The organism is Psychrobacter sp. ANT_H3 (genome assembly GCF_027919975.1).
GTDB lineage: Bacteria > Pseudomonadota > Gammaproteobacteria > Pseudomonadales > Moraxellaceae > Psychrobacter > Psychrobacter maritimus.
Genome location: NZ_JAQISM010000004.1, coordinates 288,357 through 346,027, shown reverse-complemented (window position 1 = coordinate 346,027; position 57,671 = coordinate 288,357). Strand labels below are relative to the sequence as shown.

The 57,671-nt window shown below is 42.3% G+C and carries 48 protein-coding genes (1 of these 48 only partly in view); 16 read left to right on the top strand and 32 right to left on the bottom strand.

Annotation, left to right across the window (positions count from 1 at the left end; translation table 11 throughout):
* Positions 1 to 571 precede the first annotated feature (571 nt).
* The 6 genes from PG901_RS04275 to PG901_RS04250 all read left to right on the top strand — a co-directional run bounded on the left by PG901_RS04275 (position 572) and on the right by PG901_RS04250 (position 5,148).
* Entirely contained in the window at positions 572 to 934 is a 363-nt protein-coding gene (locus PG901_RS04275) for a roadblock/LC7 domain-containing protein (RefSeq protein ID WP_010201036.1), read from the top strand.
* A 436-nt stretch (positions 935 to 1,370) separates the two neighbouring features.
* Entirely contained in the window at positions 1,371 to 1,865 is a 495-nt protein-coding gene (locus PG901_RS04270; RefSeq protein ID WP_201619697.1) for a PAS domain-containing protein, read from the top strand.
* 3 nt (positions 1,866 to 1,868) lie between these two features.
* Entirely contained in the window at positions 1,869 to 2,618 is a 750-nt protein-coding gene (locus tag PG901_RS04265; protein ID WP_271133622.1) for a PhnD/SsuA/transferrin family substrate-binding protein, read from the top strand.
* A 143-nt stretch (positions 2,619 to 2,761) separates the two neighbouring features.
* Positions 2,762 to 3,388: a hypothetical protein gene (locus tag PG901_RS04260; protein WP_201563180.1), complete on the top strand. Its 627-nt coding sequence runs from the start codon at positions 2,762 to 2,764 to the stop codon at positions 3,386 to 3,388.
* A 54-nt stretch (positions 3,389 to 3,442) separates the two neighbouring features.
* Positions 3,443 to 4,057: a hypothetical protein gene (locus tag PG901_RS04255; RefSeq protein WP_201619700.1), complete on the top strand. Its 615-nt coding sequence runs from the start codon at positions 3,443 to 3,445 to the stop codon at positions 4,055 to 4,057.
* Positions 4,058 to 4,488: 431 nt separating this feature from the next.
* The gene (locus PG901_RS04250) at positions 4,489 to 5,148 is read left to right on the top strand and encodes a class I SAM-dependent methyltransferase (RefSeq protein WP_201619701.1); all 660 of its coding nucleotides are present in this window, start codon (positions 4,489 to 4,491) and stop codon (positions 5,146 to 5,148) included.
* A gap of 103 nt (positions 5,149 to 5,251) precedes the next feature.
* Here PG901_RS04250 and PG901_RS04245 read toward each other — a convergent pair whose 3' ends face one another.
* The 5 genes from PG901_RS04245 to PG901_RS04225 all read right to left on the bottom strand — a co-directional run bounded on the left by PG901_RS04245 (position 5,252) and on the right by PG901_RS04225 (position 11,857).
* The gene (locus PG901_RS04245; protein WP_271133621.1) at positions 5,252 to 5,773 is read right to left on the bottom strand and encodes an HdeD family acid-resistance protein; all 522 of its coding nucleotides are present in this window, start codon (positions 5,771 to 5,773) and stop codon (positions 5,252 to 5,254) included.
* Positions 5,774 to 5,962: 189 nt separating this feature from the next.
* The gene (locus tag PG901_RS04240; protein WP_271133643.1) at positions 5,963 to 7,030 is read right to left on the bottom strand and encodes a CaiB/BaiF CoA transferase family protein; all 1,068 of its coding nucleotides are present in this window, start codon (positions 7,028 to 7,030) and stop codon (positions 5,963 to 5,965) included.
* Positions 7,031 to 7,100: 70 nt separating this feature from the next.
* Entirely contained in the window at positions 7,101 to 9,287 is a 2,187-nt protein-coding gene (locus tag PG901_RS04235) for a 3-hydroxyacyl-CoA dehydrogenase NAD-binding domain-containing protein (RefSeq protein ID WP_271133620.1), read from the bottom strand.
* A gap of 56 nt (positions 9,288 to 9,343) precedes the next feature.
* The gene (locus tag PG901_RS04230) at positions 9,344 to 10,549 is read right to left on the bottom strand and encodes an acetyl-CoA C-acetyltransferase (protein WP_271133642.1); all 1,206 of its coding nucleotides are present in this window, start codon (positions 10,547 to 10,549) and stop codon (positions 9,344 to 9,346) included.
* A gap of 156 nt (positions 10,550 to 10,705) precedes the next feature.
* Entirely contained in the window at positions 10,706 to 11,857 is a 1,152-nt protein-coding gene (locus PG901_RS04225) for an acyl-CoA dehydrogenase family protein (RefSeq protein ID WP_201563192.1), read from the bottom strand.
* A 491-nt stretch (positions 11,858 to 12,348) separates the two neighbouring features.
* Between PG901_RS04225 and PG901_RS04220 the strand changes: the two genes are divergently transcribed.
* Together PG901_RS04220 and PG901_RS04215 are read left to right on the top strand one after the other, a co-directional pair.
* Positions 12,349 to 13,023, top strand: coding sequence for a DsbA family oxidoreductase (locus tag PG901_RS04220; protein WP_201619706.1), 675 nt, complete (start codon positions 12,349 to 12,351; stop codon positions 13,021 to 13,023).
* A gap of 118 nt (positions 13,024 to 13,141) precedes the next feature.
* Entirely contained in the window at positions 13,142 to 13,390 is a 249-nt protein-coding gene (locus PG901_RS04215) for a DUF2164 domain-containing protein (RefSeq protein ID WP_271133619.1), read from the top strand.
* Positions 13,391 to 13,496: 106 nt separating this feature from the next.
* On the opposite strand, the gene PG901_RS04210 is transcribed toward PG901_RS04215, so the two are convergent.
* Positions 13,497 to 14,606, bottom strand: a complete 1,110-nt coding sequence (locus tag PG901_RS04210) for an S-(hydroxymethyl)glutathione dehydrogenase/class III alcohol dehydrogenase (RefSeq protein WP_442966848.1) — start codon at positions 14,604 to 14,606, stop codon at positions 13,497 to 13,499.
* Between the two features lie 210 nt (positions 14,607 to 14,816).
* Between PG901_RS04210 and PG901_RS04205 the strand changes: the two genes are divergently transcribed.
* A complete protein-coding gene (locus tag PG901_RS04205; RefSeq protein WP_271133617.1) occupies positions 14,817 to 15,713 on the top strand; it encodes a LysR family transcriptional regulator in 897 nt (298 codons plus the stop codon).
* 228 nt (positions 15,714 to 15,941) lie between these two features.
* On the top strand, positions 15,942 to 16,460 hold the full coding sequence (locus PG901_RS04200; RefSeq protein ID WP_271133616.1) for a DUF302 domain-containing protein: 519 nt from the start codon (positions 15,942 to 15,944) through the stop codon (positions 16,458 to 16,460).
* An 81-nt stretch (positions 16,461 to 16,541) separates the two neighbouring features.
* Here the strand turns inward: PG901_RS04200 and PG901_RS04195 are convergent, their stop codons facing one another.
* From PG901_RS04195 to epmB, 8 genes are all read right to left on the bottom strand, one after another.
* Positions 16,542 to 16,829, bottom strand: coding sequence for a DUF4031 domain-containing protein (locus PG901_RS04195; RefSeq protein ID WP_271133615.1), 288 nt, complete (start codon positions 16,827 to 16,829; stop codon positions 16,542 to 16,544).
* Positions 16,830 to 16,897: 68 nt separating this feature from the next.
* Positions 16,898 to 19,240, bottom strand: coding sequence for a transglutaminase family protein (locus PG901_RS04190; RefSeq protein ID WP_271133614.1), 2,343 nt, complete (start codon positions 19,238 to 19,240; stop codon positions 16,898 to 16,900).
* A complete protein-coding gene (locus tag PG901_RS04185) occupies positions 19,237 to 20,310 on the bottom strand; it encodes a hypothetical protein (protein ID WP_271133613.1) in 1,074 nt (357 codons plus the stop codon). The genes PG901_RS04190 and PG901_RS04185 overlap by 4 nt, the downstream gene beginning before the upstream one ends.
* 84 nt (positions 20,311 to 20,394) lie before the next feature.
* Entirely contained in the window at positions 20,395 to 21,354 is a 960-nt protein-coding gene (locus PG901_RS04180) for an AAA family ATPase (protein ID WP_201563206.1), read from the bottom strand.
* Between the two features lie 102 nt (positions 21,355 to 21,456).
* Entirely contained in the window at positions 21,457 to 21,912 is a 456-nt protein-coding gene (locus tag PG901_RS04175) for a c-type cytochrome (protein ID WP_271133612.1), read from the bottom strand.
* 290 nt (positions 21,913 to 22,202) lie between these two features.
* Positions 22,203 to 24,311, bottom strand: a complete 2,109-nt coding sequence (locus PG901_RS04170; RefSeq protein ID WP_271133611.1) for an EAL domain-containing protein — start codon at positions 24,309 to 24,311, stop codon at positions 22,203 to 22,205.
* Positions 24,312 to 24,606: 295 nt separating this feature from the next.
* Complete coding sequence (locus tag PG901_RS04165; protein ID WP_271133610.1) at positions 24,607 to 26,442, bottom strand: hypothetical protein; 1,836 nt, start codon at positions 26,440 to 26,442, stop codon at positions 24,607 to 24,609.
* Positions 26,443 to 26,671: 229 nt separating this feature from the next.
* The gene (gene epmB / locus PG901_RS04160; RefSeq protein ID WP_271133609.1) at positions 26,672 to 27,679 is read right to left on the bottom strand and encodes an EF-P beta-lysylation protein EpmB; all 1,008 of its coding nucleotides are present in this window, start codon (positions 27,677 to 27,679) and stop codon (positions 26,672 to 26,674) included.
* Positions 27,680 to 27,853: 174 nt separating this feature from the next.
* Here epmB and efp point away from each other — a divergent pair, with 174 nt between their 5' ends.
* Complete coding sequence (gene efp, locus PG901_RS04155) at positions 27,854 to 28,426, top strand: elongation factor P (RefSeq protein ID WP_201563216.1); 573 nt, start codon at positions 27,854 to 27,856, stop codon at positions 28,424 to 28,426.
* A gap of 124 nt (positions 28,427 to 28,550) precedes the next feature.
* Here efp and PG901_RS04150 read toward each other — a convergent pair whose 3' ends face one another.
* The 17 genes from PG901_RS04150 to PG901_RS04070 form a co-directional block, all read right to left on the bottom strand.
* Positions 28,551 to 30,401: an ATP-binding protein gene (locus PG901_RS04150; protein WP_271133608.1), complete on the bottom strand. Its 1,851-nt coding sequence runs from the start codon at positions 30,399 to 30,401 to the stop codon at positions 28,551 to 28,553.
* Positions 30,402 to 30,422: 21 nt separating this feature from the next.
* Positions 30,423 to 31,229: a tRNA threonylcarbamoyladenosine dehydratase gene (locus PG901_RS04145; protein WP_271133641.1), complete on the bottom strand. Its 807-nt coding sequence runs from the start codon at positions 31,227 to 31,229 to the stop codon at positions 30,423 to 30,425.
* 219 nt (positions 31,230 to 31,448) lie between these two features.
* Positions 31,449 to 32,438 carry a TatD family hydrolase gene (locus tag PG901_RS04140; protein ID WP_271133607.1) on the bottom strand — a complete coding sequence of 330 codons (990 nt, stop codon included), beginning with the start codon at positions 32,436 to 32,438 and terminating at the stop codon, positions 31,449 to 31,451.
* 90 nt (positions 32,439 to 32,528) lie between these two features.
* Complete coding sequence (locus tag PG901_RS04135) at positions 32,529 to 32,741, bottom strand: hypothetical protein (RefSeq protein ID WP_271133606.1); 213 nt, start codon at positions 32,739 to 32,741, stop codon at positions 32,529 to 32,531.
* Between the two features lie 364 nt (positions 32,742 to 33,105).
* The gene (gene gspD, locus PG901_RS04130; protein WP_271133605.1) at positions 33,106 to 35,376 is read right to left on the bottom strand and encodes a type II secretion system secretin GspD; all 2,271 of its coding nucleotides are present in this window, start codon (positions 35,374 to 35,376) and stop codon (positions 33,106 to 33,108) included.
* A 208-nt stretch (positions 35,377 to 35,584) separates the two neighbouring features.
* Entirely contained in the window at positions 35,585 to 36,520 is a 936-nt protein-coding gene (locus PG901_RS04125; RefSeq protein ID WP_271133604.1) for a type II secretion system protein N, read from the bottom strand.
* Complete coding sequence (gene gspN / locus PG901_RS04120; protein WP_271133603.1) at positions 36,521 to 37,372, bottom strand: type II secretion system protein N; 852 nt, start codon at positions 37,370 to 37,372, stop codon at positions 36,521 to 36,523.
* A gap of 207 nt (positions 37,373 to 37,579) precedes the next feature.
* A complete protein-coding gene (locus tag PG901_RS04115) occupies positions 37,580 to 37,903 on the bottom strand; it encodes an H-NS histone family protein (RefSeq protein WP_201619743.1) in 324 nt (107 codons plus the stop codon).
* 483 nt (positions 37,904 to 38,386) lie between these two features.
* Positions 38,387 to 39,559, bottom strand: a complete 1,173-nt coding sequence (locus tag PG901_RS04110) for a phosphorylase family protein (RefSeq protein ID WP_271133602.1) — start codon at positions 39,557 to 39,559, stop codon at positions 38,387 to 38,389.
* The gene (locus PG901_RS04105; RefSeq protein ID WP_271133601.1) at positions 39,540 to 40,004 is read right to left on the bottom strand and encodes a response regulator; all 465 of its coding nucleotides are present in this window, start codon (positions 40,002 to 40,004) and stop codon (positions 39,540 to 39,542) included. Before PG901_RS04105 ends, PG901_RS04110 begins: the two co-directional genes overlap by 20 nt.
* Positions 40,005 to 40,015: 11 nt before the next feature.
* Positions 40,016 to 42,916, bottom strand: coding sequence for a hypothetical protein (locus PG901_RS04100; RefSeq protein ID WP_271133600.1), 2,901 nt, complete (start codon positions 42,914 to 42,916; stop codon positions 40,016 to 40,018).
* Positions 42,917 to 43,199: 283 nt separating this feature from the next.
* Positions 43,200 to 43,619, bottom strand: coding sequence for a hypothetical protein (locus PG901_RS04095; protein WP_271133599.1), 420 nt, complete (start codon positions 43,617 to 43,619; stop codon positions 43,200 to 43,202).
* On the bottom strand, positions 43,612 to 45,645 hold the full coding sequence (locus tag PG901_RS04090; RefSeq protein ID WP_271133598.1) for a hypothetical protein: 2,034 nt from the start codon (positions 45,643 to 45,645) through the stop codon (positions 43,612 to 43,614). The genes PG901_RS04095 and PG901_RS04090 overlap by 8 nt, the downstream gene beginning before the upstream one ends.
* Positions 45,638 to 47,221 carry a site-specific integrase gene (locus PG901_RS04085; RefSeq protein ID WP_271133597.1) on the bottom strand — a complete coding sequence of 528 codons (1,584 nt, stop codon included), beginning with the start codon at positions 47,219 to 47,221 and terminating at the stop codon, positions 45,638 to 45,640. Before PG901_RS04085 ends, PG901_RS04090 begins: the two co-directional genes overlap by 8 nt.
* A 1-nt stretch (position 47,222) precedes the next feature.
* Complete coding sequence (locus PG901_RS04080) at positions 47,223 to 48,440, bottom strand: tyrosine-type recombinase/integrase (protein WP_271133596.1); 1,218 nt, start codon at positions 48,438 to 48,440, stop codon at positions 47,223 to 47,225.
* Between the two features lie 156 nt (positions 48,441 to 48,596).
* Complete coding sequence (gene ssb, locus PG901_RS04075) at positions 48,597 to 49,295, bottom strand: single-stranded DNA-binding protein (protein ID WP_271133595.1); 699 nt, start codon at positions 49,293 to 49,295, stop codon at positions 48,597 to 48,599.
* A gap of 106 nt (positions 49,296 to 49,401) precedes the next feature.
* Positions 49,402 to 50,766 carry an MFS transporter gene (locus PG901_RS04070; RefSeq protein WP_271133594.1) on the bottom strand — a complete coding sequence of 455 codons (1,365 nt, stop codon included), beginning with the start codon at positions 50,764 to 50,766 and terminating at the stop codon, positions 49,402 to 49,404.
* 608 nt (positions 50,767 to 51,374) lie between these two features.
* Here PG901_RS04070 and uvrA point away from each other — a divergent pair.
* The 4 genes from uvrA (at position 51,375) to PG901_RS04050 (ending at position 56,603) form a co-directional block, all read left to right on the top strand.
* On the top strand, positions 51,375 to 54,281 hold the full coding sequence (uvrA, locus tag PG901_RS04065) for an excinuclease ABC subunit UvrA (protein ID WP_271133593.1): 2,907 nt from the start codon (positions 51,375 to 51,377) through the stop codon (positions 54,279 to 54,281).
* 246 nt (positions 54,282 to 54,527) lie between these two features.
* Complete coding sequence (locus PG901_RS04060; protein ID WP_271133592.1) at positions 54,528 to 55,544, top strand: hypothetical protein; 1,017 nt, start codon at positions 54,528 to 54,530, stop codon at positions 55,542 to 55,544.
* Positions 55,545 to 55,677: 133 nt separating this feature from the next.
* The gene (locus PG901_RS04055) at positions 55,678 to 56,064 is read left to right on the top strand and encodes a zinc ribbon domain-containing protein (protein WP_271133591.1); all 387 of its coding nucleotides are present in this window, start codon (positions 55,678 to 55,680) and stop codon (positions 56,062 to 56,064) included.
* 86 nt (positions 56,065 to 56,150) lie between these two features.
* A complete protein-coding gene (locus tag PG901_RS04050; protein WP_271133590.1) occupies positions 56,151 to 56,603 on the top strand; it encodes a TM2 domain-containing protein in 453 nt (150 codons plus the stop codon).
* Between the two features lie 264 nt (positions 56,604 to 56,867).
* On the opposite strand, the gene PG901_RS04045 is transcribed toward PG901_RS04050, so the two are convergent.
* Positions 56,868 to 57,149, bottom strand: coding sequence for a DUF503 domain-containing protein (locus PG901_RS04045; protein ID WP_201589318.1), 282 nt, complete (start codon positions 57,147 to 57,149; stop codon positions 56,868 to 56,870).
* A gap of 163 nt (positions 57,150 to 57,312) precedes the next feature.
* On the opposite strand from PG901_RS04045, the gene PG901_RS04040 reads away from it, so the two are divergent.
* Positions 57,313 to 57,671, top strand: partial view of a threonine/serine ThrE exporter family protein gene (locus PG901_RS04040; protein WP_271133589.1) — the 5' portion only. The gene runs 433 nt beyond the window's last position; only the first 359 of its 792 coding nucleotides appear in the window; it begins with the start codon at positions 57,313 to 57,315; its stop codon lies off the right edge, out of view.

The window sequence follows — 57,671 nt, the reverse complement described above, 5'->3', positions numbered from 1 at the left end:
GGGTGCTAGGTATAGCAACTGGTGGGATTAGAAGCCAACTGATTGTGTTTCTAAATCATAAACCCAGAAGCACAAACAAGTTTTATCTCATAACTATATATCATTTTTTTGGTGTATAAGTCTAGTAAATATCGCCATCATGAAAAGTTATAATGGACATTTTTCTCATTATAGGCTATCGACGACGTGGTCGTGAAAACTCATCGGTCAAAAAACCTTTACATTTATTTGGCTTTTTTCATGCCATTGCATAGACAAAACATAGGACGATGACATGGCATTGACTGTTTTATTTAACGATTGAGATTATTAAAAAAGATTGAAACTGGTAAAACACACCAATACTAATCAACTTATATTTACTAATAAAAGACTGTCTAAAATAGACGGTCATAAAAGCGCACTCAAAGGTCAAAAATAAGCAACTTTCAGCCTTTAACGAGAGTTTCTCTATATCAATGCTAATAGTAAGGGTTTATAATATTGCCCGCTCATCAAAGACTATTGAAGATTTTATTCCTTCTTATTGTGTCAATTTTTCCATTTAATCACTCGTTACAGAGAAATTGTTATGCGTACAGATTCATTCCAGCAAATCTTAGAAGACCTAAACAGCTCATCAGCCGATGTGGAAGCATCTGCCCTTATCTCTAACGACGGTCTTATGATTGCATCAGCCTTGCCGACAGGCGTTGATGAAGACCGTGTTGGCGCGATGTCTGCCGCTTTATTGTCATTGGGTGACCGCGCAGGTCGTGAATTGGCTCGTGGTAGCATCGACCGTATTATGATCCAAGGCGAAAAAGGCTACGTGATTATGACTTCATCAGGCGATGAAGCGGTATTAACCATTATGGCAAAACCAAATGCCAAACTGGGCTTGATTTTCTTAGACATTAAACGGGCCTCTGAAGCCCTTGCAAAACTGATTTAATTGCTAATTTTAAAGGTTTGTCGATACAGTGTTATGCCACATTCATACGATAAATCGCTTTAGAAACAATATTTTAATAAACAACACTTTAAATGAAAATTGACGCTCTGTCTTATAAAAATTATTTAAGGTAATGCACACTGTTTATATTGAATGCGCGATTGTTGAATACGTGGTTGTTGATATAGGTGATTAAGATGGATACCTGCTTAGTTTCTGGGTGCCTTTGCAAGAGTAATCACTATAAAGCCAGTATCAAGCATATATCGAGCCTTACTTAACAGTTTTAGCAGTTAAGTGTTTTATTTGAGTTTAACCATTTGGTTTCAGACAGCGGCTTATGCAATAAGTTTTAACGATACGTTTAAGACCATAAACTGAAACCAAATCCGCTTTTTAATAATTATCAAAATAATGATAAATAAAGGAGATTACAATGGGTTCTCCACTCCCCGACGCCATGAAGCCTGAGATGCCTGCCGAACAAGTCAGCATGACTTATCACGATGGCACTTCGCGCACTGTTTATGATACCGGTATCGAACGCCCCTACCCTGATGGTAAGCTGATTGTGTCACGTACCGATTTAAACGGCGTTTTGACGCATGTTAATGATGCCTTTGTCGAGATTAGCGGCTATGACGTCGATGAATTAATCGGCAAGCAGCATTATATTTTACGTCACCCTGACATGCCAAAAGCGGCCTATAAAGACTTATGGGCGACCGCTGCTGCTGGGCAAAAATGGCATGGCTATGTGAAAAACTTATGTAAAGATGGCAGCCATTATTGGGTGTATGCCACTGTGGTGCCAAACGTGCGCCGCGGCGAAACCGTTGGCTATACTTCGGTGCGCCGTAAGCCATCACGCAGCAAGATTGATGCGGCAATCGCTCAATACGCCCAAATGAAACAAGACGAGGAAGGCTAAATCATGACGACACATAATATGTTAATCGCCCCTGATTTTTCGCCTGAGCGTTTTGCAGGCTGGCACATGTTTAACACTTTGATTCAAAAGCGTGCCAATCTCAATATGCACCTAAACATACCCGCCTCGCAGGCTGAGCAACAAGGCATTATCAATCAAGGCGATATTCAGGTTATTTATGCCAATCCTTTTGATGCTGCGACCCTTACCCGTGAGCAAGGCTACCGTGCGGTTGCGCGCCCTATCGGCAAGTCTGATGAGATGGTCATCGCCGCTGCCGCCAATAGCGATATCAATAGCCTAGAGGACATCAAAGCTGGCGCTACCGTGGCGATGGCCGATAATCGTGATGTCAAGCTCATTGGTTTACGTCTGCTTGAAGCGGTCGATATAGCAGAAGCTGACCTTAATTGGACGGTGACTGAGACTTATCAAGCGGCAGCGCGCCAAGTGATTAAAGGTGATGCGCAAGTGGCATTCTTTATGGCGGAGATTTTCCATAGTTTTTCACGCCTAACCAAAGCGCAGCTATCAGTGCTAATCGAGAGTGATTTGGCAGATATCAGCCATGTCTTACTAATTAAAGACGGCTTTCCAGATAGCGATATCTTGATGGATGCGATTCTTAACCTGCATAACGATGATGATGGTAAAGAAGCATTAGCTGAACTTGGCATGCCGCAAGGTTTTGAAGCCATGGACGAAGAAGACGCTGAATTTATGATTGATTTAATGCAAACCTTACTTGATTAGCAGATTCATTGTTCATGATTCATGATTCATGATTCATGGTTAATTGGCATCTTACTTAAGTCATAGTGGTTGTTTAATAGCGCTAAACAATAACTGTTAAACCGCACTTATTGAATAACAGCTATGACTAACAGGACACGCTTATGTCTGATTTAGATCTCATCAAAGAAAGTGAAATGGCGGCGCGGCGCGTCTATCGTCTTTACTCACGTAAGATATTTATCGCCCCCAACAATCGCCATTTTCACGAACAACGTATCAATGCCGCGCTACTGCTAAACGAAAAAGAGCCGCTGCAAGGCGCGGTGGCCGATTTCTTTTATGGCTGCTGGTATGACATCCCCTATGATGTCACCAATATGTTTACCCGCTTGCAAGGTCGCATGCTGCCGCATATCGAACAAGGCTTTCGCGATTGTATTGATAAAAAAAGCTATATTCAAAAAAACAGCATGCTAGCAACGCGCTGGAGCGTACTGGTATCGCCATCGTTAAATGAACAAAGCCAGCGGCTGCGCATCAGTAGTGATGACGCCAAAGAAATAGCCAAAGATATCACCAGCGACTTAATGCTTGCGCGGGATAATCAAGACTGGGACACCATAGAGCAAATCGAAAACGAGTTTTTTGCCCATTGTATCGCGCGTCATGACCGTCTGGCGTTCTCCTTGGTGTGGTTTCGCTTGGGCAAAAGTGATTGGCAATTTGATGAGCGCTGGAATCATTGTCAGCAAAAACTTGACCAAACTAAAAATGTACAAGACGCTTAAAGCCTCAATCATTTTTAACCCCATCATAAAAAATCCATCTAACGGGTAGCCGCTATGTCTTCTTATTTAAACGCTGATAAAACCTATCTGACTTTGACCCCAGCCGGCATTTTTGAGGCATTTTCGCAAAGTGAACCAACGGCTGAGCAGTTATCACTACAAGACTTATTGTCTTATAACGAAACTTTGTTAGCCGCTGATTGGCTCGAGCGTTATTCTGACCAATGGCTAGACAGCTTTTTAGAGCATGGCTGGATTGAGAAGCTGTCGCTATTTTTGCCCGCGCCAAACTTACCTTTAGACCAGTTTTTACCCTATGTGGTTTCAAGCTTGTCTGGGAAACGCCGCGCAGCAATTGGCTCTGATGAAGGGTTTTGTCTGGCGCGGATTGGCTATAGCCAAGAAGAAGCCGATATGTTGAGTGTGGCGGCGGCTGACTTTTCAGGTTTTATGCTGCGCCAAAAACAACGCGGCTGGGCAGTAGAAAGCCAAGCTATTTCTTTCTTTCAGCAAGTCGATTTGCTGATTCCTGAAACCAGCTTTGTATTTTTATGGATTGATGGCTCAGGCTACGTGCTTATCATCGATGGCGAACCTTTGACCAACAATCGCGCCTTTGTTGAGCTGGTATGGGCACTAAAAACCTCTGGGCTTAGATTTACGAATTAAACCCGTTCTTTATTAAAGCCATCATTATTAACACCATCATTAATTAAATCCGTACTGAATCAAGCTAGCTATTTCATATAAATGCGCCCTTTAACCATAAGCGGTGCATTTTTATATCTATATCTTAAACATTATAATAATAACTATCTGTCTAAAATCGGCTTCTATTTTTATAAAATCACACAGTAATAATAATACCCTTAGAATTAACAACAACTTGTCAAATGTTAGGTCATACTAGCTGCAACCATTTGATTATTTTGCATACTGTATAGCTATACAGGTTTTTATAACATTTCTACATTCTTATATTTAAATATTGCTACATTTTCCCATCTCCAAGCGTTAACCCACCCTTTTACTAATTACCATCCCCGAAAGTGGCAGCCTTTGCCAAACCTTGCATTCTTGCTTATTTTTTAGGACAGTTTATGACTTCGCTGACCACCGTGCGCGTGCGTTATCAAACGATTGAAATTGGCAGCACCGACATCCACATTTGTACTTTACGTGACAATCAACAATTTAGTGACCCTGATAATGAGGCATCAGACCTCGGTATTTGCTCGGCGTCATGGCCGATGTTTGGCGTGATTTGGCCATCAAGCTTGGTGCTCGCCAATCATATGCTTGATTATGATATTGCGGGCAAGCGTATCTTGGAAGTTGGCTGCGGCATGGCTTTATCGAGCTTACTGCTTAACCATCGCCATGCCGATATTACCGCGACTGATTATCATCCGACGGTTGAGTACTTTTTGGATAGAAACACCACGCTAAATAATAATAAAGAGATTAACTTTGAGCGTTTAGACTGGGCTGAAGACAATAGCCATCTTGGCAAGTTCGATATTATTATCGGTAGCGATTTGCTTTATGAAGACCAGCATATTGATATCTTGGCGGAGTTTATTGAGCGCCATGCACTGCCAACTTGTGAAGTTATTGTCGTTGACCCTGGGCGCGGGCGCAAAAACAAGTTGACCAATAAGATGGTTGAATTTGGCTTTAGCAGTAAGCACGTTAAACCTGAGGACACCACTTATCTTGAACTACCATTCAAAGGGCATATTTTGACCTTTTCGCGTTAAAATCTGAAAAACCAATAGGTTATAGAATAAAAAAAGACGCCATTTTACGGCGTCTTTTTTATGGCTAAGCTGTTTTATTTTAGGGATACTTACAGGTGTTTTTTTATAGATTTCGAGTTAACGGTGGTTGCACACGTGAATACATGATTAATGAGATACCATTAGATATCAGCTCAACGGCTAATAGGACGCCAAGAATATAAGTCGCTGACTGCGGATAGCTGGTAAATATCATGATAGCCAACGCAATCGAGATAAGCCCTGAGATTAATATCGGCACAAAAGCCACTGTTCGGCGTAAACCAAAAGCAACTATCACTCTGACAATACCCGTTGCCATAAATAAGATAGCAATTACCATGGTTAGGGTTAAGATGCCTTGTAGCGGGTTTTGTAGCAGCTCAATACCGATAAATATGCCAAGCACACCGCCAATGGCCGCTAGCACTTTACCCGTCGTGGTATAAGCACGGAACAGGGCAATAAACTGTAAGATACCGACAAGAAGAAAGACGAATCCAGCCAGTTGTTCAGCAGCGAAACTGGCGCTAAGAGGATTAAAAAATGCAAAGATACCGCCAAGAATACTAATGATACCAACCACCAGCCATAATGTACGACTCATAAGACTCTCCTCCTATTTAATAAAAATTAAATTATATCGCAGAGCATTTACACTCTTGTATGACGGTCGTAATAGATTCAAGTAGTCCTGTTACTATCTAAGCGTGAACATTGCATTGTCATCATAAGCCTGCTAATCGCTATTTTACTCACACCCCTAAGTCTTATCTTTCAGCTACCTAATGATAAATCATGCCATCGCAAGCACTTGCCAGCCCGCCGTTGCTTGATACTTATCCTGATGGGCAAAGAGCGGATGGCCTTGCGCTTCTGCAAGCGTGAGAACGGGCGTCACGCAAGCATCAACGGCGCTAAATATTTCTTGCCAATGCGCTAGTGTTTGACTGGCAAACCTTTCTATCATGGCTTGCTCGGCTTTTTTACTTTCAGCGGTATTTGGCATAAAGCCGCGCTGCCAATGCGCATTACTATATTCAGTTAACTCTAATGTCGCACATAATAACTGCCAAAACTTTAGCTCTAACGAGCCGACTGCCATATGGCGACCGTCTTTGGTTTGATACAACCGATAGCAAGGTAACACGCCGCCTAAAAAATCATTCTGAGGCTCTGGGCGTTGTCCATTTATGTTTTCCATCATATCGGCAGTTGCTTTTGGCATTACTAAGTGATGATATAAGCTGTGCGTCATACTAACGGCGATATGGCGCCCGCGCCCCGTGTTTTTGGCAGCAAATACCGCGGCCAACAAGGCAATGACGGCAGTATCACTGCCACCAGCCAAGTCGGCAAACTGCATATTGGGCATGGCTTGCTCGCCTATAGCGGTCTTTAATTGTGCCAAAGTCCCACTCATCGCCATAAAATTGATATCGTGACCCGCTTTGGCCGTCCAAGATTCAGCCGCTTCATCAAGAGCATCAGTAATCCCGTAACCAGTGATAGATACCATGACGAGCTTTGGGTTAATGGCATGTAAAGTGGCAGCATCTAAACCCATACCTAGCAGCACTTCAGGACGAAAGCTATCAAGCATGACATCGGCATCCTTGATATGGGCTTTGATAGTTTCAATCCCTGCTGCACTGCGAAAATCGATTTTTTCGCAGTGCTTCCCATGGTTTAAAGCTTTAAACAATTCACCAAACGCCCGTCCTGGGTCACCGTTTTCTGGTTCGATTTTGACAATCTCTGCTCCCAAATCAGCAAGTAATCTGGTGGCAAATGGACCGGGTAGATTACGCGTCAAATCGACTACCTTTAAACCGTGTAAGCAATCAGCCATCATATCTGTCATTGAATGATTGTTAATCGAAGATCTGGGCGTTGAATTACTGGGTACTGAAGAGCTCGGTATTGAATCGCTATTAACCATCTGCAAACACCTCGCCTTTATTAGCCATCTCAACCAAAATCTGGGCAGGCTCAAAACGTGCGCCATATTTTGCGGCAAGTTTGCGACTACGCGCAACAAAACGATCTATACCTGTGGCATTGATAAACTGTAAGGTGCCGCCTTGATGCGGCGCAAAACCCCAACCAAAGATAGAGCCTACGTTGCCTTCAGCGACAGAACGCAAAATCCCTTTTTCATAGCAGCGCGCTGACTCATTGGCTTGGATATAAAGTAGACGATCAATCAGCTCTTGCATGTCAGGCTGCTCAGCAAGTGGCGGATATAGCTCAGTCAGCGCGGGCCATAGCTGTTTATCATTTTGACCCTCAGCATTTTGTGCATAATTATAAAAACCTTTACCGACTTTTTTACCTAAGCGCTCATGGTCTTTTACCAGCGTAGTAAGCACCGCTTCTGCAGGGTGACTGACCCAGTCTTTACCCTCAGCAAGGGTATCTTTTTTGGACTGCGCCATAATCAACATCGATAAATCAAGCGAGACTTCGTCCTCCAGCGCCAGTGGCGGCATCGGCATGCCAGCTTTAAGACCTGCGACCTCGATACGGCGCGGATGCACGCCCTCGCCTAACATCGCGATGCCCTCTGACACATAAGTACCAAACACACGCGAAGTATAAAAACCGCGGCTGTCATTGACAACGATAGGCGTCTTGCCAATTTGTAGCACAAAATCAAAGGCTTTGGCTAAAGTGGCATTATCGGTCTGCGCGCCCATGATAATTTCAACCAAGGGCATCTTATCGACGGGTGAGAAAAAGTGCAGCCCGATAAATTGCGTCGGACGTTTACTTGCTACTGCTAAGCTGGTGATAGGAATGGTTGAGGTATTAGACGCATAGACGGCTGATTCAGGAATAATGGCTTCGGCCTGCTCGGTGCACTTGGCTTTAATATCACGATTTTCAAACACCGCTTCGATGACCAAATCACAACCTGCAATATCGTTATAAGATGTCGTGGTTTGGATTTTACTTAATAACGCTGCTTTTTTGGTAGCGTTTGAGCGACCGCGACTAATGGCTTTATCCAATAGCTTTTCTGAATACTGTTTGCCTTGATTGGCGTTCTCAATACTGGTATCTAATAGCATCACATCGATGCCAGCTTTGGCAGCAACATACGCAATCCCCGCGCCCATCATGCCGGCACCAAGTACCGCAACCTTATTTACTGTTTGACGCTCAAAACCTTTAGGACGTGACTGACCTTTTTTAATTTGATTAAGCTGCGTCCACATCGAGGTAATCATATTATTCGATTCAGGCGACAGCACACAAGCGACGAAGTAATTGGATTCCACTTCAAGTCCAGCATCGATATCGAGCAAGCTGCCTTCAAAGACGCAAGACATAATATGAATAATCGCTGGATAATTGCCATGTGATTTTTGATAGGCTAGCGCTGGGGCAATAGAGAGCATTTGCGCGTTTTTTGGTTGATTGGCATTGCCACCTGGAATTTTAAAACTCTTGATATCCCATGGCTGCTGCGCGTTAGGATTGGCGTTAATCCATGCTTTTGCTTGGCTGAGCATCTCAGCTTTATCACTCGCGAGGGCATCGATAAAGCCCAGCTCCTTTGCCCGGCTTGCACTGACTATCTGACCTTGGGTCATCATTTCAAGCGACTTTTGCATACCGATGAGGCGCATCAAGCGCTGAGTCCCACCGCCGCCCGGTAATAAACCTAGCTTTACTTCAGGCAGACCAAACTTGGCGGTAGGCTCATCGATAGCGAGTCGATAATGACAGCCTAACGCTACCTCAAGGCCACCGCCAAGCGCAGTGCCAGTCATCGCAGCAACGACAGGTTTAGCGCATTTCTCAAGTTGACGCATGCTTGATTTGAGGTTCTCAACCAGCTCAAAAGCTTGCTCATGGGTTTGAATATTGGCCAGCTGATCGATATCAGCGCCCGCAATAAAACTGTCTTTACCTGAGGTGATAATTAAGCCTTTAGCGGATTCATCATTGATAAAAGCGTCGCTTAAAGCTGCAAAAGAGTGATTGAAATGATCATCAATCACATTCATCTTTCGATCAGCTTGATCAATAGTGACGGTCACAATACCTTCATCATCACGTTTAGCTGAAAAGTTTGCCAGCTCATTAATTATTTGGGTGCAGTCCATGCTCATTACTCTTCCTTTTTTACATTCAAATGTCTTATTTAACCACTATTATTAACGATAACTTATACACGCTCAATGATGGTCGCGATGCCCATACCGCCACCAACGCATAAGCTAATCATAGCGGTTTTTAGGTTACGACGCTCAAGCTCCTCAAGGACAGTAGTGAGCAGCATCGCACCCGTTGCACCCAGTGGATGACCCATGGCAATCGCGCCACCGTTGACGTTGACTTTATCGAGTGAAACGCCTAAGTCTTTTGCTGTTTTCATCGGTATCGCCGCAAAGGCTTCGTTAATCTCCCATAGGTCAATATCAGCGGCGGTCATACCGGCTTTTTTCAGCGCTTTTTGGCAAGCAGGCGTTGGACCAGTCAGCATAATAGACGGCTCAGAACCGATGACTGACGCCATAATGACTTTCGCCCGCGGACGCAAACCTGCTTTTTTACCCGCTGCTTCACTACCCAATAAACAAAGCGCCGCGCCATCAACGATACCGGAGGAGTTACCCGCATGATGGACATGATTGATACGCTCAATACTGGTATATTTATCTAGCAAAACACTATCAAAGCCCATCACGCCAAGCTTGGCAAAAGACGGTTTTAATCCTGCTAACGTTTCAACCGTGGTGTTAGGACGAATGGTCTCGTCTTTATCGAGTAGCAAACGACCATTTAAATCATGCACAGGCACTACCGCGTTATCATAGTAGCCAGCAGCCCATGCGTTAGCAGCACGCTGATGTGACTCGGTGGCAAAAGCATCGACATCCGTACGACTAAAGCCTTCAAGCGTTGCAATGGTATCGGCACCCACCCCTTGCGGCGCAAAGCCCGTAGCTGCATTCACGCGCGGATCGGTTGCCCACGCACCGCCATCTGAGCCCATCGGTACGCGGCTCATCGATTCAACGCCGCCTGCTACCACCATATCCTCCATCCCCGACATAATTTTACTGGCTGCTAAATTAATGGACTCAAGCCCTGAGGCACAAAAACGCGATAAAGTTACCCCAGCGACGCTTTCATGCCAGCCTGCATCAATGACCGCAATACGGGCAATGTCTGCGCCTTGTTCGCCGACTGGCGTCACGCAGCCGAGCACCACATCATCAACCAAGCTGGTATCTAAATCGTTGCGCTGCTGCATGGCATTAAGTAAGGTGCGAACCAGCCAAATAGGCGTTACTTGGTTTAAGCTGCCGCCCGCTTTGCCTTTGCCACGCGGGGTGCGAATGGCGTCATAAATATAAGCCGTCTGAATCATGCTATGTCCTTATAGTCTTAAAAATTTATAATCTTAGAAGCGTGTAATCTTAGAAGCGTGTAATCTTAGAAGCGTGTAATCTTAGAAGCCTGTAATCTTAGAAGCTTGTAGTTTTAAAAACCTGTAGTTTTAAAGATTGGTTTAAATGAAAAATTACATAAAGCGTGACGCCAGCTCTTTCATAATCTCATTGGTGCCGCCGTAGATTTTTTGCACGCGCGCATCGGCATATAAGCGCGCAATCGGATATTCCATCATATAGCCATAACCGCCAAATAACTGTACGCACTCATCCATGACGATACATTGTTTTTCGGTTACCCAATATTTGATTAAAGCAGCATGCTGTACCGTTAGTTTATTCTCTACTAATGCTTCGATAGCGGCATCGCACAGGGCGCTCGAGGCAATGTAATGGCTGTTACATTCGGCCAATTTAAAGCGGGTATTTTGAAAGCTCCAAACAGGCTTGCCAAAAGCGGTGCGCTCTTTGGTGTAATCAATGGTCAAATCCAATGCCAGTTTCATCGCCCCAATTGCAGCCAATGCCACAATCAAACGCTCTTGCGGTAGCTCTTGCATCAATTGTGCAAAGCCTAAGCCTTCAACCGTACCCAATAAATTGGCTTGCGGCACGCGCATATTATTAAAAAACAACTCAGAAGTATCTTGGGATGCCATGCCAAGTTTTTTAAGCTTTTTACCGCGCTCAAACCCCGGCGCATTGTCGGTTTCGACCACGATTAAGGAAACGCCTTTAGCGCCAAGGGAGCGGTCAGTTTTACAGGCAACGATGATTAAATTACCCAGTTGACCATTGGTAATAAAGGTCTTTGAGCCGTTGATAATATAATCATCGCCGTCTTTGACTGCATAGGTTTTGATGTTTTGCAAATCTGAGCCTGTGCCCGGCTCAGTCATAGCAATCGCACCGATTAACTCGCCGGTTGCCATTTTGGGTAACCATGCCTGTTTTTGCGCTTCAGTACCATGATGCAAAATATAAGGCGCGACAATCCCTGAATGTAAAAAGCCACCAAAACCTGCTTGGTTGGCTTCAGATTGTGCATAAATCAGCGCCGCTTCATGGCGAAAATCACCACCGGCGCCGCCGTATTCTTCTGGCATTGAAGCACATAAAAACCCCATCTCGCCAGCTTCTAGCCAAGCCTCACGATCGAGCATGCCATTTTCACGCCATTTTTCATCATGCGCTTCCCAATCTCTAAAGACTTTAAGCGCACTCTCATGCAGCATTTCAATCTCTTCATCCATCCATTTTGGCTTAAAGCAGGCAATAGTCATTGATCCATCCTTGGTTTTAATTGGTCATCATTCGTATTTATTAATAGGTATAAGCTTGATAGTGCTTTCATTATTAATCAAGCCAGCCACGATTTTGAGCGTAAATAGGCTATTCGGGCTTATCAATATCATAACTGAGTTATTGATTGATAACTATCGGCATTTTCTTGGCTAACAATAGTAGTCTGCTTAGCGCTAATCAGTTAGCAATATCAGGTATCTCAGAAACTTTATACTGATAACCAATATCTCTTATGATGGTTTTGCGCTAAATTCTTGAGTGTATGGGTTGTGTGTTTTAGTCAAACTATCTGACTTCTTTGGGTTAATATAACCTCTACTCGCTATCCACATTGATTAGGTATTAGGACAGGCTACGATAATTTGGCACAGCAGATATTCTCAATTATTTATCCCAATTATTTATAAGCCTCCTTATAAAAACCCTTTATAAACAAATAAAACATCAACAATAAAATAGGCAGAAAGTTATGGAAAATTCAAAGCAGACATTATCAAACCAGCCACTCCGCATCGATATCGTCTCAGACGTGGTCTGCCCTTGGTGTATTATCGGCTACCGTCAATTGGCTGAGGCGCTTAAGCAAACCAATACCGAACATGAAATACATTGGCATCCGTTTGAGCTAAACAGCAATATGCCAAGCGAAGGACAAAACTTGCGCGAGCATATCATGGAGAAATATGGCTCAAGCAAGGAAGAGTCGGACGCTAGCCGCATTAGAATGACTGAGGCAGGCTCCGAAGTCGGGTTTGAGTTTAATTTCAATGACGATACCCGCATGCACAATACTTTTAATCTGCATCAGCTGCTGTACTGGGCAGGTCAGCAAGGGCAAAAGCCGATGCATGATTTAAAGCAGGCGTTATTCAGCGCCCACTTTACCAAGGGTCGCAATATTTCTGATAATGCAGTGCTTGCTGATATTGCCGCGGAAGTAGGACTTGATCGTAGCGAGGCGCTCGCGGTATTAGAAGAGCAGCGTTTTGCTAAAGAGGTGCGCGCAGAAGAGCAGCATTGGCAACAGCAAGGCATTCAAAGTGTACCGGCGATGATTTTTAACGAGCGACATTTGGTCAGCGGCGCGCAGGGCGTGGAAAATTACGTCAATATTTTAGAGCAATTGGCCACTATGCAAGAGTAGGTAATAAAGGAGCACTGCTTAATTTAATGGTTATTTAACATTTAGCTGTCATTGAAATTTCAGTAAACATTTAAACATTGGACATCGTTATTGGCATGTCTCTTAGGAATAGTTTTATATGAGCAAAGACAAACTGATTACCTTATCAGATGAAGCAGAAGAAATCGTTTTGGATAAGCTGAGAGATTATATGAACGCAGAGTTTGATGTCGATATTGGTAATCTGCCCGCTAAGTTTTTATTAGACTTTATTATCGAAACCATAGGTCCACATTTATATAGTCAAGTGATTGATGATATTGAACCTTGGCTATACGATAGATTCACGGCAGTGCTAGAAGATATGCATAGCTTTAAAAAAGACTAAACGATAAACATAAAAATGCCGCCCCATAATAAGAGCGGCATTTTTATTTTATAACACTATTATTTTAAAAGGCTAAATTTACAATCCCTATAATTAATAATGATGCTTAAAAATGAATAACCGTGCGGATACTCTCACCTTTATGCATCAAATCAAAGGCTTCATTGATATCTTCTAATGGCATGGTATGGGTGATGAAATCTTGTAATGGAATCTCACCTGCTAAATAACGCTCAACGTAGCCGGGCAACTCGCTGCGACCTTTTACGCCGCCAAATGCTGAACCGCGCCAGACGCGACCAGTCACTAGCTGGAATGGACGGGTTGATATCTCTTGGCCAGCACCAGCAACACCGATGATAACCGATTCGCCCCAACCTTTATGGCAGCACTCAAGTGCTGAACGCATGACATCGACATTACCGATACATTCAAACGAATAATCAACGCCGCCATCGGTTAATTCAACAATAACGTCTTGGATTGGTTTGTCATAATCTTTTGGATTAATACAATCTGTTGCGCCCAATTTTTTGGCAAGCTCAAACTTACTTTCGTTGATATCAATGGCAATAATACGGCTGGCCTTTGCCATTTGTGCACCGATAACCGCCGATAGTCCAATACCGCCTAGACCAAAGATAGCAACGGTCGCGCCCTCTTCGACTTTTGCGGTGTTCATGACCGCACCCATACCAGTTGTGACGCCACAACCAAGTAGGCAGACTTCTTCTAGTGGTGCTTCTTTGTTCACTTTTGCTAACGAGATCTCTGGCAACACCGTATATTCAGAGAAGGTTGAACAGCCCATATAATGATAAATAGGCTGACCATCTTTATAAAAGCGCGTGGTGCCGTCTGGCATTAAGCCTTTACCTTGGGTTTCGCGTACCGCTGAACACAGGTTGGTTTTACCTGAAGTACACATTTTACAGACGCCACATTCTGCGGTGTATAAAGGAATAACATGATCGCCGACTTGGACGCTGGTTACGCCTTCGCCAATTTGCTCAACGATACCGCCACCTTCATGACCTAGGATAGCCGGGAATACGCCTTCTGGGTCTTCACCAGATAGCGTAAAGGCATCGGTATGACAAACGCCACTAGCAACGATTTTTATCAGCACTTCACCTTTGCGTGGCAGCATCACATCCACTTCTTCGATAGATAGTGGCTCATTTGGCCCCCAAGCAATGGCGGCTTTAGATTTAATAAATTTATCTGACATAATATTCTCTCTTTTAATTAATTTTATCATTGATTACACGCAGACCAATTTAGCTTATAGTGCTTATTGAGTAGAGGCAAGCCACCATTGTTGAGGTCTGTAAAAAGTTTGATTTTATACTGACCATTATAGTCGTTTCTGAAATGATAACAATGTGCTATATTTGCAAATATCTTTTACATAGTGGTAATAATCATGCGCTGGGATGGTATTAGCGAGTTTGTCTATGTAGCAGAGCACGAGAGCTTTACGCGTGCCGCAAAAGAATTGGGCATTTCTACCGCGCAAGTCAGTCGGCAGATAAGCGCTTTAGAAAAACGACTAAATATTAAATTGCTATATCGCACGACGCGCAAGGTATCACTGACAGAAGAAGGCCGCGTGTTTTATCAGCACTGCCGCGGTGTGCTCGATGGCTTGGATGCTGCTGAGCAAGCGGTGAGTAACTTACAATCAAAGCCGCAAGGCAGGATTAAACTGACCGCCCCTGTCACTTATGGCGAGCAGCAACTGTTACCACTAATCAATGATTTCATGGTGCAATATAGTGATATCGAAGTGACGGCTTTTTTGAGCAATCAAAAAATCGATCTAATTGATGGCGGCTATGATTTAGCGATTCGCATTGGCAAATTAAGCGATTCGACGATGATGGCAAAAAAACTCAGCCGTCGTACCAACTTCGTTTGTGCTGCGCCCGCTTATCTTGAAAAATACGGCACGCCTCATGTTTTGTCCGAGCTAAGCCAACATAACTGTTTACTTGGCACGCGTGACTATTGGCACTTTATAGATTTTAAAGAAATAGATTCTGAAAAAAACGCTGATAAAGAAAAAAACCTGCGCGTGTCTGGCACGGTGCAATATAACAGCGGTCACAGTCTAGTCGATGCGGCGTTAAAAGGGCTGGGTATCGTGCAGCTACCTGATTATTATGTGCAACAGTACTTAGCATCAGGTGCGCTGGTCAGCTTATTGGATAACTATAGAGAGCCTGAAGAAAGCATCTGGGCTATTTATCCGCATAATCGTCATTTATCGCCAAAGATTCGATTACTGGTAGATTATCTGGCAGAGCGTTTGGCTGTGTAATTAGTTTTGGTTTAATCGCTCTTTAAGCTGTGTTGCAATGGCAGGCTTTACTATGTACGGTTTATTACGCACAATGCTATGAAGCACAGTGTTATGAAGCACAGTGTTATGAAGCACAGTGTTATGAAGCACAGTGTTATGAAGCACAGTGTTATGGTTCACAATGAATATTCGATGTTGCTAACCATCACTTACTGAATAAACAACCACCATAAAAAAGGACTTTTTATGCTTAAAATCATCTCTATTGCGGCGTTAGCTTTGGCCGTATCCTCTTGCGCCAGTGTTGAAAATATTTTAAACGCGCCAGATAAGGTGCAGTCAACGCCAAAAACGATGACTGCTATCAATGCTGAAAAGGGTTTGGTGACGATGCAAAGTAATCACTCCGTGCAAGATACTGCGGATAAGCTAGCAGCGATTATCGAAAGCAAAGGTATGAAAGTATTTGCGCGCGTCGATCATCAGAAAAATGCGCAAGGTGTTGATTTAACATTAAGACCGACGCAAGTCATTATGTTTGGTAATCCAAAAGCAGGTACGCCATTGATGAATTGCGAGCAAAGCGTCGCCATTGACTTACCGCAAAAAATCCTCATCAATGAAGATGCCGATAAAAAGGTCTGGTTGTCGTACAACAATCCTGAATATCTCAAAGAGCGCCATAATATAAAAGGTTGTGATACTGCTATTGATAACATCGCAACAGCCCTTGATGGCGTTAGTAAAGCAGCTATTGCAAAATAAGCTATAAATGAAAACCTGAACAAAAAAAGGTGGGATGCAAAAGCACTCCCACCTTTTCTGTACCTCTAGAAGATTCACTTATTAGTAATCCTCAGACTGTGCTATTTGCTTATGTAACTCTATTTTTAACTTCTTCGCACATTCGATAATCTTTTTTCGACCAGCAGGAATAGCACCATATTCAATCGCTATCTCTCGCATTTGCACCGTCACATCATAGTGCGGATAACTGGCATGACGATGGAATAAACGCTTATCCACTTCAATCAGCGCTGCAAAATCATGCAACTCTTGCAGGGTATCTGCCAGCATATGGCACCACTTATAGCCTTTAAATTCTATCTGCATAAAATCGACGTATATCGCCATAGAGTCGCCTCCTTTATTATCATTAGCTATTTTATCATGTGCTAAACAACGCTTTCACAAAACAGCCATTAGAACAATTCACGTGCATCTTTCTTAAGCTGTTTCAGTACGGTTTGGTATTCGCTATCATTGGTTTCAAGGCTGCTTAGACGTCCATAACGCAGTTGACGATAGTCCTGCCTCATCTGCATGATTTTTGCTTGCACGATTTCTGAATGCCCACTATCTGTTAGCTTGCTAACTTTACTGCTCTTATTACTACTTTTAGCATTGGTATCAGTATTAGTATCAGCGTCGATATCAGTATTTGAATCATTTTCTCGGTCATCAACCGCTATTGCCAAGCGCTCAAGCCAAGCAAGCTGCCCTTCGCTCTCTTTACGAGTAAGCGCTTTATCACTTTTACCAATACGTTTTGATAACTGTGCAAGTGGCAGGTCTGCTGGATGCCAACGTTTACGGCGACGTTGCCAAATGACAAAGACCAAAATCACCATGACAGTAATAGCACTCGCCGCTAGCCAAATAATTTGCTGCAGGATTGAACGGATGTTAAACCATTTGAGTAGCGAGTCAGCTTGCTTGTCCTGATCGTAACCAACGACATCTTTTTGCCAATAGTAGCTCGCTTGGTCGGATAGACGGCGCAAGGTTTGTAGCATTTGATACTGCTGATAGCTGATTTGCGCACTAGTGCCATCACCGAACATTGCTGCCCCTTGTGCCTGTGTCAGCGCATCCATCCCCTGCTCGACACGCTCAGGCGCTACAAAAGCCGTTGGGTCGACACGTACCCAACCTTGACCGTCAAGCCAAACCTCCGTCCAAGCGTGTGCATCCTTTTGCCGTACTTCCCAAACATTACCACCGCGGCTCAGCTCGCCACCTTGATACCCCGCCACGACGCGTGCTGGAATGCCAGCGGCGCGCATCATAAAGGTGAAGCTGGAAGAATAGTGCTCACAAAACCCCGCTTTGGTCTCAAATAAAAACTCATCAATACGGTTATTATTCAGTCGTGGCGGAGACAGTGTATAACGAAAGTCCGTTTGGTTAATCCAGCGCTCAAGTGCTTGCATATAGCGTACTGGGTCTGAGTCTGATTGAATAAAAAGCTGCTGCGCCAATGTTCGCGCTTTCGGATTACCGTCAGCTGGCAGTGTAAGATTTAGACGGCGCGACTCATCAGAGAGAATCGGATCGATACGCATCGGTGCAAACTGAAATACCTCGTAGCGCAGCTGTTGGGTAACCGGCTGGTCTTTTAATAAGGTAAAGTCTGAGGTTATACTGACGTCTTGGCGCTGAGCAAAAGGATAATCAAGTCCAAACAGCCAGTTTTGCTGCGTTGGCTCTAGGATAATCTCATAGTTGGTCGGCGCCACTTTCGCTTCATCAGGGATAGTTGCAAAGGCATTCTCAATCCAAGCAGGTGTTTGCGGTGCAGGCTGCCATTGTCGTTGCTGAGGGCTAGGACGCCAAGTGACTCCATCAAAGTCGCTAAAGACCAAACCACGCCAATAGAGCTGCTGCTGTGGTGGGCGGTTATCTACAAACTCTACCCGAAACGCAAGCTCGGTCGATTGTCCTAAATTGGCAAAATCACCGGGTGACATGCTATCAGAGACACCCGTGGTCGCTTGCTGACCTGAGAGCTGCACGGACCATAGCGGTGGCAAGCGCGGAAAGAATAAAAATAGCACGACCAATAACGGCAATGCCCCAAGACCTAATACACCTAAAGTACGCAAGCGACCATCGCCGTTAGTATTGCCATCGTCATTTAAAGCAATAAATGCCAACAACACAATGACCGCCCCGACGATTACTTCTAACGTCGTCACAAGACCTTGATCCATCAAAAACAGCGCGGCAAGGACAAATAGTGAAAGATTCAATACCACATAAGCATCACGGCGCTTATACAACTCCCACAGCTTACTGATGAGACATAGCACTAAAAACGCTACGCCCATATCGAGGCCGAAAGCGGTATTATAAGTCAGCCATAGACCTGTAAGCCCCAATAAGAAGCCGAGCATTTGCATGCTTTGATAAACACGTTTTAGATGCGCTAATTTTTTAAATCGCTCTTTTACACGCGGCAGCTGAGCAATGATACTGACCACCGCAAAACCCATTAGCCATAACGGCAAATGCGCTGCATGCGGTAAGATAATGACAACTTGAGCAATTAACACCCAATAATAGGCTGGTAAGGCGAGTAGCTTGCGAGTCCATTTAGCATTGCTGCCCTGCATAGCATGAGCATAGGTATGAGCATTGATATTTTGACCCAAAGCCAACTGCGCAAAGCTCGCGGAGTCTATAAAGTCTGACTTATCAGAGCCAATAGAGGCATCGATTACTTTTTTTGAAAAAAATCTTTTAGAATTGGTCATATTAGTCATGGCGCTTTTGCCAACCTTAGCAAGCACGCTTGCGCAAAGCCATTACCGTCACCCATCGTTGCAGCAGAATGCTCATTAAAGGGCATATCGCCGGCTAAACGCATGTTAAATGGCACACCCAACTCACCTAATGTCACTACGCCATAAGCCAGTTGTGCGAGTTTTTGTTCATGATGCGCCGCTGGCATATCAGCATAATCCAACGTTTGCTCATGACCGACTGGATCAGCAAAATGCTTGGTAAACATTCCCTGACCGCGCGCCACGTGACCCCAAGAAACCCTTGCTAGCGACTCACCTTCGATATAGTTATCTAGCCGCTCAAAATCGTCCTGACCTTGCCTAGTCTGTCCACCCGTTGGCAAATCCTCCTGACTGGCAACGGCATACTGTGCTTGCCAATCAAAGACTTCAGGTTTTGGATACACCCAAGCGCTACGGGCAAAATAAACATAGGACCATGCGCGCATAATACCTAACGGATAAACGGTTTTGATGATTAATCTTGGTAATGTCAGCTGCCCACGACTGTGCGTTTGTACAGGCAAACGAATCACTTGCTCGCCTTGCAGTCGTGTCACCAATATCGACTCTTGGGTACTAGCGCTATTTTTGATTTTTTTACTGGCTTTTTTATCTGTCTTATTATTAGCCTTGCTATTAACCTTACCGTCAGTCTGCTCAAAGCTAAATAATAGCTGCCGTCTTGGTTGGCGGCTCTCACTAATCAGCTGCAAGGTCACCCAGACAGGCGCACCTGCTTCTGCCATGGTCACTTCTATTAACTGTACTTTAAGACCTGAGATATGGGCAAAGGTCACATGAAAGCTGATAAGCCAAACGCTGACCAGATAAAAACACAGACCCAACACCAAGTTATTGCCATAGTTGATACCAGCAATAAAGGTGATGATTAATAACACCGCATATAGCAGCCCTTCGCGGCTAAAAAAGATATAGACATTACGCAAATTGAGCGTGGCGCTATCGCTTTTTGGTGCCCGCGCGGCAAACCAACGGCGTAATGCGGAAGTAGCTGGTACGGTAAAGGCTTTTGGCAAAAGGCTCATGACTACCCTATTCTTAAAATTAATAGTCTTATCGCTAATAAACGAGCAGCTTTGGAAGTGAATCTATTATGAGCAAAAAAATGGTCAAACAATAACAGCCACTTCTGCCAAAATGCGTTGGGCAATGGTCTGAGTCGCTTGCCCACCAGTCACATGCGCGGGTACAAAACGCTGACCGAGGCGATGATCGGTGACGGCAGCAAACACGGCTTGGATATCTTCAGGCGTGACCTCCATATGCCCTGACACATAAGCATAAGCCTGTGCAGCACGCTGTAGCGACAGCACGCCACGCGGTGAAAGACCGTGATACTCAGAGCTTGCACGTGTTTTGGCGACCAGTCTTTGCAGATAATCTAAAACCACATCCGCGACATACACCTGCTTGACGCCTTGTTGGGCTAATAATACAGCCTGCGTATCAAGCACTGCGGGCAACTCTTTTAATAGCTCGCGGCGGTCTTGACCTTTTAGAAGCTCGCGCTCCGCGGCAGGTGATGGATATCCTAGCGACAAGCACAATAAAAACCGATCTAGCTGCGATTCAGGCAGTGGATAAACGCCCGCTTGCTGCAATGGGTTTTGGGTGGCAATCACAAAAAACGGCTGCGGCAAAGCATAAGTCTGCCCATCTTGGGTTACTTGCCGCTCTTCCATCGCTTCTAGTAATGCACTTTGGGTCTTGGGACTAGAGCGATTGATTTCATCAGCCAGCAACAACTGAGTAAAGATAGGCCCGGGACGAAATTCGAACTGCTGTTTGCTTTGGTCATAGATACTCATGCCCAAAATATCGGCCGGCAGCATGTCATTGGTAAACTGCACGCGGCTAAAGCTCAGACCGAGTAATTGCGCCAAGCCTTGCGCCAACGTCGTCTTACCCATGCCGGGCAAATCTTGCAACAATAGATGCCCACCTGCCAGTATGCCGCTCAGCGCCAACTTGATGGCCTGCGGTTTATCTAGCACGATTTGATTTAACTGCGTCATTAGCTGAGCAATTTTTTGCTGGTTGCGGGGATAGTCATTGGCGGCAGGGTTCATTATCAATTCTTAGCTCATTTTTTATGGTGATGATTATTTTAAATAGCCATGTGAAATAGTCAGGTTAAATAGCCATGTCAAATAGTCAGGTTAAATCGGGCGTTACTTTATATCATCAGCGGTTGGCACCGGTGCACGAAGCGTTGATAAATAAGCAATCACATCGGTACGCTCCTGAGCATCTGGCATCGGATCCGAGAGCATTTTCGAATCTGGCATGGCTTTTTCTGCATCAGCGATATAAGTATCTAGCGTTTCAGCATTCCATACCCAACCTGATGCCTTAAGCCCTTCACTATAAGTATAATCTGCAAGCTCGGCCGCTTTGGCACCATAAACATTCATCAACTGCGGACCTTTTTTATTGAGTCCAGGATTTAGCTGATGACATTGACCGCAAGCATCTTGATATATAAGCGCACCATTATCGGCGTCGCCCTCGGTATAAAGTGGCAACGTTACAGGATCGCGATAGTCAGGCGGCGTTTTCTCACAAGCGCTGAGCAATAAAACAGCGGCAAACATACCGCTTAATTGATATTTTTTGAGTATAGACATGTTGTAGAAATCTTTAATTGAGGGGCATTGGCTATGTATGCGTCTACCTCGACCATTATACAAGGCAAAGAGTGATGAACCTACATAGCACTGCGTAGGAAATATAGGGGTAACTGCTAAAAATGAATAATTGCTGATTTTGCTAACATAAAAGTTGTTTGGCTCGCCTTTAGTTAAAATCCAATTCGCCTTTTAAAACTTAGTTGCCAGTTAAAGCCCAGTTGTCTGAAATTTTTCCCGTATTAGGTTTAGGCTTGGATTTATACTGTGATTTAGGCTTAAATAATAGCTTAACTCTCGCTAGCCACTTTTATGCTATTGCTAGGCGCCTCTAAATAAAAACCCTGCAAATAACGCGCGCCCACGCTCCAAGCAACCGACATGGTCGCAGCATCTTCGATATAGGGCATCAAGACATCGACGCCAATCTCATTGGTGCGGACGATAAGCGATTTAACCGTCTCTAGATTTTCAGGGGTATCTATCCCTTCCATGTAACTACGGGCTAGACGCACCATATCAGGTTGCACGAAATTGGCAACCTCAACAGCCTTAGCAGACGAGCCAAAATTATTGATACATAACTGGCAATTTACTTGATTAAGGGCGGTAAACTGAGATTTAGAGACGGTTAAATGGTCAGCAATATCGTTTTCATTAAACTGTAAGGTTAATGCACCCGCCTTACCGCCCACCGCATTGATTAATTGACTGGCCACACTTGGCAGCTTTTTATCTATCAAAGAGGCGTTGGTCAGTTGTACCAGTAAGCGCGCTTCTGGATGGGATTTACGCACGTCATTGATTTTTTTACAGGCATTGATGAGTATCCAGCGGTCTATTTTTTCAAGTAAATTATGCGCTTTGGCCACTGCCATAAACTGGTCAGGCGTCAATATCGTATTGTCCGCATCCGCCAGTGGCAAGCGCAGGTATACCTCAAAGAAATCACTGCGATCATGATTAATGTCATATATCGGCTGAAACAACAGCTCAAAGCGATTATTGGCAATCGCATCGACCAAAGATTCGGCCAGCGCATGATCATCACTATTGGCATGTTCACTGGCGTCATATAGATGATATCTGCCGCCATGATTGGAGGTTTCAATCAGAATTTGATTGATCGCATCCATCGCCCGCTCGAGTAACACTCTCGGTTCAGGAGTGTTTTTTTCTATCTTAACGATAGCGATACTTGCTGTGGTATTTGTCGTCCGCTTATCGACTTCGATAAACAGCTCACTGATGGTTGAACCAATTTTCCCAGCCAGTTTTTCAAGATCTGCGGTGCTTTTATTTTCCACCAAGATGGTAAAGACCGTATCACTAAAACGGCTTACATGGCTTTCTTCTAAGAGCTCATCTGTTACCAGCTTATCTAAAGCATAGGCGACTTGCTTAACGGTGGCATCTATCCCTTGCAGACCCAGACTGCTTCTAATTTTGCCCACATTATCAAGCTTAATATAGAATAACCCTGCCGTCGACGCACCCTGTTTTGCTTGTTGATATAATGCCGCCAGCTGCTCTTCAAAGCTGCGGCGATTATGAATACCCGTTAGGCTGTCTTTACGCTCAGCCTCAGCCAAACGCTTCGCAACTTCAGCGCTATTACTGTTGTTTTGCTGAATAATAATTTGGGTAACGGGCTCACCATCTAAAGTTGCCGAGGCCAACTGTAATTTCGCCTCAAAGGTAGAGCCATCTTTACGTTTGCTTTCAAAATTAAACTCAACGTCTTTACGGCTTCCTTTATCAAACTGACGTAAGAACTGTTTAAAAGCTTTAACGTTATCACCGCCTGCAATCAAGTCAATCACAGGTATACCGATAATGTCATTCATCGCCTCAAAGCCAAACAACTGCAGATAAGGGTCATTGGCAAAAATATGAATCCCTTGGTCAATATAAGCGACCGCACTTTTTGAGTTTTTAATCAGGACGTTGGCACGTTGTTCTGCTTCAGACAAGACATGACGCAAGGTTTTAAGCTGCTGACGACAGCGTAAACTCTCATGCTGCAAACAAATCGCCATGACGACTGCCATCTCTTGCTCTACGCAAATGGCTTTAACCATCGTACTGTTCATCACAGCCGGCAAGCCGGCTTCGTTTTGGGTGCTGGCAGCAGCCTCTTTATTCATCAAACAAATCGTTGGCAAGTCTATACTCTGCTCTTGAACGACACCAACCACGTCAGTAAAGCTCATATCATAAGCCTGACCAAACACCAATACATCCCATGATTGACGTAGCGACTTTAACAGCTCTTCTTTATCATCCAATAAACCTAAGTTCACATTGTCATAATATGACCCTAGCAATGCTACCAGTCGCTCAGCGTAAAGCTGGTCGTCATCGATTACTAATAGGTTTAAGACGGACTGAGTACGCATAGGAAGCCTTTTAAATCATAATAGCGGTTTTGTCATTATAAACAATAATCTAACCGACTGCTGCTTAAGTTACAATCACTAAGTGTTGTTTATCAAATTGTTGTTCATTCAATTACGGTGATTAAGTCGCTCTTATTAAGTCGCTCTTATTAAGCTGCAATCATAATGCCATCTTCTCATGAATTAAATCTGATGAGTTAAATGCGCTCAGCACAATGTTAGAGTTTAAGCGTTCAACGTTAAACGTTAAACATTGAGTATGGCAAAGTTATCTTATGCTTTGATAAGTAGGCAGTTAAAGTTGCGCCACTTCATATTGGCTAAACTCATCTGTCATCATTAAACGCCGCACTAAGCGCAATGTTTTTTGTTTGGTATTAATACGCATCATCACTCTATCCCCTACTTGAAAATGAGACGTCGGCATAATTAGGCTAGAAGGCGTTTGCAGCTGCTCGTCATCACCAACGACAAACGCGGGCACAAAATGCCGACTGCGATTGTCCCTATTGTGCAGGCGAATACCACAAGCAATGAGCTGATGCCCCAGTACTTGCCAATCAATTTCCGGTTTTTCTAGATCTAAATTGAGCCAGCGTACCACGCCTATAGACCAATCAGTCGAAGCTGGATTTTCAGAGCGACACAATAAGAAAAGACTCATCGTTCGCAGTGGCGGCGGAGCAATAGAGTTCAGGGTATCATTTTCTGCAACTTCGACTATAGCCTTTACTTTTTTGCTGTTATATTTTGCTTTAGGGGTATTTTCTCCAGCTCTGCTTACGCTGATAGCTGGCTCCACTGAATCTGGCAGCAAGCGCAAGGTACGAAAGTCGGACAAAGCATTGTCACTATCAAACGTTTCTACCCCTAACATTGTATTATTAGAAACAGTATTAGCAGAAACGGCATTAGCAGACAGCTTTTTTGGCAAGGTATCATAGCGAGGTTGCTGATGCTCAGGCAGATATTTTGCCGCAATGAGAGTCGATAAGCTTTGCTCATAACTAACGTGGTAATGAATGTCATTAAACCCTGTAATGATATGTGCCTGTTGTTTGGCGCTTTGTCTAATCGGTAGCGTCAATGGCGGCTGAATATAGCGATAGCTCAAGGTTATGGCAACCGTATTCATTAAGGATGATTCAACCCCTTCTCGACCTTCCTCGATGAGGGTGTCCCTACGGGATTTTAGGTAGGTAACCAGCGGCGCCAACTCTATAAACACACAATCATGATGAGCATCATAAGGGTTAATGGCAGAATGGGCGGTCAAATAGGTGGGTGGATTGTCACTGTGCAGATTGACGAACACCTTTGTTTCCGTCTGCGGCTCTATAGATGCGATGAGATGTTCGCTCCACTCTAGGAGCAAACGCTGCACCATTAGCACAGTGGCGCGTCGCATAGCGCGTACGTTCAATAAACTATGCAAGCATAGCTGACCATATAATTGATGAATATTATCCGCGCAGTGGGTCATAATATAAGAACTCAAATCGATATCAACGGTCTGCTGTTGGCACGCCATATAGTAGAGCTGATTAATATTAGACCATAAATATGGCACAGGTTTCTGATAACAAAGCGCCTCTTCGAACAACAGCTTTTGATACATCAACAGCGTTTGGTAAGTAGCAATGGCTAACGTGATTGATAAGGCTTTCTCATTGGTCAGATAGCGCTGCAAAAGACCGTTTGATGCTTGCAGCTTTTTATCTTTTAAAAAGGTGATTTCTCGCTGTATAACACCGTCATAGACCATAATCATTAAATAATACAGCGACTTCACCTGCACCACATAGCCGAGCTGATAGTCGTTAAAAGCATTTGCCTCATATATATAGTGTTGGCGCAGCATCGCAATCAGCTTATTAGCTGCCTCCAGCACAATATTGAGTAATGTCAGACGTTGCCGATCATCTATAGCTGCCACGCGCAACTCTGTAAGGACTTTTTCTAGCTGCTCTGTTTGCTGCGCCTCCGTTTGCATGGGCAACAGCGCCGCCCATTTAAGCAAGTGCTGCTCATCTTTATTAAACGACTTCGTTAAATCAATTGATTTCGTTAACGTCCGCGATAAGCGCGCATCAATGCTTAAATACTGTTGAAACGTCGATAAATTTACCATTACTATCCTTAGTAATTACGCAAGTTATCAATAGGTCTATGCAGGTTTAATGCTTTATTTACCTCAGCAACATTAGCCCTAGGCATGACTATTACCTGACCTATTAACGATTTTTTAGTACTGTTTTTTAATGGCTTTTCTTTATTTGGCGCTGGCTGCTGCGCTTTTATTAAAAACTATTTTAATCGGTCTTTGTTTACTAAAACAAAAATATACTATATTGCCCATTTTAAGCATCGTTGTAAATATCAATCGGCACTTTAAACGGTTTATTTGGCAACTCTCTAACCAATTTTGGCACTAAGTAACCGGGCAATACGGCGAGTAACGACCAATAAAGCGCAATGGCAGCGCGCACATCACTATCAAAATGAGCCGCGCCTGCCACTTTATCCAACACATGCAGATAATATGGCAGCACGCCAGCCGCAAACAAGCGCTGATTGAGTGCCGTTTGTACCGCCACGCTGTCATTGATATCCTTTAATAAGACTGCTTGGTTTAATAAGGTCACGCCAGCCGCGCGCGCACGCTGCAAGTACTCAGCGGTCAGCGTATCAATCTCATTGGCATGGTTACAATGAATCACCATGACGATTTGACAGCGGCTTTGCGACAATCTATCCAACAAAGCATCATCTAAGCGCGCTGGAATCACCAATGGCAAACGGGTATGCAGCCTGATGGTGGTCAGTTGCGGAATCGCCTCTAAGGTATCGAACCAAGCAAATAAGCGTCTGTTGGTGACATTTAATGGGTCGCCACCGCTTAAAATCACTTCATTGATTTCAGGATGGGCGCTGATATAGTCGATAATGTGTTGTTTGGCATCGGCGGTTGGCATATTGGCACTATAGTCAAAATGCTGGCGAAAGCAATAACGACAATGAATCGCACAGGCACCGGTAATCGTTAACAATACTCTTGACTGGTATTTATGCAATAAGCCTTTCACCGGATTGTGCGTATTTTCACTTAAGGGGTCGGCCACGTAACCGGTGACAGCGATTTGCTCTTTTTTATTGGGCAATACTTGTTTGAGCAGAGGGTCATTACTGTCACCGACCGTCATTTTTGCCACAAAAGCGCGCGGTACACGCAGCTGAAAGTGCTCAGGTATATAGACCTCTGAGCGCAGTGATTCCAGCTTTAAAAGCCCAAGCAGCTCATCAATAGAGGTTATCGCTTCGGATAATTGCGTTTGCCAGTTTTTTTGTGTGATTAAATGGTTTATCATGACAACCTTATACCTGTGCCCAAAAGCCGATATTATACGCTCTTAGTGCGTAAGCTATCAAAGCGTACGAATTATTCATAAAACACTGAGCATCATAAGCGATTTTAGCGCAGCAAGGCCCAAACCCCACATCCAATTAGTGATGACAATACTTACAACCCTTAGGAGTCTTCCGTGGCAAGTTTTTCTACTAACGAATTTAAAGCTGGTCTCAAAGTCATGCTTGATGGCAACCCTTGTGCCATTCTTGAAAACGAGTTCGTCAAACCTGGTAAAGGCCAAGCTTTTAACCGCGTTAAGCTGCGCAACCTTCGTAGCGGCAAGGTATTAGAGCAAACGTTTAAATCAGGCGAGAGCTTGGAAGCGGCTGATGTGCTAGACACTGAAATGAACTATCTATACAACGATGGTGAATTTTGGCACTTTATGCACCCTGAAAGTTTTGAGCAGTTACAAGCTGACAAAACCGCGATTGGTGATGCGATAAAATGGCTAAAAGACAACAGTAACGCCCTTTGCACCATTACCTTATTTAATGGTGTGCCATTATCTGTAACGCCGCCTAACTTTGTTGAATTGCAAATCACTGAAACTGATCCTGGTCTCCGCGGTGATACGTCAGGCGGCGGCGGTAAACCTGCCAAGCTAGAGACAGGCGCGGTGGTACGTGTGCCATTATTTGTCCAACAAGGTGAAGTGGTTCGTGTTGATACGCGTACCGGTGATTACCAAACGCGCGTTAGCTAAGCGTTTTTATGCCTGACATGTTTTATTAAATAAAAAAAGCTTAACCGCTCATAAGTGGTTAAGCTTTTTTTAGTGCTGAATGCTTTAACGTCCGTTCTTTTTTAAAGTGCACTATCCTTAAACACTATTCTTCCATCGACTGTTTATGCATCAGCCAGTACTGCACTAGAGCATTAAGTTGCTCTTGTTTAAATGGTTTGGTGCAATAGTCCTGCATCCCCACATCGAGGTACTTTTTGCGCTCGCCATCCATCGCATTAGCGGTCAAGGCGATGATAGGTGGCAGTGCTTGCGGGTCATAAAGCTCATGCAGTTTAATGGTTGCCTGTACGCCATCCATAATGGGCATATGATGGTCCATCAAAATGACATCATAGAGCTCAGGATTTAAAGCAAAAATCTCAATCGCTTGTTGCCCATCCCCAACATGAGTGACCGTATGACCGCTATTATTAAGCGCTTTTTTGGCAATCATGGCATTAACGCTGTCATCTTCGACTAGCAAAATGTGCCCGACAAGCTCATGACTTGGCGCTGCCATGGTAAAGTCATTTTCGTCTTGCCATGTCTCGTAACGGGCCTCATCGATAGTCGGTAACGGCAGTAATACAGTAAAGGTTGTGCCGATACCGACGGCGCTGTCCACTTCAATATAGCCGCCCATCAAGTCTACCAACGACTTGCAAACAGACAAACCAAGTCCCGTACCGCCATACAGGCGATGCGTATATTTATTGGCTTGATCATAAGCGTCAAATATCGCTTCCAATGATTCAGGTTTAATGCCGACACCCGTATCTGTGACCTCAATACAAAGCGTCATATCTTGATGATTGACCACACCACTACTATCGGTATCATAATGAGAAGCCTGTTCTTCATGGTTTTCTAATACATGGTTTTCTAATACCTGGCTTCCTAAATAACTGTCTTCATGACAGCCAGAGTTATAACCGCCCTGTCTATCATCACAAGGATTGTTTTCCATGTGCTTAACGTCAATCGTCACTCGACCGCCTTCGCGGGTAAATTTGATCGCATTATTGACCAGATTAACCATGATTTGCTTAAGTCGTACGGGGTCGCCTTTGACATACGGCGATAATGACTCGGTGTAATGGTAATCTAGAATCAAGCCACGCTGACGAGCTTTGACCGCAAACAAACTCACCACTTCATTACAAAGACTCGATAAGTTCATCGGAATAGAATCGATAGTCATCTTGCCCGATTCAACTTTTGATAAATCCAAAATACCGTTAATAATCGCCAGCAAATGCTCATTTGAGACTTTGATATTATCAATATACTCTTGCTGCTCAGCGCTCAGCTCGGTCTCGCTTAACATCTCAACCATACCGATAATACCATTCATCGGCGTGCGTATTTCATGGCTCATATTGGCCAAAAACTCAGACTTCATCTCATTGGCATGTTTGGCATGACGCTGCTGGTTTTGTAGCTGCAAGGCATCGGCGGCCATCATCGCAAACTGTGCCAATAGCTCGGCGTGCTTGTCCGTAAACTCATGATGCGGCTGTACATCCATCAAACATAAAGAGCCCAAACGGTATGTTTTACCGTCCTCATTCATGATAATGGGCGCGCCAGCATAAAAACGCAGATGCGGCGATTCGGTGACTAAAGGGTTTTGATTAAAGCGACTGTCAGCTGCTAAATCAGGGACGACAAAAACCTCATCTGAGAGTACAGTATAATTGCAAATCGCCACTTCACGCGTTGTCGTACAAACTCCACCAAGCCCATGACCCGATTTTAGGTATTGGGTGTCTTCATCCATAAAAGTGATGGTGACTATCGGCATATTAAAGAACAGTTTGGCAAGCTCTGTTAAGCGTGCAAAAGCAGGTTCCTCATTATTATTCATTACCTGATATTTTTTGAGTCGATTGATACGCTCAGCGTCATCTGCTGCGACGGGATAATCGTTCTTTGGCAAGTTGGATGTAGACAAGATGGACTCCATTAGTTCATATCAGACGCTTGACTTAACTGCTGCCTGCTTGAGCAATAATTGTAATGCCTCGCTGACCATCAGCATCGCCACTACCGAGGTGACGACTACCGCCGAGCCATAACCGCCGCAGTGCAAGCCACCTGTTTGACAGCTTTTATCGACGCGCGGTGGTTCTGTTGAATAGACACACTTAATACCGAATTTTTCTTTCAGCGCACTATTGATGCCTTTTTCGTGGCGCAGCTTATTGCGCAGCTTGGCCAATAGCGGGTCTTGATAACTGTCGCGTAAATCACTTACCTTAATCTGGCTTGGGTCTATTTTACCGCCTGCCCCGCCCGCACAAACCAATTTTAACTTGTTAAAGCGACAATGTAATGAAATCGCAAGCTTGGCATTCATATCATCAACACAGTCTAAAATCACAATCGGATTTTTTTGCGCTACTGCTTTTGCTTGCGCGCGATTGGGCAATAACTCAGCGACGTTCTCAGGGGTCAAAAAATCATCTATCAAATGTAGGGTGACTTTTGGATTAATCTCACGGATACGGGTCGCCATCGCTGCAATCTTACTTTGCCCAAAGGTACTGTCTAACGCCGGCAGCTGACGATTGACGTTAGAAGCCACCAACACATCTAAATCAATCAAAGTAATGGTGCCCACTGCTGTGCGCGCCAATGCTTCTGCTGCCCAAGAGCCTACCCCACCGACGCCAATCACATAAACATGCGCTGCGGCAAAGGTATCGACTGCCGATGCGCCATAGAGAGTTTGCGTACCTTTAAAACGGCGCTCGTATTGCTCATCTGCATCGTCCGCCATATCTGCGCTTGCAGAAGCAAGTTGCTGTTCATTATGATGTTCATTATGATGTTCATTAGTAGTAATGATATCTAGATTAGCTAAAGTATCTGTTTGGGTTGTCGTTTGCTGCAATTGCGCCTCTTCAGTCATAACAAGTTAAAGCTCTTTTAAAAGGTGATTTATTATTCAATTATTTATTACTCAACTGTCTATTATTAAACAGTTTTTTTATCATTATCAGGCTGGATAACGCCAATCAGTCTGCAAAGCGTTGCAACTGTTGTGCCACAATTGCTCAGCAAGAATCGCTGGCGGCACATCGAGTAACTTACTTAAACTCAGTAATACCCATGGCAAATTGGCAGGGACATTTCTATTATGAGCGGGCGCATTGCCCCATTCATTATCTGGGCTTTGCCCGAGCGCCGACTGACTATTGCCCGACTCTTGACACATGATAGGCGTCATATCTGGACAGTCCGTCTCAATCACCAAGCACTTAATCCCATCACTAGCGACAGCTGCTTGAATAGCGCGGCGTAGCTTTTTGGCATTTGGATTGGTCACTTGACCGGTTACCCCAAGCTTAAAGCCCAGTTTTACAAATGCTTTCGCCTCTTGCTCGCCACCACTAAAACTATGGGCGATACCGCCAAGCTCATGAGCATCATAGTCATGCGCTTTTAATAACGCCAATGCTTCAGCGTGCGCTTTACGAATATGCAGCATCACGGGTAACTTATGGCACACAGCCATATCAAGCTGAGCATTAAAAAAATACTGTTGTTTTGCGAACATCTCAGGCTGTTTCATCTCATCAGTAAAAGTATCGAAACCAATCTCACCGATGGCCAATGGACGCTCTTTATCCAGCATCTGCGCCATACTTTCTAAATGCGCCTCAGTATGCTGCTCAATATAAAAAGGATGTAAACCTAGGGCAATATGCGCCTTTAAATGGGGCTGTTGCGGCGTATCTGCTGGACCGGCAATAGACGATGGATACCGCTCATTGATTAAGCGTTCAGTATCATACAAGCGCTGAAAATGACGCTGCAAATACCCTACCAATACCAGATGGCGTATCCCTTGCTGATACGCTTGCTGTATCTGCTCGTCTCTATCAGCATCAAATACCGGTGCATCAAAATGAGTATGGGTATCAATTAAAGGAAGAATAGCAGGTAATTCTGTATTAGCGTTAAATGATGCGCCAATGACCGTCATCAATAAACTCCAAATTTCTTAATGATTAAAGCAATTTATTTCAATAGCATTTTTTATCGGCAATAAAGCCATTATTATTAATCACCGCTTCTATTTTAGCGCTGATTCATCTTCTTTAGTGAATTTATTAGCAACTTTATTATTCACTTCATTTTCAGCGTTAGCCGCTAGTTTGCTATCTGTTTTTAGACTACTACGGCGCGGGATAAGCAATAGCGCTAAGCCAACTACCCCTAAACGCAACCACTTCTTTTTACGATTATTGCTATTACTATTACTATTACTACTATTAAGATTGCGCATTATTTTCACCGAAGTATTTTTACCAAGACATCAAGGCACTTTCACCCAAGTACTTTCACCAAGACCTATTGTACGTCAGTTAATCGCTGTTTATGCATACGGGATTTATTCAAATATGTCACAATCAAAAGAAAGGTGATAAAAATTACTAATGAAAGCAATAAGTTATTATCCTAGGTTGCATTATACGCGCATCATAGAGGCGCTATGTATACCTGTGTTATGAATACGCAAACTAATGTACGGCGTCACTATCGTGCCGTACATTTAAGTATGCTTGTTATTGAGTATGAGCTTAAGAACTGAAGCTATTGGGGCTATCGAGGCTTAGGCCAGTATCTGACAACTTATGTATTATGAGCGTTTAGCGCTTTAACGGATAAGTTGTGATACCACTACTGCTAGGGCTATCTACTTTGGTAAAGCCTTGAGAAGTCGTTTTTGGCGTTTGGTCACGTTTAGGCACCAGTGGATTGAGCGGCATCAATTCGTAGTCGGCACTGATATTGCCATTCCAACCTTCTGTACCACTAAGCGGTAACTGTTTAATCGTGCCGTTTTTATCGATAACCAGTTGCAGCACGCGCATCTGATTGTATTTACGCTCGGTCACACTGGCTACAGCCCCGCCATCGCGTAAGATAGTCGGCTGTAAAAATATGATTAAGTTACTCTTCTGGTTACTGTCATTATCAGAACGGAACAGTCGACCAAACAAGGGCATATTACCCAAGCCGGGCACTTTTTGTTGGCGCGTGGTGGTGTTATCGCGCATCAAACCACCTAAGGCGATGGTTTGCTGATCGTCGGCTAAAATCGTGGTATTAATTAGGCTTTTATTGGTAATAAGACCGCTGGCATTGCCGGCGCTGCCCGGTACAACTGAGGAAACTTCTTGCGAAACTTCCAAACGTACGGTGCCATTATCACCAATATGAGGAATGACGTTTAGGTTGATACCGATATCTTGCCGGTCAATGGTCTGGAAAGGGTTGGTCGAAGAATCGCTGCCTGTGGTATATGAGCCGGTGACAAAAGGCACGTTTTGACCAACTAAAATGCTTGCCTTTTCATTATCCAAGGTCAGAATCGAGGGCATCGACAGCAGATTGGCACTGGTCGATGAGTCAAGAGCCTGTAAGATTGCGCCATAAAACTGAGTATTACCTTGGCTGTCTTTCTTACTATCACCGATTCCAATCAAAGCACCAGCAATCGAGCCTGCTGCCGCACTGATACCTGCTCCACCCGATAAGGCTGCTGCTGCAAGCGAAACCGCGCTGGCGCCAACGTTATTAAAGTTGACGACGCCATAACCACTATTGGCATTACCGAGCGCCCATTGCACGCCAAGCTGGGTAGCATCATCGCCTGATACTTCGACAATTGCTGCTTGAATCAAGACCTGAGCACGGCGGCTATCAAGCTGATTGACGGCGTCTTCAATCTCAAACATCAGCTCAGGCGCGGCATTAACAATGACGGCATTTTGGGTTTCATCGGCGATAATACTAAAAGGTCGACCACCTATACCAGTACTTGTGCCACCCGAGCCACTAGTCGATAAAGCGGCAGCACCGCTATTGGCAGTGGTGTTGTTGCTAGCACCATTACCCACACTTGCATTAGCGCCGCTATTGAGTGTTGAGCCAGTACCACTGGCACCGTTTAGAGAGGCTGACTCTAAGGTTGACGTCGCACCAGAGCTATTAATGGATTGACTGGCAAGTAAGCCGCGCAGCATCTCTGCAATATGACCGGCGCTGGCATATTTTAAGCGAAAGACCCGTAGACCACTCAAACGTCTCGTGGGCGTAGTATCAAGCTGATTGACCATTTCTTGAACTTTAGCAATCATCTCAGGACTGCCTTTGACCAATAATCTATCGCTAGACGTATCAGCAATGACTTTTAGCTGATTATTACCACCTTGGGCCTGCCCGCTACCCGCGCTTGCGACCAAAGCACTGATCAGCTCCATCATGCGTTCAGCATCGACATGACGTAGCGGTATCACTTGCAAGCTATCATTGACGTTGCTGTCTAAATCACGGATAAGCGCCGTCAACTGATTAAGACTATCAGCGCGATCAGATAACACCAAAGCATTAACGCCCGGCACTGCTGCTGCGTGAGCTGACTGCGGCATCAGTGGTCGAATCACGCCGAGCACTTCTGCTGCTTGGGTATTGGTCAAATAAATCACCCGCGTCGCTAGCGCCTCACCGACGCTATTACCCTGTAAATCTACCGCAACACCAGATTGTTTGGCGACGTTATCAGGTACCAGTTTAATGGTCGTACCCGAGTCGATAGCGGCAATACCATTGACCTGCATGACACTTAAGAACAGCTGATAAATCTCGTCACGCGACAATGCTTTGTTAGAGATGACGGTAACATTACCATTGATACGCGGATCAAGGACAAAGTTTTGATCGGTAATAGTTGCCACTTCATTAATAAAAGCTTTGATATCGGCATCTTGTAAATTGACCTTCCAGCTTTCTGCACTCACTAGCCCCGTACTCGCTGCCCATAGCGGAATAGCTAAGCACAGCGGACGACACAGACGCATCAAACGCTGCAAAATATGGTGTAAAGGCGTGACCGAGAAATTTTGAGAACTGACCATATTGATAATTACCTACAGTGATGTCGCGGATATACTAAGTTTCATGAGTGCTAAGTTTCGTGTGCTAAATTTCTTGTGTTAAATACAATATGTGCTGGATATAATATGAACTGAAACTGAATTGGATAGCTAATTAATGTTCTTTAGCGACTTGCCAACTATAAGAGCAAGCAAGTCTGTATCTAAAAAATCGGCTTTAAAGTCTAAGCTAGAACTGCTGGCGAATGGTAATCACTTGATCGCCACGCTGCACTTCTATTTGTGCTTCACCGGCTTGCTTTACTTGCTGTAAGACGCTGGCATCTTGCCCAGGATTACTGCCCACGCTTTGACCATTAACGGTCAGTACCTTATCACCAGGTTCCAGCCCTAACCGATTACGCAATTTAGCCGGCATAGCGGCTGTGACCTGATAGCTCTCACCTGACGCCATGACGCCCATTCGACTTAAATAACTGGCGGGATTGGATTGTAATTCGGTAACGGCTTCATCAATTGCTGACTTTGGCTCGCCCTCGCTGCTTGCTTCCCCATTTGGCGCCGTATCAGGATTAACTTGGTCTGGTGATGATAGGTTAGGTGATGATAGGTTAGGCGAGTTAGGCAACATAGCATTCTCTGGCAAACGCTGATTACTCACCGCACCTGCCAGCATAGCGCTTTGGTCGAGTGGCATAGCTTCTGCCATTCTGATGACAGTTTCTTTATCATAAGCATCAGCGATAATGACTTCATTCCAATCGACAGCAACCAGCGTATAGTCACTGTCTTTTAAAGTGTCACCGATACGGTAATTTTTCACTTCACCATTGACATCCAATAGGGCCGAAGACAGACTTTCCGGTATCGCAATAAGTACGCCTTTTAGCCCAATATTAGGCGGCGGTTGTACTGCGGCAGCGATAGGATCAGGGTCAGCAAAAATGGCAAACAAGCCACTATAGTCGGTATTTGAGTTCGCTGTATTCTGTAAAGGCGCAAGCGGTAACGCGGGCGCTAATGGAGCAGCTAGCAGCAGCCACAGTAACCGCGCTGCTGTCCAACACAACCAAATAATGGCCAATAATAACAACCACGCTGAAAAGCGATTGAGCGTATTGATAAGAGGTTTTATTCGGCTAGAGATATCGGTAGCATTCATCATCTAGCGCGCCCCCAAGCCATTGAGCAGCGGCTGCCGAACACTAACCACAGGCGTATCTTGCGGTGCTTGTCCTTTATATTCCGGCATATTTTCTAGTAGACGCTGGGTTAAGCTGACATCTAACATATTATCGCCATCGATATACAGATCGCCCAAGCGCTTATCTTGATTGTTTACCAGATTGATATGCAGCAGATTTTTATTGTTCTTTTGCTCGGCACTGAGCTCAGCACGCAGCGCTGGCATGGTGATATAAAAAACCTTACCGCCGCTAGGGTAGCCGATTTCACCGCCAACCCAAGTCAGCTGACCACTTGCCTCACTAAAGCCGGCCGCCTTGGTAGCTGAGCCACTATTATTTGAACCATTAGCTGAATTACTTGCTGCGGTATTTGCGGCAGACTGACGTTTTAAAGAGACGTTATTGACCTGAATCGGCGCATTAGGCAACTGCCAATCGACCACACTCGCCAAAGTTTCAGGGGCAATTTTACCGCTCATGTTTTGAACTTGCCATGAGCTGGTGCCTACTTTAACCTGACCATTTAAACGGGTTTGCTCTGAGCTGATATCAACTTCAGCCCCTAGTTTACCTAATAATAAATGCCACGGCTGCCACGACCATTCAGCGGCGCCTGTAAGCGGTGTTGCTGACACGGGCAGCTGCCAAATCGCTGAGCCTTGCCATAAGTTGCCCGACACATGTTGCACATACGGCGTGTCTGGGGCGTATTTTTCAAGTAGCCATGCCGCTGGCATTTGCAAGACGGCAAATAGCGCAAATAGGATAAAGCCAAATAGCCACCAGAGCTTGCGGGGACGCTTGTAAGACGATATGGATACTTGAGGCACAGTTACCTAACTCTTATATAAGACAAAAACGTCATTATCATAGCAAACAATGGCATACAGATGACAGAAAAAAAGCCAGTATCTTTGCACCAAAATACTGGCGCTAAAGATACTGGCTTTTATCTATCCACTTGCTTATTAAGCAATCATTATCAATGACGCATGAAAGCAAAATAAAATCAGACATTCATAAAGGCGTTTAACTGATTAAATAGCAAAATCTTCCAATTTACGACCTGCGGCTAGGGCGTCTACCAACCAAGTTGGTTTGCGACCACGACCGGTCCAGGTTTCTTCGTTATTAGTGGTATTGCGATACTTAATGCTACGTTTTTTCTCAAGTTTCTCGCCCGCTTGTAGAATCTCTTCAATGCTGGCTTCACTTTCTTCAGCAATTTTTTCAAACTGCATATAAGCATCATATAAACGCTGATGTTGTTTTTGGGCAATAAGTTGCTGGGCATTTTCGGTAATGGCGCGTAGCTCATCAACGTTAAGGTTATTTAAATCAATCACGTTATTTTTGCTCATCATAATCTCCACTTTTATATCAAGGTTATAAATCAAATAGCATGAATGCTAATGACTTATGAATAATAAAAATCGTAAGTAGCAGTAATATAAACAAAAATATAATCCATCACAAGTATTGATTGGTATTCAATGATAAAGGGCTACTCATAAATGTCATTAAAGCAAAAACGGTTTTAAACGATAGTTGGTTTTATATTAGTATTTATAATGTTGTTTATATTTTTAATTATCAACATTTACAAAAGCCAATAGCATAAAAAAAGAGCCTGTATTCACAGGCTCTTCGTTTTTTAATCAACATTCTTTATTCATGTGTATTCCTCAAAATGGTTATGTATACCTATTACAAACTCACCCTAGATATTTCTCACTGATAGTCTTCATTATTATATACATAGAACTATAGTTATAAAATAAGAGGTAATAATGTAAAGAATAACGTAAAGAATATATCAAGTTTGTACCAAATACTTTACATTTCTAGCTACTTTTAAGAAGTCCGCTAAGAACTTCTACGGTACATTTGGCTGCAAATAAACAAGCTAGTCTATGATAGTTATCACCCTTCGACTCGCTACCATCATCAACAACACATTTACAACTAAAATATTTTGGCTTCAAAGGTGACATTCGTGCTGACTCATATAGAGCGAAAGTTTCCATTTCAAACGAATGTACTTTTCTATGTGTATCTTCAACTGATTTAATAATCTCACTATCTGCTATTACAGTGCTTCCACTAGAAGTTATCTCAAGTTTAATTTTTGGTTTAATATACTGGTCATGATATTCATCTCTCTCAAAGCTAACCCCTTGAGTCAATGTACTCTCTATTTCTTGATTATCTATAATTTTGCTATTAATGAATGTTTTAACGTCAGGGTCTAATTGCACTTGGTAAACTTCCGAAACTAGTTTGCCATTAGTCCATTTCCCCGCATCATGCTGATAGGAGGTATCAGATATAATTAAATCATATATGTTAGCTCCACTGGATTTTAGCCCAGCACATATACCACTCATACAAATCACTTTAGGCTTAAAGTACTCTAATGCTTTAGTAGTTACAATTGATGCAACAACTAAACCCATCCTTGGACATGTAACAATCAAACCATTAAAATTAGCAACCTTTACTTTTCTACATTCTAGTCCCATGATATTTTCACTAGGTGAAATATTAGACAATACTTGCTCAAAAGCCTTTGCTTCTTTCTGAAGAGCACATACTATGACAAAATCGTAAATTTCTTGAGGTTTGCTCGACTTCAAATTCTTAAGTAACAGAGACTTCCATTGGCCATTATCAGAATAATGACCAATCTGTAACCCAACGACACTTAGGTCATCTACACATTTATGGGCAGCCTGAGGGTACTTAGTTAAAGCTAGGACTGGTGTTTCGATGTTAATACACTCATCATCACGAATCCTCAGTATTAACATTTCTGTTAAATCAGTAGGGGGCTCACTTTGAAATGAAGGAACCATCAAGTCTATGATAATTAAGTCATACTTGTGTCTTTCAACAAGGGGAGAAAAATCAAATTGATTAGTTACAGTAGTAATCTCTACTTCATTGTCGAAAATCTGAATCTCAGATATGATCTCCGCTAATTTTTCAGGATTGTCTTCAAGGATTAAAATTTTCATAAATTGATATATTGTCCATTAATTTCTTTCGCCATGAATTCTCACCCTCGTCGTAAAGGATACAATCTAGAACTTCACACTCTAGCAATTCATGAATGTATTTTTTAGCAGTGTTGATAGAGTAGTTGTTATCACAGATCTCAATTTCATGAAACTGAGTTATAATAATGCAGTCATCTTCTCTTTCAAGACTACTTAACTCAAGTATCACCTCTAAACCACCAGTTAATAGAGACATAGGGCTACCTCCGCCTGGCACTGTAGCATGACTAGGAATTGCCATATCTATTAGGATTAAATCGAATAAATGTGAATCAACCGCTTCAATAGCATCTTTAAGGTTTGTAGCTGGCATAACTTCTGAATTCGATAAATACTGATGAATAAATGCAGTTAAACTGTCAAGTTTGTGAATATCATCTTCTACAATCAAAACTTTAAACATAATGAGCTACCTTACATAACCTTATATGAGATAACAACTTCAACCTTAGCTTCTTTACATACAATCTTTTCGATACTAAAATTAGTATCAGTTTTTTCAAGATGATGTAGTTTTAAGATCCCACTTCTACCTTCATATAATTGTGCATTATTAATATCAGCATCATTTGAGATTTTCAGAACTTTGTTAATATAACTCTCATCTTGATAGTCATAAATATCAGAAGATATAGAGATAAAGAGTCTTTTAACCTCACTATTGAAACCTATACTAATATTTAACTCTTTACTTGAATCACCGTGCTTAGCTGCATTAAATATAATTACATATAGTGCATCATAAATCACATGATAAGCACCACCGAATAGTACAAACTTGCTTACTAGCTGTTGGTCGTTATACTTTAAATTCCCAAACGATTCTTTGACTTCTTCAATAACTGCTTTTATCAGTAAAACAACATCAGCTCTTGGAGCCACACTCTGTGGTCTCTTGAACCATTCAAACACTGTAGTAAAACTTTCTCTAACTTTTATCCGTAATTCCTTAAAAAATGAATCTAAATATTTTTGATTATATGCACTCTTAGGAGCAACTGTAAAATTGAGCACCTCAGTTTGAGTTGTATTCAAAAACTGATTTACGCTTTTAAGATCAACCTCAATCAATCTCCAGCAATACTCAATCAGGAGATTGTTTAACTGAACATTTGAGCCATTGACAAAAAAAGCATTCATTAAGCTTTGTATACAAGCTTTAGCTATTATTTGTTTCTCATGATTATTTATATCTGGCTTAATAATGCCTTTAGGATTCGTGTCTGACTCAACATGTAAGTAGGTTGTTGTAATAGTATTTATTAGGACATCATATTCATTCTTCCACTTCTCCCAAATAACATTAAATCCTTGATTATTAAAACTATAACTCTTTTCCATAGATGATGTTATGTTGTTAAACATTGTTCCTCTAAAAGTACCATGTCTAATTCTTCTACCTAAATAAGATGATATGCCATAGATATTATTACTACAAAACTCTTTATAAACCTTTTCTACTAGAAAATATAACTGTGGCGAATCATAATACTCAGTCAATCCAGTTTTCTCAATATTACTCAAAACAGATGTGAATTCGCGTATCATTTCTTCAGAAATCCAGTCATTAAACCTTTGAGCATCAACATAAATTCTATTGTCATGGAGCTCATTTCTAATTTTATTTATTTGATGATCAATAAGCAAAGTTCTAGCTCTTTCAAAGTAAGCTTTATCATCTGTATTTTTCCACATCCATCTATGTAGTTTTGCTCTAGTTTCAGTTATTAAAACAGTGTCTTTAATAATATGTGTAAGTTTAGCAATGAAATCTACAGTACATATCTCGTATGTAAAATACGCTACTGCATTTGATTTCTTTGACTGATGGTCAATAAAATTTATTAGATCACCATTAAACTCTTCAATCACTACTTTCTCTAAAAATTTTCTTAGTCTGTGATTATCAAGCTCGCTTCTGCTTTGTTTATGAATTAGCAAATAATAAATAACTTTAGATTCTAGATCATCTGAGCGTGTTGCCATTTTCCTCAATGACTGGTAATTAATTGACCTAGGTAACTCTCTTGTATTTCCCATAATCCAGTAAAGAGTGTCTTGCTTAAAGTCAACCTCCCCATCAGTTAGAGCAATACGATAGTTAAAAATAGCTGACCTAGTAACCGCTCCCTTATTTATTAAATATTTCAGACCACTATCTGAATCTTTTTCCACAATACTAGGATTTAGTAAGCTTAGTAAATCATAATCGCTAATTATTTCCGTTAAATAATTTGATAGCTTGTTTATATTCGAATTTAAATCCAGATAGTTAGAATTAGGATTGTCTACAAATAAGTCTTGTAGGACTCTGTAACTTCCAACTCCGTTAATTTCATACCAAGCGCTTGATTGTTTAGAGAAGATATCTTCTATATCATCTCCATCATCTCCATATATACTTAGATAAAATCTGGCTAAATCATCAATATCAATACTATTGTCACTCAATAAACCTATAATTTTACTTAGATAGTAAAACTTATCATATTCATAAATATTCTTATTACATTTCAAAAAAATCAATCCATCAATAAGGGATGACTGAAGATTATATTTTAGGAAAATATCTTCATTACTTTTGTCATTGCTATATTTTTTATAAAGAAAAGGTATTCTAATAATAGTATTTAAATAACATTCAAAATCAGAAATATTCATTACTGATTTTTTGAGATTAAAATAACTTAATTCTACATCGTAACACTGTTGAAGCGAGCTTAATATTTGATTTTTTCCACTGTTATTATAAAACTCTATTTCAGAATCTATAAACAATAAATCTATATTTGTAATTTTACTAAGCTCATTTAATAGCACCATTTTTCTTAGTAAGAAATGACTATAACCATAATTATCGATAATTCCCTTAATTATATTTTCGGATTCAATGTATTCCTTCTTTAAAATGCAGTTATTTAATTCCGATATCAGCATTAATAGATCAGTTAGTTTTTCTAAATTCTTTTTTACCGTTAGATTCAATATACTTAAATGTTTATCGACGGAAATAGATTCAAGAAAAAATTCATCATGTAATATTTTAGGCTCTTTGGGAAATAAATCAGGCAATATATGCTCTTTCTTACTTAATAATATAACTTCTTCAATGTCTGATATTTCATCTGGTTTTTTTAACTTTCTCAGTTTATTTACTGTTTTATATTTTTTTTCAACCTCGCCAAAAAGCATAGGTCTAAGATAACTTCTTATACCCTTATCAAGCTTTTTGTACTTACCAATAAATTCTTTATCTACTAGCAAGCTATTACCAGTGGACTCTAGGATAACTTCTTTACTGATGTGGTTGTTCATTATAGTTAGCTTAATAGTTGCAGTTTAATTTATAAATGATAAATTAGTTTATTTATCTTTGGACGTTTGGCACTATAGTTGATTGATTTGAAGATAGATCTAAACTTATCTAGAGTATAGATCTATTTATATAGTAATTTCACCATATACTAGATCTCTTGCAAAAGTACCAGCTCATTGACTTTCACTGATGGAGTTACAAGAGCTAGCAATGACCTATGCAAGAGTTATACTATACTGAATTTTTCAGTGTAAAGAACATATCAGTAAAAATATTCTGAAGTTAACGCTTCTGATTATCTGAACGCTCTCGATCAATTTTTGGCATAGAAGCATTTAGCTTACTTTCTGTCATCCCATGTTTATATGCATTGTACTGCCACAAAACAAACATTTGCTTGTATTGACGATTTTGCTCTTTGAGTTCTATAATTTCAGACTCTAAGTTAGCAATCCGTGAAGCTGCTGCATTTAAACTAGCAGGTCGAGGCTTATTAGGCACTTTTTCTTTAATAGTATCTTTTTTAGACTGATAGGCAGCTGTAATAGCCTCGTGAGCGTTTAAAGATTGTCTTGTAGGTGTCTTACCTACAAGCGTGGCTGCTTGCTCGCAAATCGCAGCCCACGTGATTTTAGGTTGATCCCAACCACGGATTAAGCTTACAACAGCGTCTATGTCTCTCTTACTCAGATGTTTAGCCAAAACCGCCTCCAAGTATATCTGTCAAACACTCTAAAATTGATGCTTCATTAGATACATCTTCGTTTTCAGCAACCATACTTATAGATTTCTTCTCAGCAACTCGACGCAATTGACTAAAATCATTACCACGAAGCTTTACTTGTGCCCCATCTATAATATTCGGGTTCTCTAAAATGTAAATTAGGTCACGAAGTCTGGTTGCTGTTTTTATATGATGATTTAGCCATCTATCAGCACCCATATCACCTTCTTTAACTGCTTGCTCAGCTTTAGTCAGTATTGTTTCAATTTTATCGAGGCGTTCTTTCATACGAGCCAATTTAGTTGCATCGCCCTTAATACATACTTGCTCAGTGCAGTTGATACAATCTCTAAATTTTTCGCATGGACTCATCGTGAAGTCGTGTACACAAAACCCATACTCAGTAACATGTGCAGCAGCTTGCTCCAAAGTATTGAAATCTTGAGTAGTGGCTGGTAAATGCTTTTCTACCTCACCTACAGGGCCAAACAGTGCTTTTGATGGATCTATTCTCTCTGCCATTGTAACCATTTCATATTCAGTCATATGGTTATAAGTGCGGTTCTGTCTTACGTCAGCTCTACCAGACCATTTAGCTATTTCAAGGTTGGATAAACCACCACGCTGTGCAATAGTATTGAGCAGGTGGCGAGCTTGATGCGAGGTAACTTTTAATCTTTCACCATCGCTATCAAAATAACCATACCTATCAAATATATTTTTATGTTTATCTCCCAAAGCTAGACGAGTACCGATATCATTGTTAAAGAAGTTCGTATCAGGCTTTTTAAGTTCAGTAGGTAAACATGGTCTATTACCATGAAATTGATTAGCATTTAGCACAAATAGTGCATTCGAGAACTTAATACCTTTATTTTCATCAAACCATGGAAAGCTATCAGGCAGACGTCCTTTTACGTGTTGCCATAGACTATTTAAAGTATTCATATAATCATGATGATCAAGACCTCTGCTATTCAAACTAGAATAACAGATATCTTTTGTGTGATTAGCTAGCCCTAATGCTTGACAAGCTTGCTCCATCGTAAGTGGCTTATCTTCGGCTACATTCGGACAGTCTTCATGCCTATAAAATCTATTAGGATTATCCTCAATCCATTTAGCTAGCTTACGAGCTTCAAAGGATATATCTTTAGCTCTATCAACGGCGATTTTAGCTACTTCCACCATGACGGTAGGTATCCATTTAATATCTCCTTCATAGCCTTTGCCAGCGAAGAATCGCCATCCATAGCGCTCTACACCTTCACTATCTTTTTCAAATACTTCACAATCTACTGGTAATGCCATTACCTCAGCAATTCGAGAGGGTGCAGACATTAACATTGCAAATATTGATGTTGTGAAAATATCTCGCTCTTCCGCGGGATTACTAGCGAATATCTCGGCTAATGCGTTAAGAGCTGTTTCGTTAGGTAACTTTTTTTCTCTATTTTTTTTTGCTTCTTTACCCGTTCTTGTAGTGTCTGTTGGACGAGTAATAGGATTACGCCATTCTTTTAAATTTGTATTAATGAGATGATTATCAGTTACAAATTTAGCCAACCTTTCAACTTCTCTTCCACAGGCATAAGCAGCACTATCACTGTAATAGCCTCTTGCCAATGAAACTGCTTCATCTAGGCAAGTAAGAGATAATCCTGTTATAGATGCGTCACCATTCACTTGAATAAGCGCTGCTTCTAATACTCGAAGCGCTTTAAGCTCATTCTTAGTTCCAGTAGGCTTATGACCTTGTTGATAGCGAAAGTATGCCTTAGCAAACTCCACAAAGCTCTTATCCATCAGCTCTTCTTTTTTTGGCTTACGTGTTGTAACGCCAAGCTTTGAAAATACCGCCACTTTCGGCCATACGTAAGCAATCCAATCCAAATCATCGCCGAATACTGTTAAGTCTTCACGACATTTAGTTATAAAATTTTCTAGGTTAACAGCGGCTGTTAATTCTGCTCTAGACTTGAACTGAAAAACATTATTAGGCATGATCAATTCCTTGCTGTTCATTAAGTTCAGAACGACGCTTCTCACAGCGAATTATGACGTCAGCTACAGCAACGATGCTTCTATCTAATATTGCTGCTATTTCTATATCACCAGTGATATCTTTGACTCGTTCTCGCTCTTTTAGTAAGTCCTGATACACTTCTTTATGAGGGCCATCAAGCCAAGGTTGAAAGTGAATACACGTATAGCAAGGTATAGGAACGTTTGCACCGCAAAACCCATGCTCACCGCATGTCCCTATATTAGAACCTTCTTCAGTACGAATTCGACTGCTAAAATCGTCACCACGCTCAGCATCTTTTTCCGAATCAACTAATACACCTGCAAAGGCTTGAGCATAAGGCGCTAATTGGAAACCAACTGCCTCGTCTAAGCGCTGTACATGCTCAGGGATGTTCTTAATATATACGCCAGAATTTTGCGTATCACTGTGGTCTAGTAGCTCTGCTATGACTAACTCACCGAACCCTTCACGCGCAGCTCTAGTACCTGTGGTGTATCTGAATCTACGAGCGTTAATAAACAAATCCTCACCCGTTCTTTCTGACCTAATTTCTGAGGCACCTACAACAAACTTTAGGGTCTCAGTCACTTTAGCCGATGTGATATGTAATTTATCACTTGTTAACAAGGCTTTAAACTCAAAAAGCGAATCCACTTGTTCCATCCTACGGTAGTCGGGGAACAAGGGTACTTCCTGACAATCGTGTTCATTTAACTTAACACCAAGACTATCTTCTACGATCGAGATAGCATTTTTTACTTGAGCTGAAAGAATAGCCCACAACTCTTGTGTTACAGCAAAATGTTTAAACTGAGTCCTAAATCCTTCGCCATGCTTTGCCCTAGGTACATTTAATAAATAGAAGGGTTCACCTCTTTTATTTGTACCATATAGAACGTCTATTACCCTTAAATGAGATATTTGGATTGGACGGCGGCCAGTATTACTAGTAACAAGTGAGATAGTGAACTCGTCTAGTGTAATCAAGTTTCGTTCAAATGCAGTAACTGCACCTTCATTAAAAGCCTGTAATTCATTATCACTTAATGGGCCTTCGTGAGGATCTTTACGCTTAACAGCGTCTCCTTTTATATTACCTTCGATAGTCCAACTATCAAGTAGTCGAATTATCTCTTCATCAACGCCATCAAAACCAAGCTCATACCACCTTCTTAAGAAACCCCGAATCGTGCCTAAATACCATGCGTGAGAATTACTTAATGAAGCTCTATAATTAATTAGCATTATATCGTTAATTGTAGAAGAACCTGTGCTTCTAATCATATGATTAAATCTAGCAGCTATATTATAAGTATGACTAGCTGATAAGTTAGATGCATAATAAGCTAATACATGAACAAAACTATTCAGAGTGTGCTTATCTAAATTTTTGTGAAAAAAGCTTAGGTTAATAGTACTATTTTTATCTAAAACCCACTCACTATCCCAAATATGAAAATAATACCCTTTCGTCTTTGCACGTATTTTCTTATTTTGTTTAGGTAGTTCTTCTTCAGCATTCTCAATAAAACTGATGGCTAAGTTCTTCATTTCACAATCCCTGTTTTGGTAGTCGTGTTCCACTGTTCGATTGAAGTGCTAAAGCTGCTTTTTGGGCTTGCTCTTGGATGAACCTTTTATTGTAATGCGTCGCCGTACCAGATCCTTGATTCCATCCCATCAAATAAGAGCGATATTGCTCTTGTTGTTCCTCACTTACAGGTTTGTCCATTAAGTCCATTCTTTCTGAAAACTTACGATTCCATGTATGCCGTAGCTTATGGCCTGTTAATTTATACAAGTCAGGTGATACAGTTTTTACGATATTAACCACTTTGTAATAGCTAGATTTTGATATAGGCTGCCCAACTGTTGGCCCTTCTTTATGAGTAATAAATAGAAAATCGTTTCTCTTCGCATTAGTAACTTTACGCCTATCTTTGGTAATATATTCATGAAGCTCTTTGCTGAGAATTTCTCCAAGAAGTGTTGTACGTTCTAATGTCTTAGCGTTGGGTTCTTGTACTCTAGGATCATTTTTCTCATCAGCACGCCTAACAACTTTTAGTTGGTGCTTGGAAAAGTCAATGTCACTTATTCTTAAATTAAGTAATTCACCACCTCTAATTCCAAGGTAATATAGAATTAAAATCATTAGTCGATTACGTCGTTGTACCTGTTCACCAAATGGATTATGTTCTGACCCTACCTTTATTACCTCAAACAAGACTTCTAACTGGTCATCATTAAGTGACCTATCCTGATCTCGATTACGACCTTTTTTTACTGGACGTCGTGCTTTTATCTGTGTCTCTACTCTTTTTATTTGTCTCGCTTCAACTGTACTTGGTTGCTTGATCAAATGATTAGCATACCAACTTATGTATTGAGCAATGGTAGTCAAGCGCATGTAATGAGTTATTGAGCTAACTACACCTTCATTACCAACATAGCAACCCTCATCAACTACCTTGGAGAATCTTCTCTGAGTGTAGTCTCGCAAATCGTCTAATTCATAAGTTTCAAATAACTCTCGACATAGAACTCGTTCTTCAAGGTTTATATCTCTGTCATCTAAAAACCTAAGGAATATTGCTATGTTATTAGCTGCTGACAACATAGTTGAAAATGAGTCTGACTTATTACGAAGTTGGGTTGTGATGAATAAATTAGGGTGGTAGATAGGTAGCTGTGTTATTCGATCAATGACTAAGCAATAACGTTCTCCACTACTCATTGAAAAAGATGTCGTTCCAAAATAATTAATCATTAGGATACCTCAATACTTTACATAAATACAAAGTACACCATATCCCATTAATACTCAATATAAATTTTACATTATTTTAATCCTATAGATAAGAGAAAGCCCGCTAGTGGCGGGCTTTCTAGAACATATACTTTACATTAACGTCTAAGGTACATCCTAGAACGGAATATCATCATCTACAGGGCCATCAGGCATCGCTGTCGACTTCGACTGTGCTGGTGCTTGAGCGGGCTTATTAAATTGATTCTGCGCTGGTGCATTTTGATTGTTAAAGCTGTTTTGATTGCTGTTTTGGTTATTGCCTTGTGACATACCTTGAGAAGCTGGAGCGCCGCCTTGGTTATAGCCACTTTGCTGATTATTGGCTGGTTGACCATAATTATTTTGGTTAGCTTGACCCTGATTTTGATTTGAGCTTTGACCGCCTTGATTGCTATAGCCGCCGCCCTGATTACCGTAACCACCCTGACTTTGACCTGAGTTTTGACCACCAAAACTACCGCCGTCACCACTACCGCCGGTCGCGCCATCTAGCATTTGCATTTGCTCAGCACGAATCTCAGTAATATAACGGTCTTGGCCATTGGGATCTTGATATTTACGCGTACGCAAGCTGCCTTCGATATAGACCTTGCTACCTTTACGAAGATACTGTGCCGCGATTTCACCTAAACGATTAAACAATGAAATGCGGTGCCATTCCGTTGCTTCTCTTTTTTCACCGCTTTGCTTGTCAGTCCACTGCTCTGAGGTCGCAACCGAAATATTGGTCACGCTACCGCCGTTACTGAATTGACGTGCCTCGGGGTCTGCTCCAAGGTTACCGATGATGATAACTTTATTAACTCCGCGCATAATGTTGTCCTTTTATTGACAAATTGTTTTATGAATATTTTAATAACTATTAAATGAAACTGATTAATAATATCAGTAATATGAATTTACTTTAACCAATTTTTGTTTAAATATCTAGGGGGCTTTGCGCCAGATGCGACAGCTCTTGTCGCGAAGAATCGGTCAGCTGGGTTTTGTCTAATTTTAAATAAGCGACCTGCTCTTTTGCCATCACGACCAACTCATCAACGCCTTCTACCGCCAGCATTTGCCGTGACCAATCTTGGATATTGATATCTTTAGGAATGGTAACGGTGGTACTCGATAAATAAGGCGGCTGCGCAATCGGGATAATCAACAGTAACGCCGCGGCCATAATGGCGGCCAATATGCCCCACGCCAATAGATTGGGCTGGGTCAATAACAAACCACCCATTGCCCCGCCGACAAAAGCACCAAAAAATTGACTTGATGAGTTTAGTCCCATTGCCGTCGCTTTATTGGCAACTGGGGCACGCTTCGATATCCAAGACGGTATTGTAGCTTCGAGCAAGTTAAAGCCCATAAAATACAGCAATAAGCCTAAAATAATACCCACGCCGACCTGACTACCGATGGCCAATAACGCTAGGGCAGCCGTCATAAGTGCAATCGCGCCCAAAAATACTTGGCGCATTTTGCGTTTCTTTTCAGCGATGATAATAAAAGGTATCGCCACGGCAAAGCCAATAAACAATAACGGCAAATAAACCAAACCCTGCTGACGTACCGATAAGCCCAATACCTCATTAAGCTGATGCGGCAAGATAACAAAGATGGCGGTCATCGTTAAATGTAGGGCAAAAATACCGATATGCAAACGGTTTAAATCGCCAATCTTTAGCACTGTCGCTAATTGCTGCCCAATCGATTTATTATCAAGATTATGCTTAAGCACCCGTAGCGGCGTTGGTACAAATAGTAATAAAAACATCGCCAAAACAGCGAAACCTGCGGTCAACCAAAATAACCCTGAGATACCAAGCGAGCCGACCAATAACGGACCAAAGGCAAACGCCAACATAATTGAGGTGGCAATAGTTAGGCCCATGGTCGCCATTGCTTTGGTGCGCATTTCTTCGCGCGTAACGTCTGCTAACAGCGCCATCAATACCGCCGAAACCGCGCCACTACCTGCCAGCGCCCGACCGATAATGACCTCGTAAATATCTGTGGCATTGGCGGCGATGATACCGCCAAGCGCAAATAATATCAGACCCAAAAAGATAATCGGCTTACGCGGAAACTTATCAGCGGCAAGGCTCATCGGTATCTGAAAAATAGCCTGCCCTAGCCCATAAATACCGACCGCCAAGCCAATCAGAAACGGTGTCGCATGCGCATAATTATCACCATACACAGAAAATACTGGCACAATCATAAACAAGCCAATCATCCGCAAGGCAAATATACCACCGACCCCGAGGATTGCCCGTTTTTCTACGCTATTCATACTTGCCTCACTGGTTCATCATTGCTGTTTAATCACTGCAGCTCTGCTTGTATTATTACGACGCTTCAAGGCTTTAGCCTACAAATTAAGCCCCCTAGTATAAGACATTCGCCGTCTGGATGCCGAAACTTTTATATAGCTGCCGCAGCGGCAGTGGTAGCACCTACTCACGCTTTTTATGGAGCCGATAATTAGAGCCGATAATTTTGTTACCAAGTGCATCTAATGGGTCATTACACCTTGAATAATCCTGCTGTCATGACAATAAAGTAAGACGTTGAGAACATTTTGGTCTGAAAAATGCTCTGAAAAAACTTTATGACAAATCTTTTTATAAAACGACGTTATTCTGTCAAATCTATAACAAACCACTCATATTAGTGACCCTTTATTTAGATTACCTTTATCCATTTCAAGTATTAAAGGTATTGTACAAGAGATAACCATTACTATGGCTTTATGAAAACCACATACTTTTATAAAGCCATATTAATTTGAATAGCATTTTTAAAATTATCCACGTTTTCAATGAATCATTTAACTCATATTAATTGACCCTTTTAAATCTTTTAAAAATACCATTTTAGCAAATAGGAAACCTATCACCGATGGCACACGAGTATATTAAGGTTCGCGGCGCACGCACTCATAATCTAAAAAATATCGATTTAGACATTCCACGCGATAAATTTGTGGTAATTACCGGTTTATCAGGTTCTGGTAAATCTTCATTGGCGTTTGATACGCTTTATGCTGAAGGGCAACGCCGTTATGTTGAGAGTCTTTCGGCTTATGCCCGTCAGTTCCTCTCGCAAATGGAAAAGCCCGATGTCGATAGTATCGAAGGCTTGTCACCGGCGATTGCCATCGAGCAAAAATCAACCAACCATAACCCGCGCTCAACGGTTGGTACGATTACCGAAATTTATGACTATCTGCGCCTGCTCTATGCGCGTATCGGTACGCCCTTTTGCCCAGAGCATGGCGAGCCAATGGTCGCGCAGTCGGTGACTGAAATGGTCGATCAAGTCATGGCGCTGCCCGATGACACCAAAATCATGATTCTTGCGCCGGTTATTCGTGAGCGTAAAGGTGAGCATACCGTGTTGCTTGAGCAATTAATTGGTCAAGGCTTTGTACGTGTGCGCGTCGATGGCGATGTCTACGATACTGATGAGCTACCAACGCTCGATAAAAAGAAAAAGCATACCATCGAAGTCGTCGTTGACCGCTTTAAAGTCCGTGATGATTTAGGTAACCGCGTCGCTGAAAGTCTAGAGACGGCGCTACGTCTAGGACAAGGTCTGGTCACGCTGCACTTTATGGATGGCAATCCAAAAGAAGGCGGTGACGCTAACCAAGTGATGTCAGCCAAACATTCTTGCCCTGTTTGTGATCGCGCTGTGTCTGAGCTTGAACCGCGCATGTTTAGTTTTAACAATCCCTACGGTGCCTGCCCAAGCTGTGATGGTCTTGGCAAACGTCAGTATTTCTCTGCCGAAAAGCTGATTACCCATCATGAAAAATCGCTCAATCAAGGGGCGATTAATGGTTGGGATAAGCGTCATGCGTATTACTTCGGTTTGCTATCTACCGTTTGTAATCACTTCAAAATCGATATGGACGCACCGTGGCAAGAGCTACCAAAAGCGCAGCAAGATATCATCATGCAGGGCTCAGGTAAAGAGAAGCTGACGTTTAACTTTACTGATGAGCGCGGTCGCAAGACCAATAAGACTGTGCCATTTGAAGGTGTGCTGCCTTATTTAGAGCGCCGTTATGCCAAAACCCAAAGTAACCTTGTGCGTGACGAGCTAGCAAAATATTTAGCCGATACCACTTGTAACGTCTGTGATGGTGCGCGTCTCAATGAGATTTCACGCAACGTGCGCGTAGACGATCAAACCATCGCCCAAATCGTTAAGCTGTCTATCGGTGACGCTGCTGACTATTATAAGACGCTAAAAATTGGCGGTCATAAAGGTGAAGTTGCAGAAAAAATCTTTAAAGAGATTAATGAGCGCTTAAACTTCCTCGTCAGTGTCGGACTTGATTATCTATCGCTAGCCCGCTCTGCTGAGACGCTATCGGGCGGTGAAGCGCAGCGTATTCGTCTTGCCAGCCAAATTGGTGCAGGTCTGATGGGTGTGATGTATGTCCTCGATGAGCCATCAATTGGTCTGCATCAGCGCGATAATGATCGTCTGCTAAAAACTTTAACGCGCTTGCGTGATTTGGGCAATACTGTACTAGTCGTTGAGCATGATGAAGATGCTATTCGCCAAGCGGATCACGTTATCGATATCGGTGTTGGCGCGGGCGTCCATGGCGGTCATATCATTGCTCAAGGTACGGTCGATGACATCATGGCCAATAAAGAATCACTGACTGGACAATATATGTCTGGTAAGAAAAAAATCGAGATTCCAAGCATTCGTCATAAAGCCAAAACCATCGAGTCGGAAGTCAAAGGTAAAGCCAAGCCCAAGCAAGTCCCGATGACCATTGAGCTAAAAGGTGCATCCGGCAACAACTTACACGATGTTGATTTGACCTTACCAATCGGTATCATGACTTGTATCACTGGGGTTTCGGGTTCTGGTAAATCAACTTTGATTAATCGTACCTTAATGCCACTTGCGGCCACCCAGTTAAATAATGCGTCAACACTCATCGCTGATAAGCATGAGAGTATCACTGGTCTTGAGCATTTGGATAAAATGGTCGATATCGATCAAAGCCCGATTGGTCGTACGCCGCGCTCAAACCCAGCGACGTATACCGGTGTCTTTACGCCAGTGCGCGAGATGTTTGCACAAACGCAAGAAGCGCGGGCTCGTGGTTACAAAGCCGGTCGATTTAGCTTCAACGTCAAAGGTGGACGCTGTGAGATGTGCCAAGGTGATGGTCTTATCAAAGTTGAGATGCATTTCTTACCTGACATGTATGTGCCGTGTGATACCTGTGAAGGCAAGCGCTATAACCGCGAGACCTTAGAGATTCACTATAAAGGTAAAAACATCGCCGACGTGCTCGATATGACTGTTGAAGATGCGACTGAGTTCTTCTCAGCCATTCCAGCGATTTATCGTCGCCTACAAGCCTTGATGGATGTTGGTCTGAGTTATATCCGCTTGGGTCAGTCTGCACCGACGCTATCGGGCGGTGAAGCGCAACGTGTGAAATTGGCGCGTGAGCTTGCCAAGCGTGATACCGGACAGACGCTCTATATCTTGGATGAACCAACCACAGGTTTGCATTTCCATGATATCGATAAGCTGCTCAATATCTTGCATACTCTACGCGATAAAGGTAATACCATCGTGGTCATCGAACACAATCTTGACGTTATCAAAACGGCGGATTGGGTGATTGATCTTGGCCCTGAAGGTGGCAAAGGTGGCGGACTGATTATCGCTGAAGGTACGCCTGAGGAAGTGGCGGAAGTAAAAGGCTCATATACTGGTGAGTTCTTAAAGCCAATGCTTAAGCAGGCTATGAAAGAAATAAGTTAGTAGAAATTAGTTAATTATTAATAAAAGGCTACTCTTTAGGGAGTGGCCTTTTTTGTTGGTGGTGATATATAAAATAGACTTTAAAAACTCTATTTTAGAGAGTATAAAATCTTGACATTTGTTGCTCAAATATTACTGATAAGTTATAATCCTTATCTTATTTACCAAAAATTTAAGCAACTTTGTAGTACTTACCCTTGCAGAAATGTGCTCGGAATATTGCACATGAAGATAAAGTAGAAAAAAATGGCTCTAATTAACTGTCCTGAATGTTCTAAAAGAATTAGTGATCAAAGTACTGCTTGTCCTAGTTGTGGTTTCCCTACTCCTTCAGAACAGATAGATCACAATAATTTGCTAGCAAGCAGTCGTCAAAGACAAAAGAATAGTGGCTGTTCTGGCGCAACTATCTTCCTAATCATTATTATAGTTCTTATCGGATTTTGGCTTGTAAATGCTTATGATGGCTATACAGAAAAAGCACGACAATACAGTGAAGAGCAGTCAGAACCTGATAAAGAATCACCACAAGTCCAAGAATCAGTATTTGATTCTCAATTAACACAGATACCAATGTTACTTTCTGGTTCAGGTGAAGATGGGCGCTATTTTCTCATCTCTCACTTTACATCTTATGGTCTTGAAAATGTTACATATGCACGTAGAGGGAACGAAAGTGACGCTTATGGAGAGATGCAAATTGACTGTACAAACCATAAGATCAGAAAAATCTCCTCAGAGAATCTTGAGGCCTTAAAATCAGCAGATTTGGGGGACTGGTATACGCCAACACCGGATTGGACAGATCAAGATATTGTTAACTTCATATGTCCAATCAAAAGAGGAGTGTCAAAAAACATAGAACATCATGAAGTAGTTGAAAAAGTAGTAACGCTAGAAGCTCCAAAGAACGAAGTAGTTGAAAAAGTAACATTGGAGCAATTCAATCCAGAGCCAGTGATATCAGTAGAAGCAAGACCGAGGGAAGTTTTATTATCGAATGCCCCTTCGGGTAGTGAGAAAGAATATAAAGTACGGGAAACACCAATAAAAACAAAAGAACCTTACAACGAAAAAGTAGTTAATAAAGCAGCGGACGATAAAAAAGAGAGGGACATAGCACGCAGAAAAAGTGATGATCGAGCAATATGTGAACAAGCTATAAAAGTAAACAGTGCTTACCTAGGGAAGGACGAACCGGAATATAGTCAGTGGAAGGCAATTGAGCGTGCCAATTGTATGCAAGATAAACTATATGAGTGAAATTAATGGATACAAATCGGTGTTATTTGTAAGTAATGTATCAAAATGAGCCCAGAAGCGAATTAGACAGAACAAATATAGTCAATTTTGACTATGGGAATAAGCCATCTATTAGCTAAATACAGGAATAAATATGGCAATTATTAATTGTCCTGAATGCACACATAAAATTAGCGACCAAAGCGTGTCTTGTACTAATTGTGGATTCCCAACTTCTAAAATGAGATTTTCAATCAAATGTCCTGAATGTTCTGAGTTCACTACTAATCAAAGCACCTCCTGCGCTAATTGCGGCTTTCCTATTGGAAAACCTGTACCGTCTAAAGATATTCCACCTTCATACGAGGAACTTAAGCGGGTTAAGGAGCGTAATCTCGATAAGGCGTTTGAAGAACTTGAAGAGCTTGAGGAATATAGAGAATCTAAATGGATCGAGCACACACTCATGTTCATTATTAGCTGCATTATTATTTACTTGATATCGAAGGAAGATATTCACTATATCTTACAAAGTTTGTAGGTCTATTCTCAAATTGAAGAAAACACAGCATAAGTAACAATTGATATTAAAACGATAAATAAAGAATCGTAAGAAACGGAAACTATATGGCTATTATCGATTGTCCTGAATGCATGCACAAAATTAGCGACCAGAGCATCTCTTGTACTAACTGTGGGCTCCCGACTTCTAAAATGAAATTTTTAATGAAATGTCCTGAATGCTCTGAGTCTATTAGTAATCAAAGCACATCTTGTGCTAATTGTGGTTTTCCTATTGCTAAACCTGCACCATTTAAAGCTGTCCCACCTCCTCTACCCACTCAAAACCATACTACTATTGTACGAGTAAACAGCAGTAGAAAAAGCAAAGGCGTTGCAATATTGTTAGCTTTATTCTTAGGAGGTTTTGGGATACATAAATTTTATTTAAATCAGGTTTTTTGGGGTATTTTATATTTATTGTTCTGTTGGACATTTATACCAGCGATAATTTCTCTTTTCGAAATAATCATACTGTTATTCATGAATGAATCTGAGTTTAATCGACGTTTTGGGTAATGAGTATTCTGACTAACTTGATTTTTTTAAATCAGCAGATGTAGGGTACATTCCATGCACCGATAATAAATAGACCTATCATCTTTAATACTTTGCATAACTTTTTTGAATATTTCATACAATAATCTAAGTTAATCAAAACTAACCTTATTAAAATGGTGCGTTAGACGCACCCTACGCTACTGGCTATTAGTAACTGCTCTAGTGGGTGACCAAGATATGAGTGGAAAGCGGGATTGGCTCCCAGTAATAAAAGCGCTCTAACTAAACAAACTCCCTCTCAACATTCATCACTCTTGCATCTACCGTCCGTTCTATCTTCTCCTCGATTTGACTGCATTGCGACTCGACCTCACGTTTGGACAGCCCGACGATCACAAACGTCCATTCGCTGGCATCATGCCGATCACGCTCGCCGCTTTCACAGACCGCGACGCTTGGCGTATTGCCAAAACGTGCATGCAAGCCGCCCATACGTTGGCGCTTTTCTTTTAATGAGCTACATCCGGGTAGCGCAAAAGTCAGTGTTAAGATAGCGATATGCATTTTATTCTCCTTGCGACAGTGGTTTACGCTTTATAATAGTAGCAAATAAGCACGGCAAGTTATGCTATCGTTACCTTGCCGTATCGATAGACTATAACCGCTCACACTGTTTATGGTTATACCATTCACAAATATCACAATAGCCAATATGCGTATCTAATCAATGACCTCTATCAGCTACGTACAGCAACAGCACATTACTCGATTATGCGTGCGCTGCGGATTACTGCTTATGCAATACGGCGCTGAGTCTGCCGTGGTGGTGGACTTATCCAAACGCTTAGGGCTTGCCTTGGGGATGAACAGCGTAGAATGTTCGCTGAATTTTAATGCCATTACCTTGACCACTATCTGTGATGAGCGCTGTATTACCACCACCAGAGACACGATCAATCAGAGTATTAATGTCAATTTATTGGTACAAATCCAGCAAATTGTTAATAAAACCGAAGCTGCCATAGATAATGATGCGTTGGTTGACCGCACGACCCTTGCGTTTGATGAGTTAGATAATAAGTCGGT

Bases quoted from the DNA above. Each gene is read 5' to 3' on its own strand.
- PG901_RS04275 (WP_010201036.1), top strand. From the start codon at position 572: ATGCGTACAGATTCATTCCAGCAAATCTTAGAAGACCTAAACAGCTCA.
- PG901_RS04270 (WP_201619697.1), top strand. From the start codon at position 1,371: ATGGGTTCTCCACTCCCCGACGCCATGAAGCCTGAGATGCCTGCCGAA.
- PG901_RS04265 (WP_271133622.1), top strand. From the start codon at position 1,869: ATGACGACACATAATATGTTAATCGCCCCTGATTTTTCGCCTGAGCGT.
- PG901_RS04260 (WP_201563180.1), top strand. From the start codon at position 2,762: ATGTCTGATTTAGATCTCATCAAAGAAAGTGAAATGGCGGCGCGGCGC.
- PG901_RS04255 (WP_201619700.1), top strand. From the start codon at position 3,443: ATGTCTTCTTATTTAAACGCTGATAAAACCTATCTGACTTTGACCCCA.
- PG901_RS04250 (WP_201619701.1), top strand. From the start codon at position 4,489: ATGACTTCGCTGACCACCGTGCGCGTGCGTTATCAAACGATTGAAATT.
- PG901_RS04245 (WP_271133621.1), bottom strand. From the start codon at position 5,773: ATGAGTCGTACATTATGGCTGGTGGTTGGTATCATTAGTATTCTTGGC.
- PG901_RS04240 (WP_271133643.1), bottom strand. From the start codon at position 7,030: ATGACAGATATGATGGCTGATTGCTTACACGGTTTAAAGGTAGTCGAT.
- PG901_RS04235 (WP_271133620.1), bottom strand. From the start codon at position 9,287: ATGAGCATGGACTGCACCCAAATAATTAATGAGCTGGCAAACTTTTCA.
- PG901_RS04225 (WP_201563192.1), bottom strand. From the start codon at position 11,857: ATGACTATTGCCTGCTTTAAGCCAAAATGGATGGATGAAGAGATTGAA.
- PG901_RS04220 (WP_201619706.1), top strand. From the start codon at position 12,349: ATGGAAAATTCAAAGCAGACATTATCAAACCAGCCACTCCGCATCGAT.
- PG901_RS04215 (WP_271133619.1), top strand. From the start codon at position 13,142: ATGAGCAAAGACAAACTGATTACCTTATCAGATGAAGCAGAAGAAATC.
- PG901_RS04205 (WP_271133617.1), top strand. From the start codon at position 14,817: ATGCGCTGGGATGGTATTAGCGAGTTTGTCTATGTAGCAGAGCACGAG.
- PG901_RS04200 (WP_271133616.1), top strand. From the start codon at position 15,942: ATGCTTAAAATCATCTCTATTGCGGCGTTAGCTTTGGCCGTATCCTCT.
- PG901_RS04195 (WP_271133615.1), bottom strand. From the start codon at position 16,829: ATGGCGATATACGTCGATTTTATGCAGATAGAATTTAAAGGCTATAAG.
- PG901_RS04190 (WP_271133614.1), bottom strand. From the start codon at position 19,240: ATGACTAATATGACCAATTCTAAAAGATTTTTTTCAAAAAAAGTAATC.
- PG901_RS04185 (WP_271133613.1), bottom strand. From the start codon at position 20,310: ATGAGCCTTTTGCCAAAAGCCTTTACCGTACCAGCTACTTCCGCATTA.
- PG901_RS04180 (WP_201563206.1), bottom strand. From the start codon at position 21,354: ATGAACCCTGCCGCCAATGACTATCCCCGCAACCAGCAAAAAATTGCT.
- PG901_RS04175 (WP_271133612.1), bottom strand. From the start codon at position 21,912: ATGTCTATACTCAAAAAATATCAATTAAGCGGTATGTTTGCCGCTGTT.
- PG901_RS04170 (WP_271133611.1), bottom strand. From the start codon at position 24,311: ATGCGTACTCAGTCCGTCTTAAACCTATTAGTAATCGATGACGACCAG.
- PG901_RS04165 (WP_271133610.1), bottom strand. From the start codon at position 26,442: ATGGTAAATTTATCGACGTTTCAACAGTATTTAAGCATTGATGCGCGC.
- epmB (WP_271133609.1), bottom strand. From the start codon at position 27,679: ATGATAAACCATTTAATCACACAAAAAAACTGGCAAACGCAATTATCC.
- PG901_RS04145 (WP_271133641.1), bottom strand. From the start codon at position 31,229: ATGGCGGACGATGCAGATGAGCAATACGAGCGCCGTTTTAAAGGTACG.
- PG901_RS04140 (WP_271133607.1), bottom strand. From the start codon at position 32,438: ATGACGGTCATTGGCGCATCATTTAACGCTAATACAGAATTACCTGCT.
- PG901_RS04135 (WP_271133606.1), bottom strand. From the start codon at position 32,741: ATGCGCAATCTTAATAGTAGTAATAGTAATAGTAATAGCAATAATCGT.
- gspD (WP_271133605.1), bottom strand. From the start codon at position 35,376: ATGGTCAGTTCTCAAAATTTCTCGGTCACGCCTTTACACCATATTTTG.
- PG901_RS04125 (WP_271133604.1), bottom strand. From the start codon at position 36,520: ATGATGAATGCTACCGATATCTCTAGCCGAATAAAACCTCTTATCAAT.
- PG901_RS04115 (WP_201619743.1), bottom strand. From the start codon at position 37,903: ATGAGCAAAAATAACGTGATTGATTTAAATAACCTTAACGTTGATGAG.
- PG901_RS04110 (WP_271133602.1), bottom strand. From the start codon at position 39,559: ATGAAAATTTTAATCCTTGAAGACAATCCTGAAAAATTAGCGGAGATC.
- PG901_RS04105 (WP_271133601.1), bottom strand. From the start codon at position 40,004: ATGTTTAAAGTTTTGATTGTAGAAGATGATATTCACAAACTTGACAGT.
- PG901_RS04100 (WP_271133600.1), bottom strand. From the start codon at position 42,916: ATGAACAACCACATCAGTAAAGAAGTTATCCTAGAGTCCACTGGTAAT.
- PG901_RS04090 (WP_271133598.1), bottom strand. From the start codon at position 45,645: ATGCCTAATAATGTTTTTCAGTTCAAGTCTAGAGCAGAATTAACAGCC.
- PG901_RS04085 (WP_271133597.1), bottom strand. From the start codon at position 47,221: ATGAAGAACTTAGCCATCAGTTTTATTGAGAATGCTGAAGAAGAACTA.
- PG901_RS04080 (WP_271133596.1), bottom strand. From the start codon at position 48,440: ATGATTAATTATTTTGGAACGACATCTTTTTCAATGAGTAGTGGAGAA.
- ssb (WP_271133595.1), bottom strand. From the start codon at position 49,295: ATGCGCGGAGTTAATAAAGTTATCATCATCGGTAACCTTGGAGCAGAC.
- PG901_RS04070 (WP_271133594.1), bottom strand. From the start codon at position 50,766: ATGAATAGCGTAGAAAAACGGGCAATCCTCGGGGTCGGTGGTATATTT.
- uvrA (WP_271133593.1), top strand. From the start codon at position 51,375: ATGGCACACGAGTATATTAAGGTTCGCGGCGCACGCACTCATAATCTA.
- PG901_RS04060 (WP_271133592.1), top strand. From the start codon at position 54,528: ATGGCTCTAATTAACTGTCCTGAATGTTCTAAAAGAATTAGTGATCAA.
- PG901_RS04055 (WP_271133591.1), top strand. From the start codon at position 55,678: ATGGCAATTATTAATTGTCCTGAATGCACACATAAAATTAGCGACCAA.
- PG901_RS04050 (WP_271133590.1), top strand. From the start codon at position 56,151: ATGGCTATTATCGATTGTCCTGAATGCATGCACAAAATTAGCGACCAG.
- PG901_RS04045 (WP_201589318.1), bottom strand. From the start codon at position 57,149: ATGCATATCGCTATCTTAACACTGACTTTTGCGCTACCCGGATGTAGC.